The sequence below is a fragment of the Halalkaliarchaeum sp. AArc-GB genome, from assembly GCF_031432225.1.
GTDB lineage: Archaea > Halobacteriota > Halobacteria > Halobacteriales > Haloferacaceae > Halalkaliarchaeum.
The window spans coordinates 1-53,878 of sequence record NZ_JAVKGM010000011.1; the positions used below are offsets into that span (position 1 = coordinate 1).

The 53,878-nt window shown below is 64.3% G+C and carries 61 protein-coding genes and 1 pseudogene; 30 read left to right on the forward strand and 32 right to left on the reverse strand.

Annotated elements, in window-relative coordinates; translation table 11 throughout:
• Together RH858_RS10900 and RH858_RS10905 are read left to right on the forward strand one after the other, a co-directional pair.
• A pseudogene (locus RH858_RS10900) lies at positions 1-253 on the forward strand (hypothetical protein); the annotation flags it as partial.
• Between the two features lie 1,025 nt (positions 254-1,278).
• Positions 1,279-2,451: a Fic family protein gene (locus RH858_RS10905; RefSeq protein WP_310561860.1), complete on the forward strand. Its 1,173-nt coding sequence runs from the start codon at positions 1,279-1,281 to the stop codon at positions 2,449-2,451.
• A 658-nt stretch (positions 2,452-3,109) separates the two neighbouring features.
• Here the strand turns inward: RH858_RS10905 and RH858_RS10910 are convergent.
• On the reverse strand, positions 3,110-3,595 hold the full coding sequence (locus tag RH858_RS10910) for a type IV pilin N-terminal domain-containing protein (protein WP_310561861.1): 486 nt from the start codon (positions 3,593-3,595) through the stop codon (positions 3,110-3,112).
• Between the two features lie 265 nt (positions 3,596-3,860).
• Positions 3,861-4,274, reverse strand: a complete 414-nt coding sequence (locus tag RH858_RS10915) for a type IV pilin N-terminal domain-containing protein (RefSeq protein ID WP_310561862.1) — start codon at positions 4,272-4,274, stop codon at positions 3,861-3,863.
• Between the two features lie 845 nt (positions 4,275-5,119).
• Between RH858_RS10915 and RH858_RS10920 the strand changes: the two genes are divergently transcribed.
• The 6 genes from RH858_RS10920 to RH858_RS10945 all read left to right on the forward strand — a co-directional run bounded on the left by RH858_RS10920 (position 5,120) and on the right by RH858_RS10945 (position 7,074).
• Complete coding sequence (locus tag RH858_RS10920) at positions 5,120-5,305, forward strand: hypothetical protein (RefSeq protein WP_310561863.1); 186 nt, start codon at positions 5,120-5,122, stop codon at positions 5,303-5,305.
• 9 nt (positions 5,306-5,314) lie between these two features.
• On the forward strand, positions 5,315-5,560 hold the full coding sequence (locus tag RH858_RS10925; RefSeq protein ID WP_310561864.1) for a hypothetical protein: 246 nt from the start codon (positions 5,315-5,317) through the stop codon (positions 5,558-5,560).
• A 274-nt stretch (positions 5,561-5,834) separates the two neighbouring features.
• Positions 5,835-6,113, forward strand: a complete 279-nt coding sequence (locus RH858_RS10930; protein ID WP_310561865.1) for a DUF433 domain-containing protein — start codon at positions 5,835-5,837, stop codon at positions 6,111-6,113.
• A complete protein-coding gene (locus RH858_RS10935) occupies positions 6,110-6,466 on the forward strand; it encodes a DUF5615 family PIN-like protein (RefSeq protein WP_310561866.1) in 357 nt (118 codons plus the stop codon). The genes RH858_RS10930 and RH858_RS10935 overlap by 4 nt, the downstream gene beginning before the upstream one ends.
• A gap of 72 nt (positions 6,467-6,538) precedes the next feature.
• Complete coding sequence (locus RH858_RS10940; protein WP_310561867.1) at positions 6,539-6,847, forward strand: DUF433 domain-containing protein; 309 nt, start codon at positions 6,539-6,541, stop codon at positions 6,845-6,847.
• On the forward strand, positions 6,844-7,074 hold the full coding sequence (locus RH858_RS10945) for a hypothetical protein (protein WP_310561868.1): 231 nt from the start codon (positions 6,844-6,846) through the stop codon (positions 7,072-7,074). Before RH858_RS10940 ends, RH858_RS10945 begins: the two co-directional genes overlap by 4 nt.
• A gap of 800 nt (positions 7,075-7,874) precedes the next feature.
• Here RH858_RS10945 and RH858_RS10950 read toward each other — a convergent pair.
• Positions 7,875-8,075 carry a hypothetical protein gene (locus tag RH858_RS10950; RefSeq protein ID WP_310561869.1) on the reverse strand — a complete coding sequence of 67 codons (201 nt, stop codon included), beginning with the start codon at positions 8,073-8,075 and terminating at the stop codon, positions 7,875-7,877.
• Positions 8,076-8,108: 33 nt separating this feature from the next.
• On the opposite strand from RH858_RS10950, the gene RH858_RS10955 reads away from it, so the two are divergent.
• The 3 genes from RH858_RS10955 to RH858_RS10965 all read left to right on the forward strand — a co-directional run bounded on the left by RH858_RS10955 (position 8,109) and on the right by RH858_RS10965 (position 9,689).
• Positions 8,109-8,261: a hypothetical protein gene (locus RH858_RS10955; protein ID WP_259534168.1), complete on the forward strand. Its 153-nt coding sequence runs from the start codon at positions 8,109-8,111 to the stop codon at positions 8,259-8,261.
• The gene (locus RH858_RS10960; protein WP_310561870.1) at positions 8,258-8,647 is read left to right on the forward strand and encodes a PIN domain-containing protein; all 390 of its coding nucleotides are present in this window, start codon (positions 8,258-8,260) and stop codon (positions 8,645-8,647) included. The genes RH858_RS10955 and RH858_RS10960 overlap by 4 nt, the downstream gene beginning before the upstream one ends.
• A 376-nt stretch (positions 8,648-9,023) precedes the next feature.
• Complete coding sequence (locus RH858_RS10965) at positions 9,024-9,689, forward strand: helix-turn-helix domain-containing protein (RefSeq protein ID WP_310561871.1); 666 nt, start codon at positions 9,024-9,026, stop codon at positions 9,687-9,689.
• 194 nt (positions 9,690-9,883) lie between these two features.
• Here the strand turns inward: RH858_RS10965 and RH858_RS10970 are convergent, their stop codons facing one another.
• From RH858_RS10970 to RH858_RS11005, 8 genes are all read right to left on the reverse strand, one after another.
• On the reverse strand, positions 9,884-10,390 hold the full coding sequence (locus tag RH858_RS10970; RefSeq protein ID WP_310561872.1) for a twitching motility protein PilT: 507 nt from the start codon (positions 10,388-10,390) through the stop codon (positions 9,884-9,886).
• The gene (locus RH858_RS10975) at positions 10,387-10,713 is read right to left on the reverse strand and encodes a UPF0175 family protein (RefSeq protein WP_310561873.1); all 327 of its coding nucleotides are present in this window, start codon (positions 10,711-10,713) and stop codon (positions 10,387-10,389) included. Before RH858_RS10975 ends, RH858_RS10970 begins: the two co-directional genes overlap by 4 nt.
• Positions 10,714-10,868: 155 nt before the next feature.
• A complete protein-coding gene (locus tag RH858_RS10980; protein ID WP_310561874.1) occupies positions 10,869-11,102 on the reverse strand; it encodes a ribbon-helix-helix domain-containing protein in 234 nt (77 codons plus the stop codon).
• Positions 11,103-11,162: 60 nt separating this feature from the next.
• Positions 11,163-11,600, reverse strand: a complete 438-nt coding sequence (locus RH858_RS10985; RefSeq protein ID WP_310561875.1) for a PIN domain-containing protein — start codon at positions 11,598-11,600, stop codon at positions 11,163-11,165.
• Positions 11,597-11,857 carry an AbrB/MazE/SpoVT family DNA-binding domain-containing protein gene (locus tag RH858_RS10990; RefSeq protein WP_310561876.1) on the reverse strand — a complete coding sequence of 87 codons (261 nt, stop codon included), beginning with the start codon at positions 11,855-11,857 and terminating at the stop codon, positions 11,597-11,599. Before RH858_RS10990 ends, RH858_RS10985 begins: the two co-directional genes overlap by 4 nt.
• 337 nt (positions 11,858-12,194) lie before the next feature.
• Positions 12,195-12,944 (reverse strand): hypothetical protein, encoded by a 750-nt coding sequence (locus RH858_RS10995; protein WP_310561877.1) that lies wholly within the window; start codon positions 12,942-12,944, stop codon positions 12,195-12,197.
• Positions 12,945-13,065: 121 nt separating this feature from the next.
• Positions 13,066-13,428, reverse strand: a complete 363-nt coding sequence (locus tag RH858_RS11000) for a hypothetical protein (protein ID WP_310561878.1) — start codon at positions 13,426-13,428, stop codon at positions 13,066-13,068.
• Positions 13,425-13,667: a hypothetical protein gene (locus RH858_RS11005; RefSeq protein WP_310561879.1), complete on the reverse strand. Its 243-nt coding sequence runs from the start codon at positions 13,665-13,667 to the stop codon at positions 13,425-13,427. Before RH858_RS11005 ends, RH858_RS11000 begins: the two co-directional genes overlap by 4 nt.
• 331 nt (positions 13,668-13,998) lie before the next feature.
• Here RH858_RS11005 and RH858_RS11010 point away from each other — a divergent pair, with 331 nt between their 5' ends.
• The 3 genes from RH858_RS11010 (at position 13,999) to RH858_RS11020 (ending at position 17,660) form a co-directional block, all read left to right on the forward strand.
• Complete coding sequence (locus RH858_RS11010; protein ID WP_310561880.1) at positions 13,999-16,536, forward strand: S8 family serine peptidase; 2,538 nt, start codon at positions 13,999-14,001, stop codon at positions 16,534-16,536.
• Between the two features lie 141 nt (positions 16,537-16,677).
• Entirely contained in the window at positions 16,678-17,199 is a 522-nt protein-coding gene (locus RH858_RS11015) for a hypothetical protein (protein WP_310561881.1), read from the forward strand.
• A 119-nt stretch (positions 17,200-17,318) separates the two neighbouring features.
• Complete coding sequence (locus RH858_RS11020) at positions 17,319-17,660, forward strand: cupin domain-containing protein (RefSeq protein ID WP_310561882.1); 342 nt, start codon at positions 17,319-17,321, stop codon at positions 17,658-17,660.
• Positions 17,661-17,809: 149 nt separating this feature from the next.
• Here RH858_RS11020 and RH858_RS11025 read toward each other — a convergent pair whose 3' ends face one another.
• Positions 17,810-18,109, reverse strand: a complete 300-nt coding sequence (locus tag RH858_RS11025) for a hypothetical protein (RefSeq protein WP_310561883.1) — start codon at positions 18,107-18,109, stop codon at positions 17,810-17,812.
• A gap of 156 nt (positions 18,110-18,265) precedes the next feature.
• Between RH858_RS11025 and RH858_RS11030 the strand changes: the two genes are divergently transcribed.
• On the forward strand, positions 18,266-19,714 hold the full coding sequence (locus tag RH858_RS11030) for a sugar transferase (RefSeq protein WP_310561884.1): 1,449 nt from the start codon (positions 18,266-18,268) through the stop codon (positions 19,712-19,714).
• Between the two features lie 12 nt (positions 19,715-19,726).
• Here the strand turns inward: RH858_RS11030 and RH858_RS11035 are convergent, their stop codons facing one another.
• Entirely contained in the window at positions 19,727-21,070 is a 1,344-nt protein-coding gene (locus RH858_RS11035; protein ID WP_310561885.1) for a nucleotide sugar dehydrogenase, read from the reverse strand.
• Entirely contained in the window at positions 21,070-22,047 is a 978-nt protein-coding gene (locus RH858_RS11040; RefSeq protein WP_310561886.1) for a GDP-mannose 4,6-dehydratase, read from the reverse strand. Before RH858_RS11040 ends, RH858_RS11035 begins: the two co-directional genes overlap by 1 nt.
• Before the next feature lie 267 nt (positions 22,048-22,314).
• On the opposite strand from RH858_RS11040, the gene RH858_RS11045 reads away from it, so the two are divergent.
• On the forward strand, positions 22,315-23,262 hold the full coding sequence (locus RH858_RS11045) for an NAD-dependent epimerase/dehydratase family protein (RefSeq protein WP_310561887.1): 948 nt from the start codon (positions 22,315-22,317) through the stop codon (positions 23,260-23,262).
• A gap of 41 nt (positions 23,263-23,303) precedes the next feature.
• Here the strand turns inward: RH858_RS11045 and RH858_RS11050 are convergent, their stop codons facing one another.
• The 3 genes from RH858_RS11050 to RH858_RS11060 form a co-directional block, all read right to left on the reverse strand.
• Entirely contained in the window at positions 23,304-23,528 is a 225-nt protein-coding gene (locus tag RH858_RS11050) for a hypothetical protein (protein ID WP_310561888.1), read from the reverse strand.
• Between the two features lie 67 nt (positions 23,529-23,595).
• Positions 23,596-24,546, reverse strand: coding sequence for an NmrA family NAD(P)-binding protein (locus tag RH858_RS11055; RefSeq protein WP_310561889.1), 951 nt, complete (start codon positions 24,544-24,546; stop codon positions 23,596-23,598).
• Positions 24,543-25,181, reverse strand: coding sequence for an NAD(P)H-binding protein (locus tag RH858_RS11060; RefSeq protein ID WP_259534185.1), 639 nt, complete (start codon positions 25,179-25,181; stop codon positions 24,543-24,545). Before RH858_RS11060 ends, RH858_RS11055 begins: the two co-directional genes overlap by 4 nt.
• 126 nt (positions 25,182-25,307) lie before the next feature.
• On the opposite strand from RH858_RS11060, the gene RH858_RS11065 reads away from it, so the two are divergent.
• The gene (locus tag RH858_RS11065) at positions 25,308-25,718 is read left to right on the forward strand and encodes a helix-turn-helix domain-containing protein (protein ID WP_259534186.1); all 411 of its coding nucleotides are present in this window, start codon (positions 25,308-25,310) and stop codon (positions 25,716-25,718) included.
• A 61-nt stretch (positions 25,719-25,779) separates the two neighbouring features.
• On the opposite strand, the gene RH858_RS11070 is transcribed toward RH858_RS11065, so the two are convergent.
• Together RH858_RS11070 and RH858_RS11075 are read right to left on the reverse strand one after the other, a co-directional pair.
• Positions 25,780-26,109: a hypothetical protein gene (locus tag RH858_RS11070; protein WP_259534187.1), complete on the reverse strand. Its 330-nt coding sequence runs from the start codon at positions 26,107-26,109 to the stop codon at positions 25,780-25,782.
• 105 nt (positions 26,110-26,214) lie between these two features.
• Positions 26,215-26,865, reverse strand: coding sequence for an HVO_2922 family protein (locus RH858_RS11075; RefSeq protein ID WP_310561890.1), 651 nt, complete (start codon positions 26,863-26,865; stop codon positions 26,215-26,217).
• 190 nt (positions 26,866-27,055) lie between these two features.
• On the opposite strand from RH858_RS11075, the gene RH858_RS11080 reads away from it, so the two are divergent.
• The 3 genes from RH858_RS11080 to RH858_RS11090 all read left to right on the forward strand — a co-directional run bounded on the left by RH858_RS11080 (position 27,056) and on the right by RH858_RS11090 (position 28,562).
• On the forward strand, positions 27,056-27,640 hold the full coding sequence (locus RH858_RS11080; protein WP_259534189.1) for an isochorismatase family cysteine hydrolase: 585 nt from the start codon (positions 27,056-27,058) through the stop codon (positions 27,638-27,640).
• Between the two features lie 106 nt (positions 27,641-27,746).
• Positions 27,747-28,049: a hypothetical protein gene (locus RH858_RS11085; protein WP_259534190.1), complete on the forward strand. Its 303-nt coding sequence runs from the start codon at positions 27,747-27,749 to the stop codon at positions 28,047-28,049.
• Positions 28,050-28,562 (forward strand): hypothetical protein, encoded by a 513-nt coding sequence (locus RH858_RS11090; protein ID WP_259534191.1) that lies wholly within the window; start codon positions 28,050-28,052, stop codon positions 28,560-28,562.
• 9 nt (positions 28,563-28,571) lie between these two features.
• On the opposite strand, the gene RH858_RS11095 is transcribed toward RH858_RS11090, so the two are convergent.
• From RH858_RS11095 to RH858_RS11115, 5 genes are all read right to left on the reverse strand, one after another.
• Positions 28,572-29,669: an aminopeptidase gene (locus RH858_RS11095; RefSeq protein ID WP_310561891.1), complete on the reverse strand. Its 1,098-nt coding sequence runs from the start codon at positions 29,667-29,669 to the stop codon at positions 28,572-28,574.
• Positions 29,670-29,719: 50 nt separating this feature from the next.
• Positions 29,720-32,488: a TRAP transporter fused permease subunit gene (locus RH858_RS11100; protein WP_259534193.1), complete on the reverse strand. Its 2,769-nt coding sequence runs from the start codon at positions 32,486-32,488 to the stop codon at positions 29,720-29,722.
• A gap of 49 nt (positions 32,489-32,537) precedes the next feature.
• A complete protein-coding gene (locus RH858_RS11105) occupies positions 32,538-33,017 on the reverse strand; it encodes a DUF1850 domain-containing protein (protein WP_259534194.1) in 480 nt (159 codons plus the stop codon).
• Position 33,018: 1 nt separating this feature from the next.
• A complete protein-coding gene (locus RH858_RS11110) occupies positions 33,019-33,981 on the reverse strand; it encodes a TAXI family TRAP transporter solute-binding subunit (protein ID WP_259534195.1) in 963 nt (320 codons plus the stop codon).
• Positions 33,982-34,085: 104 nt separating this feature from the next.
• Positions 34,086-35,081, reverse strand: a complete 996-nt coding sequence (locus RH858_RS11115) for a radical SAM protein (RefSeq protein ID WP_259534196.1) — start codon at positions 35,079-35,081, stop codon at positions 34,086-34,088.
• Between the two features lie 180 nt (positions 35,082-35,261).
• On the opposite strand from RH858_RS11115, the gene RH858_RS11120 reads away from it, so the two are divergent.
• Positions 35,262-35,732, forward strand: a complete 471-nt coding sequence (locus tag RH858_RS11120) for an OsmC family protein (RefSeq protein ID WP_259534197.1) — start codon at positions 35,262-35,264, stop codon at positions 35,730-35,732.
• Between the two features lie 176 nt (positions 35,733-35,908).
• A complete protein-coding gene (locus RH858_RS11125) occupies positions 35,909-36,541 on the forward strand; it encodes a vitamin K epoxide reductase family protein (RefSeq protein ID WP_259534198.1) in 633 nt (210 codons plus the stop codon).
• A gap of 255 nt (positions 36,542-36,796) precedes the next feature.
• Here the strand turns inward: RH858_RS11125 and RH858_RS11130 are convergent, their stop codons facing one another.
• Positions 36,797-37,375: a hypothetical protein gene (locus RH858_RS11130; protein WP_259534199.1), complete on the reverse strand. Its 579-nt coding sequence runs from the start codon at positions 37,373-37,375 to the stop codon at positions 36,797-36,799.
• 130 nt (positions 37,376-37,505) lie between these two features.
• Here RH858_RS11130 and RH858_RS11135 point away from each other — a divergent pair, with 130 nt between their 5' ends.
• The gene (locus RH858_RS11135; RefSeq protein ID WP_310561892.1) at positions 37,506-38,531 is read left to right on the forward strand and encodes a DUF5784 family protein; all 1,026 of its coding nucleotides are present in this window, start codon (positions 37,506-37,508) and stop codon (positions 38,529-38,531) included.
• Positions 38,532-38,617: 86 nt separating this feature from the next.
• Positions 38,618-39,811 carry an alanine--glyoxylate aminotransferase family protein gene (locus tag RH858_RS11140; protein WP_310561893.1) on the forward strand — a complete coding sequence of 398 codons (1,194 nt, stop codon included), beginning with the start codon at positions 38,618-38,620 and terminating at the stop codon, positions 39,809-39,811.
• A 12-nt stretch (positions 39,812-39,823) separates the two neighbouring features.
• Here RH858_RS11140 and RH858_RS11145 read toward each other — a convergent pair whose 3' ends face one another.
• Positions 39,824-40,261 (reverse strand): universal stress protein, encoded by a 438-nt coding sequence (locus RH858_RS11145; protein ID WP_259534202.1) that lies wholly within the window; start codon positions 40,259-40,261, stop codon positions 39,824-39,826.
• A gap of 100 nt (positions 40,262-40,361) precedes the next feature.
• The gene (locus tag RH858_RS11150) at positions 40,362-42,290 is read right to left on the reverse strand and encodes an aldehyde ferredoxin oxidoreductase family protein (RefSeq protein WP_259534203.1); all 1,929 of its coding nucleotides are present in this window, start codon (positions 42,288-42,290) and stop codon (positions 40,362-40,364) included.
• Positions 42,291-42,541: 251 nt separating this feature from the next.
• On the opposite strand from RH858_RS11150, the gene RH858_RS11155 reads away from it, so the two are divergent.
• Together RH858_RS11155 and RH858_RS11160 are read left to right on the forward strand one after the other, a co-directional pair.
• Positions 42,542-43,618 carry an archaeosine biosynthesis radical SAM protein RaSEA gene (locus tag RH858_RS11155; protein ID WP_259534204.1) on the forward strand — a complete coding sequence of 359 codons (1,077 nt, stop codon included), beginning with the start codon at positions 42,542-42,544 and terminating at the stop codon, positions 43,616-43,618.
• A 107-nt stretch (positions 43,619-43,725) separates the two neighbouring features.
• Positions 43,726-47,424, forward strand: a complete 3,699-nt coding sequence (locus tag RH858_RS11160; RefSeq protein WP_310561894.1) for a tetratricopeptide repeat protein — start codon at positions 43,726-43,728, stop codon at positions 47,422-47,424.
• A 13-nt stretch (positions 47,425-47,437) separates the two neighbouring features.
• Here RH858_RS11160 and RH858_RS11165 read toward each other — a convergent pair whose 3' ends face one another.
• The gene (locus RH858_RS11165) at positions 47,438-47,824 is read right to left on the reverse strand and encodes a BsuPI-related putative proteinase inhibitor (RefSeq protein WP_259534206.1); all 387 of its coding nucleotides are present in this window, start codon (positions 47,822-47,824) and stop codon (positions 47,438-47,440) included.
• Between the two features lie 23 nt (positions 47,825-47,847).
• The gene (locus tag RH858_RS11170; RefSeq protein WP_259536463.1) at positions 47,848-48,099 is read right to left on the reverse strand and encodes a hypothetical protein; all 252 of its coding nucleotides are present in this window, start codon (positions 48,097-48,099) and stop codon (positions 47,848-47,850) included.
• 224 nt (positions 48,100-48,323) lie between these two features.
• Here RH858_RS11170 and purS point away from each other — a divergent pair, with 224 nt between their 5' ends.
• Both purS and purQ read left to right on the forward strand, forming a co-directional pair.
• On the forward strand, positions 48,324-48,575 hold the full coding sequence (gene purS / locus RH858_RS11175) for a phosphoribosylformylglycinamidine synthase subunit PurS (RefSeq protein WP_259534207.1): 252 nt from the start codon (positions 48,324-48,326) through the stop codon (positions 48,573-48,575).
• A complete protein-coding gene (purQ, locus tag RH858_RS11180; protein WP_310561895.1) occupies positions 48,572-49,261 on the forward strand; it encodes a phosphoribosylformylglycinamidine synthase I in 690 nt (229 codons plus the stop codon). The genes purS and purQ overlap by 4 nt, the downstream gene beginning before the upstream one ends.
• A 9-nt stretch (positions 49,262-49,270) precedes the next feature.
• Here purQ and RH858_RS11185 read toward each other — a convergent pair whose 3' ends face one another.
• Positions 49,271-49,795 (reverse strand): metal-dependent hydrolase, encoded by a 525-nt coding sequence (locus RH858_RS11185; protein WP_310561896.1) that lies wholly within the window; start codon positions 49,793-49,795, stop codon positions 49,271-49,273.
• Between the two features lie 95 nt (positions 49,796-49,890).
• On the opposite strand from RH858_RS11185, the gene RH858_RS11190 reads away from it, so the two are divergent.
• The gene (locus tag RH858_RS11190; protein ID WP_310561931.1) at positions 49,891-50,604 is read left to right on the forward strand and encodes a creatininase family protein; all 714 of its coding nucleotides are present in this window, start codon (positions 49,891-49,893) and stop codon (positions 50,602-50,604) included.
• Positions 50,605-50,639: 35 nt separating this feature from the next.
• Here RH858_RS11190 and serA read toward each other — a convergent pair whose 3' ends face one another.
• The gene (gene serA, locus RH858_RS11195; RefSeq protein WP_259534210.1) at positions 50,640-52,247 is read right to left on the reverse strand and encodes a phosphoglycerate dehydrogenase; all 1,608 of its coding nucleotides are present in this window, start codon (positions 52,245-52,247) and stop codon (positions 50,640-50,642) included.
• A 314-nt stretch (positions 52,248-52,561) separates the two neighbouring features.
• Here serA and moeB point away from each other — a divergent pair, with 314 nt between their 5' ends.
• A complete protein-coding gene (moeB, locus tag RH858_RS11200; RefSeq protein ID WP_259534211.1) occupies positions 52,562-53,374 on the forward strand; it encodes a molybdopterin-synthase adenylyltransferase MoeB in 813 nt (270 codons plus the stop codon).
• Between the two features lie 37 nt (positions 53,375-53,411).
• On the opposite strand, the gene RH858_RS11205 is transcribed toward moeB, so the two are convergent.
• Entirely contained in the window at positions 53,412-53,783 is a 372-nt protein-coding gene (locus RH858_RS11205) for a hypothetical protein (protein ID WP_259534212.1), read from the reverse strand.
• Between the last annotated feature and the right edge of the window lie 95 nt (positions 53,784-53,878).

A 53,878-nucleotide genomic window follows, 5' to 3' on the forward strand; every position in this document is an offset into this window, starting at 1 on the left:
CCGGTTGCTGAGTCCCGCGAACCTCCAACTGTTGCGGGCGATCCGGGAACACGAACCCGAAAGCATGCGTGAAGCCGCCGAAGCCGTCGACCGAGACTTCAAGGAGGTACACCGTAACTTGACCGAACTCGAGGCGCTCAACGTCGTCGAGTTCGAAACGGACGGCCGGGCGAAACGACCGATCGTTCGCTTCGACGAAATCGACGTCGAGGTTTCCCTCGACGCGCCGGACGCGGGTCAGGCACCCGCCTGATTCTGGCCCGGTCCAGCATGTGCAGGGGGATTGACCCCCACCTCGGTGCCGGACGACCGGCTGTCGGCTATGCCGGAGGCGACTGCACACAAAGACCTGGTCGTCACGGAACCTATGTGCTCCAACCGTTTCTGGGTACAACCACGGTGCAGTCCGGCGGATTCGGGTTCAAACCGGGGTTGTGGATCCCGATACACAAGCGTGCCGATTCGGACGCGGTGCCTTGCCGGTACGATGAGACACACTACACCGCGTACACACCGCTGGTTTCCTCTATGCTGGATCGGATATTCAAAACCGGCAACTCGACAGACAAGTAGCAGTGCCCCACTCTACCGCGTCGAGTGTCCTGACTCAGAAGGAAACTCACCACCGTCGAGCTCGATTGGATCCCAGTCGAACTGGTTTCCGAACAACCCAAACACACCACTCTTGCAAGTGAAGCGACGAAACAGCAGGGGGCCTCCACAGGATCGTACCCACGACGGAACGCTCACAGTCGGGGATCCAACCGTGAAGAGCCTCCACTCGTGATCCCCACAAAGTATCAGCGCATTAGTTGAAACGGTGGAGTGTCGCCATCGAGAGAGAGGCTAACGACGAAAACGACGCACTACTGTTCGCTTCACTCGAAACAGTGGTGTGTCTCTCCCGACTCGACTGCAGAGCACTCCACACAGGGAGTGTGCTCTTCCAGCAACGAACGACGTATCCGTATTGCGAGGAGCTCATCCAGTGGCCCTTCTCGATCCTCGAGCGCTTCACTTGCAAGAGTGGTGCGTCTCTCCGGACCGGCCAACCGATCGTGTCGAACGACACCGACCGATCGGGGTTCCCGGGTACGATTTCCGCGAGTCCGTCCACGAACCCGTCGAAGGCGCTCGCCGGATCCAGCCCGCAGACCCTCACGAATCGGTCATGGGCATCGAACTGAGTAGTTGTAACAGCGCAATCAGCCAGAGTTTTATTTTGATTTGGTACCAAAAATGCCAATAGTGGTGGGCATATTCGTAGGGATACCACCAATGGAGCGAGATGACTTCGACGAGGCAGCGCCCGGTGAGATTGTTCCCACGACGACATCGAAGGGGACGTATGCGGCGTTTCGACCTGATCCGCTTCCGCCCTCGATCAATACTGAACGGCTCATTACGCCGCTAGCGGAGGCGACACAGGCACTCGGTCGGCTCCATGGCATTGGTCCACGTGTCGGCTCGAGAGAAATCCTTATCGAGCCGTTCATCCGAAAAGAAGCGCTGGAATCCTCCCAAATCGAGGGGACACATGCTACGCTATCGGACATCTACGCGTATGAGGCCGGACAAAAAGCTCTCATCGACGAAGACAGACAGCAGGGCACCCAAGAAGTCGTGAACTATCTGCACGCGCTGACGCACGGATTGGATGCGATCACGGCTGGCGATCCAATCACCGTCGAATTGCTATGCCAGATGCACGACCGGTTGCTTTCGGGTGTCCGTGGGGACGAGGCTGACCCAGGAGAACTCCGTACGACTCAGAACTTCATCGGCAGTACGCCATACATCCAAGACGCCAGGTACGTGCCGCCGCCACCGAACGAGATCCCCGACCTTCTCGAAGACGTGCTCGAGTATGCGAACCACGAGACGAATCTGCATCCACTTCTCCGAATCGGGCTGATCCACTACCAGTTCGAGACGATTCACCCGTTTCTCGATGGGAACGGACGACTCGGGCGGCTATTGATCAGTCTCCTTCTGCAACGGGACGGTCTCTTGCCCGAGCCGTATCTCTACCTGAGTTCCTATTTCAACGCACGACGGTCAGCGTACGTTGATCATCTCTTGTCAGTCAGTCAGCACGGTGAATGGGAAGAGTGGCTCCTGTTTTTCCTGCGTGGCGTGCAGTCGCAAGCAGATGAGGCCCACCAGCGGGCCAACCTGCTAGTCGACCTCCGAGAAGAGTATCAACAGCGCTATCAGAGCGAGCGGTCCGAGAATATCCTCGAACTGGTGATGCGGCTCTTCGAAGATCCGTACTTGGACGTGAACACAGCAGCCGACTGGTTGGATGTCGAATACAGCACAGCCAACCGACTGATCGGACAGCTCGAAAATGACGGCATACTCGAAGAACTCACCGGGAAAGACCGGAATCGGTTCTACCGGGCGAGCGAAATCTTCCAGATCATCAACGAGCCGATCGACCACCTCTGAAGGACCGAGCAGAGAGGGCTTGAGGCAGATGCATTGAGATGACCGGCCTCAACTAGAGCCCCTTCGACCCGGAGCAACGACTCGTCGTGACGGATCACGAGGGCGTGGTCGTCCCGATAGGTGACGAGATCCGACCGTCTCCGGGCACAGCCACGGTCCGACCCGGCGGATTCGGGTTCGAACCCGGATTGTGGAGCCCGATACACGAACGTTTCACTTGCAAGAGTGGTGTGCCTCTCTGGACCGGCCAACCTGTCGCTTGATAGAAACAATCTATTCCGAGGTTCTCAAGAACGAATGAAACGGTGATCTGCGAGTGTCATAATTCGCTGGAAAGAAGATACTATCGGAAGTATAACAGAACCCGAGAACGCTTCGAAAGACCTTGGTCTGTTGGAGTCGCATCCGACAGAGGCCAGCCGATCAACCGGTCCGGGTGGGGCTAAAAGGGGCGAGTCGGTGGAGGGGGGCAACTGGCGTAAGCAAGCGAATCTACCGGGCGACTCAAACGATAAGCGGTGCGAGGCCGAACTACAACCGACTCCAGCGACTCGCGATCTTCGAAGTTGTCTCGACCGTTGCAGAAGCACCAAAACCACGATAGCATTCTCAACGCCGTGGATACGAAAGAAAATATAAATTCAAAGAAATAATATATTTATTGGTTTACAGTAATTCCACGTGGGAGGTCAAAGGAGCGAAGGACACTAGATCGGTCCCCTGACTCCCAGAGGAGATTAACCGTATCTCCTGCCTCGAGATCTACATCATTGGAACCATCCTCATTTGCTACGTCAACGGGAACCTCACTCCCTGCCGTATGGCGATCACTTGCACTACTATTGATGCTAACGCTGGCATTGGCAGAGGTCACGATGTTCACCGACAATGTATCGTTCTCAACAGCGTCTCCGCCGGTATGTGTAAACGTTACGAGAACAATATTATTCTCCATAGTATCGCCGGTTGCGGTCATTTCTCCTTCGAACTGCGCATTCGGCGCACTATCCCCGACCTGATCACCCAGGCCGAGCACGAACGTCCCGATGACGGCTGCGAGAATTACTGTAATCGCAACCATCAGGATGACGCCGATGACAGGAGAGACGGCCTTCCTGTCTTGAATGAATTGTTTCAATTGCATGGTTAGGTTGTCTCGTTGTATTACCACCATGACGTAAGGAAGGGTTAGTGCCCCATCGTGCAGTTAGACACATGAGGCCCCTGTTGACTTCCCGTTGCGTTATGGTGGTTATCCATGTATACTAACAGATGTAAATTAAACCCCGGCCCCAAGTTATCAGATATGATTATTTAGCTTTCAAGTATACCGTTTGGAAACCATTTCCGTCTTCAGTTACCCTGCGCTAAATTTCTGCAAGTGAAATACAACAGCTAAGAAAAAAGGTTTAGCTGTTGGTGAAGTCGTATTCTTGCGAAGCTAGGATTGACGATCGATCCCCAGATTGCCAGACGAGGTTGGCTGTACCATCCTCACCGTCTAGGCCTGTAACTTCAATCGTGTCACCTGCGGTCAGCGGTTCATCAAATTCATCCAAGTTGTCTTGACCCTCAGGGACGCCAGTCACATTCAGCGTAGCAGGATCAACACTATCCCCGCCATTGTGCGTAAACGTCACCTCATCATCCGCCGCTTCCGTATCCCAATTCGCATTCGGCGCTGCATCCCCGACCTGGTCACCCAGACCGAGCACGAACGTCCCGATGACGGCTGCGAGAATCACCGTAATCGCAACCATCAGGATAACGCCGATGACGGGCGATACTGCCTCTCTGTCCTCGAAAAACGCGTTCAATTGCATGGTCGTAGTGTTTCAACCCCCCACTGACGATCGGCCGGCCCCCAGCTCACTGCAGCACCGCACGCCCAGCGACCAGCAGTCGACGACGTCGGTCCGATCATCGTGGTGGCTACCGACGACTTCCCTTGCACCACTGATAAATCCAACCTCCCGATTATCACCACTGAAATCGAATGAACAAACCACATATCACTGCCGCGAGAGACACCGGAAGTGACGCGGCGACGCTACAGGAACGAGCCACCGACACCGACTCGACGACGAGCCAGGCCACCGTCCCCGAACTGGCCGCCCAGTGCGAGCAGGAACGTACCTCCCCCGCCCAGCACCCCGAGACCGGGAGTTCACCTCAGACGACCGACCGAAAATCTCCAAGAACGATTGAAACGGTGGTGGGTGTTTCGGACTTCCCAGGAGAAAAGAAGAAAGAAACCACCGCGAAACAGCCGAACCCGAGTACGGTTCGAAACGCACGCTCCTTTTAAATTGCATCCGACAGCAGCCAACCGAGCAGCCGGTTCGGGTGGGACTGAAAGGGGCGAGCGGCTACGCGAACCCCGGTGACGTAAGCACTGGAACGAACGAAGTGAGTGAAGGGCACAACGAGCCGCGGGAGCGTAGCCGCTCGGGGCTTTCGAGGACATCCTACCCCCACAAAAGCACCACCACCCACGGATAAGCCATCCCATCATCCGTCTTCCCGACGTGACCCACTCACGAGGATCACCGAACTCCACACTCCAACAGCGTCCCCTCCCGAGGGGACACAGTCCCGTCTGCAGATCGATAGACGATCCGGACGCGACCAAGTACGTCACCCTTTTGTAGTGATCCGCATGCACTCCGTGCACCGACCGATCCGACGCCGCAATCGAACGCGCCGAAAAGGCTCGCCGGACGCAAGCGACGTCACAGACGATGAGGGCCTCCACCTCGTCGACCACACGATCCGAGACGCCGGTCTCGAACTCCTGACGGCGTCAGGGGACACGTCGCCACCGTCGATTTCGGAAGCGTACGTCCTCCCGTAGTTCGCGGGGATGGAGTACGCGTACGCGAAAATCGACGCGGTCTACGTCTGGACTCGCGGTGGCTACCAGGTCGTTCTGGAGCCGCGGTCACAGATCGCCCCCGAGATGGTCGACGGACGGCCCGTCGTCCCGCTCCAGGAGACCGTGGCGTTCGCGAACGAGTACGAGGCGACCTTCGAGTCGGCACTCCACATGCTCGGACAGATGTACGACGACGTCGACACTGACGCAGCCTACCGGATGGAGCCTGCCTGACCGCGAGCCAAGCGAGCCGTAAGAGCCCCGCAACCGGAGCGCGTCAGGGGCTTTCAATCACCTGGATGCAGTTCCGACCGCTCCGCTCTTCTCTGAACGCTACCACCGACTACGGGCTCGTCTCGAGGAAGATCGAACTGCCGTCACTCGAGGAGTTCAAAGAGCGCGTGCTGCACACGAGAGCGCGCTCGTCCGGAAGTCGCAGGTCCCGTCCGTAGTGGGGGTTGCCGAGGCCGACGGTTTATGGACGGTGACGGCCAATCCTCCCACAGAGATGACGCGCATCGTCCGGACCGACGACGTCCTCGGCGGGGAACCCCGCATCGAGGAGACCCGAATCGGCGTTCTCGACGTCTACGAGCTCGTGATCGACGGCGGATACGCACCCGAAGACGTCGCCGATCAGCTCGACCGGTCGCTCGGGGACGTGTACGGAGCCCTCGCGTACTATTACGATCATCCGAAGGAGATGCAGCAATTGCGTGCGGAACGCGAGGCGACGACCGCGAGGCTGGCCGACTGCGCGCTGGAACCCCCCGAGCCCGCACAGTGACGGTGGCGTTCTGTGTCGACGAGCACGTTCCGAGCGTGTTCGTGACGACACTGCGATCGAACGGATACGACGTCGTGACCGCGGCCGATGCGGTAGCGCAAGGGCCCTCCGACCGTCGTCTGCTCGAGTACTGTGCCGAGGAAGGGCACGTGCTCGTCACCCACGACAAGAAAGACTTCGCGGGGGCCGTGGGGGACGCAATCGAACATTCGGGCATCGTTATCTACACCGACACGCTCTTTCTGCGACGGACCCCCGGGAACGCGGTTCGAACCCTCGAACGCGTTCTGGATCACTACCCGCCGTCCGAACTCGCAGGGGAACAGGTATGGCTGGACCAGTGGCGGGAGTGACGGCTCCTCCGGTGCGAACGGCGGGACGTTCACGGGGACGCTGAACAGTACCGTTGCCGAGGCCGACGGGTTATGGACGGTGACGACCGATCCTCCCACAGAGATGACGCGCATCGTCCGGACCGACGACGTCCTCGGCGGGGAACCCCGCATCGGGGGACCCGAATCGGCGTCCGTCACGTCGCCGCGCGGGCGGTCGACGCCGGGCAGCCGCCGGCCCACGTGGCCGACCAGCTCGGGATTTCCCTCTCGGAGGTGTACGAGGCGCTTTCGTACTACTACGCGCACCTCGAGGAACTCCGCGAGTTCGAGCGAACGAACGAGGCCGCCTTCGACCGCGTCGAGAACGAGTCGCTGAAGCCGAACAAGCGGGTCCAGTGACCGGTCCGACGCTCCGTCTGGACGAGCACGTCGGGAGAGCCTTCGAGCCGTTCCATCGGGATCAAACACACGCCGGGATCGTTCTGTACCGCGAACAGGATCTTCCCGACCGTGATCCCGAAGGGCTGGGACGGGCCCTCGACGAGGTGTTCGCACAGGACGGCGCTGACGGCCTCGAAAACGAAATTGTCGATCTCGGAGACTGGTACGACTGGCTTCACGAGTGACCGAGAGGCTCGGACGTCGGCTATTCCGGGGGCGACCGCGCCCTCACGCGCGGTCGTCCCGGTAGGTAACGAGAGGCGGTCGTAGTGAAGACCGGCTGTCGGCTATTCCGGGGGCGACCGCGCCCCCACGCGCGGTCGTCCGAGTAGGTGACGAGGTCCGGCCGTCTCCGGGTACAGTCAGGGTGCGACCCGGAGGATTCGGGTTCGAACCCGGATTGTGTACTCCGATACACGAGCGTACCGATTCGATTTTCTCGATTCACCGATCAGATTCCGAAGAGATCGAGGTTTTCGCGGGAGGACACCCCTCGTTTCGTCTGTTCTGGATCGACGTCCGCGATTGACCTCGACAGTCCACCTCGGTGCTGTACCGCCAGGAACGAACCACGGAGCCGAGATGATTCGAAGACGCCCCCTCGCGATGCCACGCGACTTCCGACGCCTCACGACTCGAGATCGTCGGGGGTCGTCCCAAGAACGATCGACACGGTGGTGTGTGTGGCGGGGCTACGGGGAGGGCACTCCGGAAGAAGCCACCGAGAATACAACAGAACCACAGAACGATTCGAAAGCGCTCGCTATATTGGGGTCACAACTGACGGCAACCGGCCGGTCAGACAGCGGGGTTGGGACTGAAAGGGGCGAGTCGCTGGAGGAAGACGGCTGACGGAAGCACCGCAGCGAACGACGTGAGCGAGGAGCGCACCGAAGCCCTCGACTCCAGCGACTCGGGGCTTTCGAGGTCGTCACCGAGTGTTCCACGTCGTCGAGAACGCACACCAAAGCGATTCCCAGCAGAATCAGTCACCAGGCCCCACACCGACCAGTTCGTACGACGAGTACTCGATCTCCTCGAAACCCTCGAAGACCGACGAATCAAGAACAGGCGAAACGAGGGGTGTGGATGGATCGCGAAACCCCTTGGAGAACACGTCGACGGTGGTGTGTCTCTCCCGGCTGGTCGTCAGAACATTCGACACTGTGAAGACGATTCTCGGCAAGGCTTTTTGCGGGATGAAGTGCAATCAACGCGTATGAGTCTCACCACGGACGATTTCAGAGAGTTCATGGGTTCGGATCCCGAAGACGACGAAACCGTGCCCCTGGGAGATGCACTCGCGGAGCTGGCTGTCGACGTGGAAGTCGATTCCGTCGAGGAAGTGCGAGACCTCCGCGAACGGATATGAAACTCCTTCTCGATACGAACGTTCTCGTCGCAGCCGTCACCCGAGATACCGATCGGTCCGATGACGCGATCGAGCTACTCAACGACACAGACCAGCAGTTCGTGTCCGTGCTGAATCTGATGGAACTGCGAAGCGTGCTGACGAAAAAGAAGGGATTCGAACGGGACCGAATACAGCAAATCGAAAACCGGATCGTGTCTCGGACGACAGTCACGTTTCCCGACGCGTCGGACGTGATGGCGGCGAACCGACTCCAGTCCGAAACGCTGCTGTATCCGATGGACGCCCTCGTATTTGCTGCTGCCGATGCGATCGATGCAACGCTCGTCTCCTTTGACAGCGAACTGATCGAACACGGCGCGAAATCCCCGACTGCCGTTCGGTGACGGCGGCTCTCGTTCCGACCTCGACCTCAATGGAAGTCGATCCGGACCGGTGCCGGAAACGACACAGACACACCACCGACTGGTCTGCAGAACACTCGACGTGGTGGGGTGTGTCTCCCGTCGGACGAAGAACCCACACACCGACAGTTCGAGTGAAGCGTGACTGTCCAGTGCATCCCCCGACCACGTCGCGCTTCACTTGCAAGAGTGGTGTGTCTCTCCGGATCGGCCACCCGATCGTGTCACACGAAACAGACCGATCGGGGTTCCCGAGAACGATTTCCGCGAGTACGTCCACGAACCCGCCGGATCCAGCCCGCAGACCCACACGAATAGTAATTCTTTTGTCTGTAGCACAGAATTGTGCAACTATAGGATGTACGAACTGTGCGGTGAGAAGGAACTCAAGGTCGTCCTCGCGCTCGATCCGGGCGATTCCATCTCGGGCGTCGCGCGGAAGATCGACGAGAACCGGGAGACGATTCGGCGCGTCGTGAACCGGCTCGAGGAGGCGGGCTACGTCGCATACGACGAGGGCCTCCACCTCGTCGACCGAACGATCCGAGACGCCGGTCTCGAGCTCCTGACGGCGTCAGCGGACACGTCGTCACCGTCGATTTCGGAAGCGTACGTCCTCCCGCAGTTCGCGGGGATGGAGTACGCGTACACGAAAATCGACGCGGTTTACGTCTGGACCCGCGGTGGCTACCAGGTCGCTCGCGATCCAGCGGACTACCCCCTGTTCGTCGCCGTCCACGAGTCCGACCTCGACGCCTGGACGGCGTTTTTCGATCGGTTCAACATCCCGACTGCACAGGAGCGCCAGCCCGCCGAAGACCTCGACGGCGCCATCCAGGTCGTTCTGGAGCCGCGGTCACAGATCGATCCCGAGATGGTCGACGGACGGCCCGTCGTCCCGCTTCAGGAGACCGTGGCGTTCGCGAACGAGTACGAGGCGACCTTCGAGTCGGCACTCGACATGCTCGGACGGATGTACGACGACGTCGACACTGACGCAGCCTACCGGATGGAGCCTGCCTGACCGCGAGTCAAGAAGCCCGAAGCGAGGCACTCATCGAAGTGCTCGAGGAACTGGAGCAGTCAGATATCGGATTCGTCCTCGTTGGGGGCTACGCGATCAGCCGGTCCGGGTGGGGCGTTGGAAGTCGCCTCGACTGTCGCAAAAGCACCAACACTCACGTCTGAGGCGTCCTCACGACAGTCGAAGCCGACGACTCACTCCTCGAGAAACTCGTCGAAGTCGCGGGCGGGCGACCGGAAACCGGCCTCGTCGATCCAGCGTTTGAGATACTCGTCGGCCGTCGCCGCCGAGACGTGGCCGCTTTCGACGAATCGTACCAGGAGGCCGATAGATCCGGTCAGACCCACACCGCGCTGCGCTGCGATCGTGCGCGCGTCGCCATCGTCGGTGACGAGCATGCCGTCTGCGACCGCTGCGACGGCCAACGCCTGTGCCTCTCCGGGATCCAGCGATTCGAGGAGTTGTTCTTCCAGTGTCTCCGTCGATGCAGATGGAGTGACGACCGGGATCTCTCTTCCGAGGACGGCCAGGGCGTTTTCGACGTACAGGTGTGTTTCAGCCCCGGCTTCGAGTTCCTCCCGAACAGCCTCCACAGTCACGAGACGGGGCAGATTCAGCAGCAACTCGACGTGGTTGACCTGCGCAAAATTCGAAAGCACGGTAGTGTCGAGAACCGTCGCGTTTCTCGGTACGCCGTTCATTCGAGGTCGCGGGCGGCCTCAATCTCGTCTCTCGCGGCGTCCATGTCTGTGGGACCGAACCGCAGCTCTACACCCTCTTCTCGCAGTATCTCTCGCATCTCGAACCGGTTGACGCCGGCGAGCCGGGCGGCCGTTCCGAGTGTGATCTCGCCGTCCTCGTACAGCGAAACCGCAGCTGCAACCCGTTCGTTCCGGTTCTCTTCGAAGTATTCGCGGAGGACGTGTCGAATGGCGTCGCTTTTGTTTTCGAAAATCCCCGCTCTGATGGCCCCCTCCATGAGATCGGTGAGATCGTCCGGGATGGTGGCAGTGGTTCGGGACATGCCTTCACTCGACGTACGTCTTCATACATTATATGAATTTTGACGGCGAAAGATTGTGACCGTCCAGTTTCGAGACGATACGACCTTGAACGTGTGGGTCCAGGCGCTCGAACTGGTCTGCGGCACGCGGGGAGAACGTCCACGTCCAATCGTCTTCACTCGCCATCCTCGTCCCGGTCGATCATCTCGACGACTTCCTCGCGCGAAACCAGCTGCGCGTCCCCGGAGCGCAGTTCGTGTTCGCTCGCGGCGATCTGCTTTACCCCCTCCCGGGAGAACGCCGGATGCTTCACCGCGTCCCGGGCCGCATACCGGAGGAATTCGCTCCGCGAATTGAACCCCTGTTCCCGCCACGTTGCGTCGATGTCCTCGAGGAACGCCCGGCTCAATCGGAGATCTTCGTGATGACGGGAGACTTCGTCTCTCGAACCACGTGACCCCGAGGCGGTTCACACACCGTCTTCGCAGAACCGGTGCACAGCGACTTCGAGAGGCAGTTCGTCGAAGTCATCGTCAGCCCCGGCGACGAGCGTCGCGTCACGTTCGCGGGCGAGCGCAACGGCGTACGCATCGGCAAGAGAGATGCTCCCACCGGCTTTCACTTCTGCTGCCAGTCGCCAGTCAGCCGCTTCGAGTACCAATCCCTGCCGTTCGAGTGCACGAATGTCTCGGTCAGCTTCCCGCAGCGAGACGTCTGTCGGAACGTCATCCACGCCTTCGAACCGAGCAACGAGATAGAACACTTCACTCGCGTTTGTCTCGGTTAGGAATCCGTCAGCACTACCGGTGAAGACCGCTTCGAGAAGATCAGCGACGGTCTCGTGGCCGGGTTCGTTGTACAGGAAGGCGATGATCGCTTCAGTATCGAAGACGTACCCGCCGCTCATGCGTCCTCTGACGGGCGGAGCCGTTCAGCTCGCTCCTCTTCCGTGCGTTTTTCATCATCCGTCAGTTCACGAACCCGCTCCAGCACGTCACCCCGTTCGTGATCTCCAGCGTGGATTCCATGGAGCTCATCCGGCGACGGCACCGGCTCGATGATGATACGCCCCTGCTCTTCGTAGACGAACACCTCGCCCGGCGTCTCGATCCCGAACTTCTCTCGCAGTTCCTTCGGGATCGTGGCCTGCCCCTTCTGAGACACGCGTACTACTCTTGGTTCATTTGTACTACTTGCCATCGTTAGTAGTATCTTTATCTCTCTGTATTACTAAAGCTACCGAAGTCAAACGACTTGCGACGGTATCTAACCAACTTATCGTGAACACGTGGTACTGGCCGCCGCCCTTCGTGTCAGACAGCGGGATAGGGACTGAAAGGGGCGAGTCGCTGGAGGAAGACGGCTGACGGAAGCACCGCAGCGAACGAAGTGAGCGAGGAGCGCACCGAAGCCCTCGACTCCAGCGACTCGGGGCTTTCGAGGTCGATACCGATCTGTCCCACGTCGTCCAAAGACCAAACCAAAGCGATCCCCCGCAGAATCACGGGGATCGACACTCGACCGGCGTCCCCTCGCGAGGGGAGGCAGTGTCGTCTTCGGTCCGATAGACGATCCCGGAGGCGACGAAGTACGTCGCCAGCCGGTAGTGGTCTCCATGCACCCCGGGTACCGAGGTGTCCGACACCCGGACCAGCTCACCCCGATAGTCGATCACCACTCCGTCGACCTGCCCTGCGGCCGCGTCGAGCCGGTCCCGCGTCGCCCGATATTCGGGAGCTGCTTCGGGGAGGACGGCGGTTCTGTTCTCGTCGATCGCCTCCTCGAAGGGGTCGCGGAGCGTCTCGTTCCCCTCGAACGCCGACGAGTAGGTGGCGTCGGGTTCCGCATCCACGGTGTCATCGTCGACGTCGCCGACGGCGTCGAACTCGAGGGCCGCCCGGTCCGGCTCCCACGTTCCCCAGAAGGTTTCCACGTCGAGGCGATAGCCGTCGTCGACGGTCGTGACCGATTCGACACTGGATCCCGGTCCTTCGACGCGGTCGTACTGATCCCGGTCGATCGCGGTGCGTTCGATGTACGCCTCCTCGTATCGTTCCACGAACGACATCGCCGACTCGCGATCGACCTCCGCCGGCGGGTCGACTCCCTGGAGGGTGTCCACCGGACACGCCTCCGGGAGCGACTCCGTGGACTCGTTCCCGGAAGCGCCCTCGCGCCCGGCGAGACAGCCGGCGACACCCACCGTCGATGCCAGTGCGCCGATCGAAGTGAGCAGCCGGCGTCGGTGCATACGCCACAGTATCTGCCATTCGAGAATAAGCCTTCTCGAAACACCAGTCGGCGTTTGAGCTATCCCAACAAACGACGCGTCGGCGCTCGCGATGCGCAAGGAGAGACAGAGAGCGCCCTCCTCAGACCGATCGGTCCGTCCCGCCGAGCAGTTCGTATGAGGTGTACTCGATCTCGTCGGGATCCCCGGCGAGGATCGGCGCGAGCAACTCGTCCTCCCAGACCAGCCACTGATCGGGATACGCCTCTTTCGACACCGGATCGTCGACCGGGCCCCAGAGATCCCGCCAGGCGGCCCGGCTCTCGTAGGTCCACACCGCCGTGAACCGGCCCGTTCGAGTGCCTTTGATCCCCTGAAGAAACCGATACTCGACGAGTCCCGGAAGATCGAACACGTCGCGCCGTTCGGCGTCCCGAACCGCCTCCCTGAAGTCGTCCGCCGTGGCCGAGTCCGCCAGTTCGTAGTGGTGAATGCTGACGATCATGGGTTCCGTTCGAGTTGGATGTTCGTTTCCGGACGGTCGGGAAAGTACCGGCGATACAGCGGTTTAAACACGGGGATGAGCGCCAGGACAACTACGAGGAACGCCACGACGACCAGCCAGTCCGGGAGCAGATACCGCCAGAGAACCCCGGTGAGGACGGCCGCGAGGGCGACCTGGACGAATCCGAGCAGGCCCACGACGGTGAACGCCTGGGACGACGAGGGGAGGGGCTCGAGCACGACCGCAGACTACGGACACCGGGGGAAAATTTCTTTCCGTGAGACGAACCGATCCGGCGATCGCCGGGATCCCCGCTCGTCACACCCCCCAGACACGGATCCACAGTCACACCCCCCAGACACGGATCCACACTGTCCGTCCAGGTCGTGAAATCTTGTCAACAGGTGACACAGTTTCAATAGTTAACTTGATGATATAATCGCGCCAGTAGCTACCACTTCACACAGGTACTGCGACCGCCGCTATTGCCGTCCCGTCTGCGAGGAAGGCGGCCACCGGGAACGGAGAACGTCCCGCCCGGTGGCCAGTGTGAAGCAGTGAGATCAATCCATGACAGACCAGAACCACACAGAATCCGAATCCGACGACGCCCTCCCGATCAGTCGCCGAACCGTCCTCAGGACTGCCGGCGCTGCCGGTGCCGTCGGTGCCATCGGTGCCCAACCGGCAGCTGCAGCGCGACCGAACCGACGAATCGTCGGCGTCCAGCCCGGCCGAGCGAGGACCGTCGAACGCGGATTGCCGGCGGATCGAACGATCAAAACACTGGATTTCGGGCGGATCGGACAGGCCATCGTCGGCCGGTGGCCCGACCAGGCGCTCCGGGGGCTCCGGCGGAATCCGAACGTCCGGTACGTCGAAGACGACAGCACGATCCGGCCCGAGGGGCACGGTGGAGCCGACCTCGACTGGGGCGCAGATCGCATCGACACGGAGATCACCCACGAGGCGGGACACACCGGCGCGGGGGTGAGCGTCGCGATCGTCGACAGCGGGATCGACCTCCGCCACGACGAACTGGTCGACAACCTCCATCCCTCGCTTCACTTCGCGCCGAACGTCTGCGACAGCGGCGACTGTCCCGAGGACTGGCACGACGACAACGGCCACGGAACGCTCGTCGCCGGAATCGTGGCCGCCTCCCACGACACCGGCAATCGCCCGATCGGCGTGGCCCCCGAAGCGACCTTACACGCGGTGAAGGTGTGGGCCGGCGCAACCGAAGAGGGCTTCTCCTCGGACCTGGCGGAGGGGATCAAATGGGTTGCCGACAACGACATCGACATCGCGAACATGAGCCTGGGGTCGTCCCACAGCCAGACCGTCGAGGATGCGATGGAGTACGCCACAGCCAGGGACGTCGTGTTGATTTCCTCGGCCGGGAACGAACGGGGCGGGGACGTGACGTTCCCGGGCGGCTATCCACAGGACGTCGGCGTGAGTGGGATCACCGAACTGGACGAACTGTCGACGATCTCGTCGACGGGACCCGAGGTCGACATCGGCGCGCCGACGGCCCCCGCGCCAGGATCGCCTCAGGACGGCCGGGGGGTCCTCACAACGCGGCTGGACGGGGGAACCCACCGGACCGGCGGGACCTCCTCGGCTGCGCCACACGTCGCCGGCGCCGCGGCGCTGTTGCTCGCGAACGGAACCCCGCCGGGAGACGTCCAGGACGTCCTCGAGTCGACGGCCGAGGATCTCGGACTCGATGCACAGGAACAGGGCGCTGGCCTGGTCGACGTCGCCAACGCGCTCGGCCTCGATTCGGCAAACGACCTGCTCGAGGTGGAGACCCGTGGAACCGGCGCGAGACGCCACGAGCATGCGTCGCTGATCGGTCGGGTGAACCATCTCGTCGGCTCGGATACCGCCGAGGTGTTCTTCGAATTCCGAATACAGGGCACGTCCGGCTGGGAGCGCACGGATGGCGAGGAAATCTCTCCGGACGAGCCGATTGCCCCGATCCTGGGCAATGAGGAACTCTTCGGACAAATCGCCGAGGATCTCGAACCGGACACCCGATACGATTTCCGGGCAGCCGCAACCGTGACCGAGGACGCCGAAGGATGGGAATCGACCGAGCACGGCGACCGACTGGTAGTCACGACGCTCGGCTACCCGACCGCAGCCTTCGAGGTCGCAAACGACCCACCCGTGAACGAAGGGGACACCGTCATCTTCGACGCGTCCGCCTCGGAAGCCCCGACTGATAGACACACCGGGATTGCGCGAGAGATCGACGAGTACGCGTGGGACTTCGGCGACGGGACCACCGAGACGACCGACGAACCCACGATCGAACACTCTTACGGGCCGGTCGGCGAAGGGAACCACGGGACATTCGACGTGACGCTCACCGTCACCGACGAAGACGGTGGCTCGGACGAGGAACTGTCGGTGACCGAGCAGGAGATCCGGATCAACGCGTATCCGATCGCTGAGTTCGACGTGCTGGTCGACCCGCCGGAACAGCCGGCCGTCCGGGGCGAACCCGTCGCGTTCGACGCCGATGCGTCGTTCGACCCCGACGGTGAGATCGACGAATACGAGTGGGACTTCGGCGACGGCACAATCGAGACGACCGACGAACCCACGATCGAACACACGTACGACGAAGGTGGACTGATGACAGTCACGCTCACCGTCACCGACGACGACGGGGCCTCCCACGAGGAGCTTTCGGTTCACCGAGAAGACGTCACCGTGCACATCCGAGTCTCGATCGACGTCAAACCGAACGGCAGCGGGACCAACCCAGTCAATCTTCGGGAAGAGACGAACGTCCCGGTCGCGGTGTTGCAAACAGCCGACTTCGATTCGCCTGCCGAACTCGACCCGGACACGGTCAGGTTCGGCGCACCCACGACGATCGACACCGGGAACGGGGCAGTTCCGATTCACGCCGGCGGCCACGTCGACGACGTGAACGACAGCGGCGACGAGGACTGGCACTGTCACTTCGCGACGGGGGACACCGGCTTCGATCGCGATGACGACGAAGCGAAACTCGCCGGCGAGACGTACGACGGCACGCCCGTGTTCGGCTTCGACGACGTGCGGATCGTCGGTGGGGGGCGCTCCTGATCCCTCGAAACCCGACCGGGGAGACGCCCCTCGAACCGGATTCGTCAGCCGAAAGGCAGGGGCGAGGTCAGGAGCGTGCCGGCTCGTCTGACGGGCCGCGATCGTACAAAGAGCTATGAACGGACAGAACCCTGGTGTGGGATGAACCGACGCACCCTGCTCGCGGCGGCCGCCGCCGCAATCGCGGGTGGCGGTGCCGGGTGCCTCGAAACCGGACGCAGCGATGAACCACCAGACGAGGATCGAACCGACGCGGGAGGGACCGACGTGACCGACACGCCGACCGACGGTGGAACTCCCGACGACGGCGTAGCGGGCGTCCGCGAGACGCGGTTCGACGTGCTCGGCTCCGCGTTCGAATTCGAGGAGGCTGCAACCGTGAGGTTCGAAGCGGAGACAGTCACGGTGTCGGGAACCATTCCGGGAGACAACACCTGCTACGTCGCCAGACTCGAGCGTGTCACCCGTATAAACGGCACGCTGGAAAACGGAACGCTCGTCGTGAACGTCGAAAGCTACGAGGACGCCGGCGAGGACGATGCGTGCGGGGAAGCCCCGATCGGAATCGACTACGAGGCGGTCGTCGTGTTCGAGGACGAACTCCCGTCGGCTGTGACGGTCGAACACGACGGGGAACAAGTGGTCTCCGAGCAGCGCTCCTGACCGCTCTGGCCACCCAGGCCGAACGCGACGAACGCCTCGAACGTGACGACTGGATCGCCCGCCTTTTTATACAGCCGGGTCGCCAACCGCCCACATCGGCAGCGTACGCCGACACACTCATGTCAGACGACAGCTCCACTCAGACCGACGACCTCGCCGGCACCGTCTTCGAACTGTCCGACCTCGTCGATTACCAGACCGGCGCGATCGTCAGCCGGACGCTGATCGACGGCGAGGGCGGCTCAGTCACCGTCTTCGCCTTCGACGAGGGACAGAACCTCAGTGAACACACCGCCCCCCACGACGCGCTCCTGCAGGTGTTCGACGGCACCGCCGCCGTCACCCTCGACGGCGAGCGCCACGAACTCGAGGACGGCGAATCGATCCTCATGCCCGCGGACGTCCCCCACGCCGTCGACGCCGTCACCTCCTTCAAGATGGCGCTGTCGATGATTCGGTAACAGTTGTTGGCACTGTGATTTTCGTTATTCGATCTGGAACGTGCAAGTTGACGTTCCAGTCCCGATGAGTGCGGATTCGCGTATAAATCTCTGTCATGTTGCCACCTACTGGTAAAAGGCCAGGTGAGGTGAAAACCGCGCCGGAGTCGCTAGATCACGTCGTCGGGGTCGTGGTTCTCGGCCATCCGCTGTGCCTCGGTGGCGTACTGCCGGCGCTGTTCATCGTCGATCACCCGACCGAGGTTCTCCGGGCGGGCCGCAACCGCCGCCGTCGTCTCCCGGACGTCGTCAAAGGAGGTCAACGCTCGTTCCTTCCTGAAGTACTGCCGACCGTCCGTGGTCGCGTACGTCAGGATGATCAGGTTCTGTTCGTCGTCGGAGTAGGTGCGCTCGACGAGCCACACCCGGACGGCGTCGTCGGTGTCGTCAGTGTCGTCGGCGGCAGTCATGTCAGCCGGTACGGAACGTGCAAGGAAGTACGTTCGGACGGTAGTTCTTCCGATCCGGATACTCACCCACGGATAACTGTATCTCTCCATTATCAAAATGTTAATATCATTTCCCATCTGCGATAGTAACGAATGCTTACGGGATGGACGTACAGAGTGGCAAGTGCGACGGGAGTGATCCTGCTCACGGTGGCGGCCGTGCTGTTCGCCAACCATCCCGTCCCGCAGACCCTGTTTACCACGTACGTTCCGCTGTTCGACCGGCTGGAGCCGACCGTCCTGACCGGCGGCTCGCTCCGACTGGCGATGCTTTTGAGCGTGCTCGCGGTCGCCGGGAGCCTGATTCCGCTGTATAAGCCGCAGCCGCGCCGGATCCTCGATACGGTCTTTCTCGCCCAGAAGCGCGTGCTCGCGGGCGGGCTTGCGCTTGCGACGCTTGGCTTTTTCAAGTGGTCCCACCGGCTCCCCCGGGCGACGCTGACGCTCGTAGTGGGCGTTCTCTCGATCACGATCCCCCTGTGGTTCATCTGGATCCGTCGGCGACCCGAACGCGAGGCCGAACGGGCGATCCTCGTCGGCGACGACCTCGCACAGATCCACCGGATCACCCCCGACGTCGACGGAGAGCTGATCGGCTGTCTGTGCCCGACGTTCCTCAACGGCGAGGAGCTCCCGGACAGTGGAGACGGCAGTGACAGACTGTCGGGCAGGCTGGCCGACGGTGGCGTCGCACTCGAGTGGCCGGCCACGGACGACCAGAGCCTCGAGATCGGAATCGAAGCCGGTACAGTACGGCGACTTGGAGGACTCTCCCGGCTCGAAGACGTCATCCGGGAGTACGACGTCGACACCGCCGTCCTGGCGTTTCACCAGGCCGACCGCGCGGAGTTCTTCGGCGCACTGGATGCCTGCTACGAGCATGGCGTCTCCGCAAAGGTTCACCGGAAATTCGCCGACGCAGTGTTGACCGCCGATGCAGAAGCAGGTCCGCTCGTCGATGTCGATATCGAACCCTGGGATCCTCAGGATTACCTCTTCAAGCGGGTATTTGACCTCGCTTTTGCCGGGTTAGCTCTCCTCGTACTCTCGCCGGTTATCCTAGTGATCGCACTCGCAATCAAATTGGAGGGCGAAGGACCGATCCTGTTCAGCCAACGGCGGACCTACCTTTTCGGCGAGACGTTCACCGTATACAAGTTCCGGACGCTCAAGCCGGATCCCGAAGGGGAGGTTGGGACCACGATCGACGAAGACAGGGAAACACCGTTAGGTAACTTCCTTCGAATGACCCACCTCGACGAGATTCCCCAGCTGTGGTCGATTCTGGTCGGCGACATGAGCGTCGTCGGCCCCCGTCCCGCCCAGACGGACATCGAAGACGACTTCGAGGCCGAGGCCGACCAGTGGCGTCATCGGTGGTTCGTCAAACCGGGCCTCACGGGACTGGCCCAGATAAACGACGCGACCAGCCAGGAGCCCCGGGAGAAGATTCAGTACGACATACAGTACATCAGAACACAGTCGTTCACGGGCGACGTCAAGATCGTTCTGCGACAGCTCTGGGACGTGGCCTCCGACGTGTTCGATCTGGCACGGGAAAAGTAACGGCGGATCCGGTCAGTCGACCGTGGGTGAAAGCACGTTCGGCTTCCAGCTGGAACGCTCGATCACTTCTCCAAGCGTCACGACGTCCGCGTTACAGTCATCCGGCATCGCGTTCCGGGTGTCGAAGACGAACTCGGCGGTTTCTCCGACGTACTCGAGGTCGAACGCGTCGTGGTCCACCAGCAACACCACCGCGTCAGCGCCGGCTAGATCCGCTTCCTCTGGCGATCGCAGGAGTCGCCGGGCGGTTCCCTCCGCGTCGACGTGGGGATCGACGACGGAGACCTGCGCTCGGTCGTCGAGCCGATCTGCGACCCGCAACGCCGGCGAGTTCCGAGTGTCACCCACGTTCGGCTTATAAGCGGCACCGAGCGCGACGACGACGGCGTCATCCGGCGGGATGCCACGAGCCGAGAGCATCGTCTCGAGTCGGTCGACCACCAGTTCCGGCATCTGCTCGTTCACGCGGTGGGCGTCCCGAACGAATGACAGCTCCCCGCCGAACTGGTCGGCACGCCACGCGAGGAACTGCGGATCGATCGGGATGCAGTGCCCGCCGACGCCGGGTCCGGGGTAAAACGGCTGGAAGCCGAACGGCTTGGTCGCCGCCGCGTCGATCGCGTCCCACACGTCGCCTTCGAGTCCTTCCGCCAGCGTGACCAGCTCGTTCACCAGGGCGATGTTTACCATCCGGTAGGTATTCTCCAGCGTCTTTGCCAGTTCTGCCGTTTCCGTCGAGTTCACGGGATGCGTGTCGGTCACAACGGCGTCGAACAGTTCGACGGCGGCCTCCCGGGCGATGTCGGTGTCGGCTCCCACGACCAGCGGGATCTCCTCAAAGGCGACGTCCCCGCCGGGATTCAACCGCTCCGGTACCATGGCCAGCCGGATCGGCGTGTCCCGCCCGTCCGTGACGATCGGGGTGACGACCTCCCTGGTCGCTCCAGGGTACACCGTACTGGAGACGACGACGAGCGTCTCCCGGGGTCCAGACTGTTCGGCAACAGTTTCAGCCGCGGCCTCGACGGCGTCCATTCGCGGTTCGTCCCCGTTCATCCCTGTCGGGACCGCGATCACGTAGACGTCACAGTCGGCGACGGTCTTGGGTTCTGCACCCGGCGTGAACCCCGCATCGAGCCCCTCCTGTACGGCGCCGTCGCTCACGTCGTCGACGTAGCTGTCCGCGTGCAGGAGCCGGTCGACTCGGCCGAGATCGATGTCGAATCCCGCGACGTCGAAGCCGGCCTCGATGAACTCCAGCGCCAGCGGCAACCCGACGTATCCAAGGCCGATAACGCCGATATCGGCCTCCCGATCGGCCAGTCGTCGATGGAGTTCGTCTATCGAGCCACTCATCAGATCACCTTCGGATGGAGTTCAGACTGCTCTTCGATGACGTCCTCGAGAATACGGTCGAGATCCGCCTCGGGTGCCCATCCGAGCACGGACTGGAGCTTCGAGACATCCGGTTCGCGTTGATCCGGTTCCTCGAAATTCTCTCCGAACGCTTCCTCGAAGGGAACGTGAGTGATCTCCGAGTCGCTCCCGGTCAGTTCTATCACGCGTTCGGCGAGATCCGTTATACTTGTAGGGTCCGGCGCACCGACGTTGAACACCTCGCCGTGGGCCTCGGGCGTCTCGAGAAGTTCGTGGGTCAACTCGACCGCGTCGGCGACGTGAGTGAAGCTCCGGGTCTGCGTGCCGTCGCCATAGACGGTGAGCGGTTCCCCCGAAAGCGCCTGCTCGACGAACGTCGGGATCACCATGCCGTACTTACCGGTCTGTCGCGGCCCCACGATGTTGAAGTATCGGCCGACCGTGACCGGCAGATCGTACGTCTCGTGGTAGCTGAGCGCGAGGAACTCGTCGGTCGCCTTTGCGGCGGCGTATCCCCACCGCGGCACGGACGTCGGACCGAGCACTCGGTCGTCTGCCTCCGAAAACGGAACGGCCTCGCTTTTGCCGTACACCTCCGATGAAGAGGCCAGAAACGTGGGGACGTCGTGCTCGCGAGCTGCCTCGAGAACGTTCTCGGTTCCGTGGAGATTGGTTCGAAGCGACGCGAGGGGATTCTCGACGACGTGTTCGACGCCCACAGCTGCAGCGAGGTGGTATATCGAATCGACGCCGGAAACCACATTTTCGACCGTCTGATCGTCCCGAACATCACCGTCCCGAACCGCTAGACGGTCGTCATCGATGTGCCGAATGTTGGCTGGACTCCCCGTAGAAAAATTGTCGAGAACGAGTATCCGTTCCCCCGTTTCCTCGAGGAGGTGGTCGACGAGATGAGAGCCGATGAACCCTCCCCCACCGGTGATGAGAATTGTCATGTGAATTGTCCTAGTCGTGGTCGAACAAAAGTGTACTTTTCCAGTTGTGGAGTTCGCTCTTCGGGTTAATACCTGTATAAACTGAGAACTCTCCGGCTGTTACCGATGCATTACTAAATGGCATACTGTCGCAAGCCAAATCGTGCGTCCCTTCAGCCATCACGCGAATCGTGTCCCCTCCGTCGGTGTACTCGCCGGACTCGGTAAATCGGTCACCGTGCTCGGGTTCCGATCGATGGTGATCTCCGAAATTCTCAGGGCAGTGTGATGAAGGAATCCACAGTCTCTGCCGCGGAGTCGGGCCTCGAAGGAGACACGATACTCGTCACCGGCGGCGCCGGGTTCGTCGGGAGCCACCTCGTCCGGGCGCTACACCCCGAAAACGAGGTCCGGATCCTGGACGACTTTTCGACCGGACGCCGCGAGAACGTCCCCGACGGCGTCGAGGTGTTTGCGGGGGACGTCCGCGACGACGAGCTTCTCGAACGCGCGGCGGCGGACGTCGACGGCATCTGTCATCTGGCCGCACTCGTGAGCGTCGAGGAGTCGGTCCAGGACCCCGAGCGGACCCAGTCGATCAACGCCGACGCGACGCTGTCGGCCCTGGAAGCAGCCAGGAGAGCGGACGCCAGGTTCGTCCTGGCCTCCAGTGCGGCCGTCTACGGGGAGCCCGAATCGGTTCCGATCGCCGAATCCCATCCGACGGAGCCGACCTCACCGTACGGGCTCTCGAAGCTCACCGCGGACCAGTACGCGAGGCTGTACACCCGACTCTACGACGTTCCGACGGTATCGCTCCGGTACTTCAACATCTACGGCCCCGGTCAGCAGGGCGGCGACTACAGCGGCGTGATCGACGCCTTCCTCGAGCGTGCGCTGGCCGGCCAACCGATCGAAGTACACGGAAGCGGAACCCAGACACGGGACTTCGTTCACGTCGACGACATCGTTCGGGCGACGGTGCGCGCATTCGTCACCGATTCAGTAGGCGAGGCGTTCAACGTCGGCACCGGCGACAGCACGAGCATCAACCAGCTCGCGACCGTCGTCGCCGAGTCCGTAGAATCGACCGTCGAGATCGTTCACACCGACCCGCGGGCGGGCGACATCGAGGAGAGCACCGCGAGCACTGAAAAGGCCAGCCAGCAGTTGGGCTTCGACTCGGAGATCGACCTCTCAGAGGGGATCGCCGACCTGGTCTCCCATCGCCGGTAAGGGTACCACAACGGATTCGCCGGAGCCGAGACGGCAGCACCCTACGGCTCGTCCCGTTTCTGCTGGTCGGCCTGTTCCGCCAGCCGCTCCAGTTCCGCCTCCGCCGCCGGCGACCGACGGTGTTGGGGCGACAGGATCGCCTCCCCGGAGCCGACGACCCGATCAGAATCCCCGTCCCCGTCGTCAGTTCCGCGGTCCCGATCGTCGGTCTCACCGGAACGGTCTCGAGAAACCGACCGAAGCAGCCTGCGCAGACGGTCGAACACGTGAATCCCGACCGCAGCCAGCAGTAAAAAATCCACGGCGACCCGTTTCAAACGTTCTCGGTCCCGATCAGCCCCACGCGTCGCGATGTTCCCGGACGAACGCCGACAGCCCACGTGGCTCCCGTCCCAGCACCCGGCGGACGTCGTCGGTCACGCGGTCGGCCAACCCCAGCCGCGCAGTTGTGTAGATGCCGGCCATCACGGCCGCCTTTCCGAACCCCTCGCCGGCCCGAATACGCCGCCACAGGAACCGGATCACCGACGGGTCGACGTACTGCACCTCCCGCCCCAGTTCCCGTGTGAGGAGGTCCGCCACCTCCGTGTACCCGAGGGCAGCCGGCCCCGTCAGGTCGTACGCCCGGACGTCACCGTCGGTCCCCTCGCGGAGGGCTGTGACGCCCACGGCGGCGACGTCCCGGGCGTCGACGAAACTCGTCTTCCCGGAGCCGGCAGGAACGAACAGCTGGCCGTCCCGGATCTCCTCGCGATGGTCCTCGAGCAGGTTCTGCATGAAAAACGACGCCCGGAGGAACGTCGCGTCGACCCCCGACTCGGCAAGCCACGATTCGATCCGGGCGTGTGGGACGATCGGGTTCCGATCGGCGCCGATTACCGACAGGAACACCACCCGTTCGACCCCCGCCCCGATCGCTGCCGACAGCGCGGGAAGCAGATCCCGCCGAACCCGGGAGATCGCAGGAGGACGCACCAGAAACAGCGCGTCAACGCCCGCAAACGCCGCCCGCCACGTCGTCGGATCGGTGAAATCGAACCGGACGACCTCGTCGGCAGCCCCGTCGAACGCCCCCGGGGAGCGAGTCGCCGCCCGGATCGTCAGATCACCGCCGTCGAATCGGCCCGCCGAACCGCCTCCACCGGCCCGAACCGTCGAACCGCCTCCACCGGTCCGACCCGACGGTCCCTGATCCCCCGCCAGTTCCTCACAGACCGCCCCGCCGACGGTCCCGGTCGCCCCCGTGACGAGGATCGTCTCGCCCGCGGTTCGATCCCCACTCACGCCGGTCCCACCTTCGGACACTCCCGGACGTACGTCCCGTCTTCGAGCACCTCGAGGATGGCGGCCGCCACGTCGGCACGGTCGACCGCCCCGAACCCGAGGTCGATGTCGCCGAGCCGGTACTCCCCGTCGGGATCGCCCTCGCCGAGTCGCGGCACTCGCAGAACCGTCCACTCCAGGTCCGTCGCTCCGACGCGCCGGACGTGTTCGCCGGCGTCCGCGAGGACGTCCCCGGCGAACAGCCGCAACAGAAGACCCATCACCCGCCCGCCGAGGGACACCGACTCGCCGTCGGTCCGAACGCCGGCGCCCACGAGCGTCACGTATCGCGAGACGCCCGCCTCGGCCATCGCTGCGGTCACGTGTCCGCCCGCGACTGCGAGCAGGTCGTCGGGGCCGTCGCCGGTCTGGCCGAGCACGCTCGCGACAGCGTCGACTCCTTCGAGAGCCGTTTCGATTCCCTCCCCTCGGTAGACATCGCCCGTCACGACGGTCACCCCCTCGTCTGTGCGCAACTCCGGGGGTAGTTTCTCCGGCGATCGGGTGTGCGCGACCACCTCGTGTCCCCGGGAACGCGCTCGCTCACACAGCGGGACGCCGGTCCGTCCCGTCGCACCGAATACGGCGATCTTCATGCGTTCATTATCACCCCCGACCGGATATACTTGCAACTTCGAAGTGTCGAAGTATTGGGCCCGAAGATGGTGTTTTCGCTATACTTCGAAAGAAAGAGTAATACTCAGAGTCGCCAGAAACTTACTATGGATTCCGACGCCGAATTCGAACTCGGATTGGGATACACACCCGAGAAAGCCCGGAGACTTCGGGAGGAACTGGCCCCGGACGAGCGCGAGCGCGTCGAGGCCACCGTCGCCAGACTGCTTGGGCTGCTCGGCAGGGCTCACGCGATCGCCGTCCTCTCGGCGTTCGCCTTCGCCGACGGACCCCTTCGGTTTCGCGACCTCGAATCGAGCCTCGAGGTTCCCCCGAACACGCTCTCGACCCGGCTCACGGAGCTTTCCGACGCCGGACTGCTCTCACGGACCGCCTACGACGAAGTCCCACCGCGGGTCGAATACGAACCGACGGAAACGGCTCGGGCACTGTTCCCCGCGTTCGGTCACCTCCACGTCTGGGCGCTCGAACACGAACTCGAACCAGAAACGGAGTGACCAGAAACGGAGTGACCAGAAACGAAGACGGCCGACGGCAGTTTCCTCCCTAACCGTGAGGCTAGCCGGCATCAGCCCGGTCGATCGCGTCCGTGACACGTTCCAACAGCGCCTCTATCTCCGGCCTGTCGAGCTCCCAGTCGGTCGGCGAATGATGATACGCCGACAGCACCGACTGCACCGCCTCGAGTTGGGCGAGTGTGAACGCCATCTCGCCGTCGTCGAGGCGATCGAACGCCCGATACACCTCGATCGACGGCGGCCCCGTTTCCGAGGACTTCACCGTGCGTTCTCGTTCGATCCGGTCGAGGAGGACGTGATGGAGCGTCCACTGCTCCTCCCGCGGGATCGACAGCGCAACCGACCGACCTGTGTGCTGTGAACTGGACATGACCTTCGATCTCTCTTGTTAGGCGTCCGCCCCTATGTCATGCTCCTTGTTAACTCTTACCACAGACCGGGCGAAATGATGACGATGCGCTGCGCCCGAGATCCGCTAGGAGTCGGTCTCTTCGACCGGCGCACCCGGGACGTTGTTTTGGACGCTTGTGAGCCCCTGTTTCGCCTTCTGTTTCGAGGCGTAGCCCTGCCCCGAGTCGGCGATGATGTTGCCGTTCTGGTGGACGAGCCGCCAGCGCCACCCGCCTTCGGCGTCCTCGAACAGTTCGAATGTAGCGTTGCTGCCGCCTTCCTCCGGCGCCTCCTCGTCTTTCGACTCGTCGACGGTGTATGCGCCCGGGGCGTTGCGCCGGACGCTTTCGAGCCCCTGTTCGGCCTTCTGCCTGGAGGCGTACCCTTCCCCGGAGTCGGCGATCACGTTGCCGTTCCGGTGGACGAGCCGCCAGCGGTACTTCCCGCCGGCGTCCTCGTACAGTTCGAACCGGGCCTTGCTCGCGACGACGTCCGTTTCGACCTCGCCGTCCGCTTCGGGCCACTCCAGCCCGACGTCGAGACGGACGTCGTCCCCCGCTCTGGTGAGTTCGACGTCCACCTCCGCCTCCGCGGGCGGGTCGATCGTCACGCTCTGGTCGTCGTCGACCGGGACCGCCTCGCCGCGGCGGAACCGGTCGGCCAGGCGGCCGAAGAACGTCGCCAGTCGCCGTCGCTTTTGTACCTCCGTGGACTCGTGGATCGTCTCGTCTGTCATGCGGGCGAATTGTCGAAGGGAGACAACAAATAACTCCTCCCTGGACGGGACCGTCGCGTCGCCGGCCCGAAGGGCCCCACGCGCTGTACGTCGGGATTTGGGTCGTCTTCCTCGGGCAGGTGGTGCTCGTCGCGGCGGCGGAGTTAGCCGCGAGGAAGTTTTTAGGGTCGGTCGGGGCGTACCCCTGGATATGAGCAAACTCGCGTTCGATCCCGACGAAACGGCGCTCGTGGTGGTGGACATGCAAAACGGGTTCTGTCACCCCGAGGGAAGCCTGTACGCCCCCGGCAGCGAGCAGGCGCTCGACCCGGTGTCGACGCTCGTCGACAGGGCCCGCGAGGCGGGCACGCAGGTGGTGTACACCCGCGACGTCCACCCGCCCGAGCAGTTCGAGGACGCCCACTACTACGACGAGTTCGAGCAGTGGGGCGAACACGTCCTGGAGGGCTCCTGGGAGGCGGAGATCCACGACGACCTCGCGGTCAGACCCGAGGACCACGTCGTCGAAAAGCACACCTACGACGCCTTTTATCAAACCGAACTCGAAGGATGGCTGACGGCCCGAAACCTCCGGGAGCTGGTGATCTGCGGGACACTGGCGAACGTCTGCGTGCTCCACACCGCCGGCAGCGCCGGCCTGCGGGACTTCCGGCCGGTGCTCGTCGAGGACGCGCTGGGGGCGATCGAGGACGATCACCGGGAGTACGCCGTCGACCACGCCGACTGGCTGTTCGGGGAGCGTGCGACCGTCGAGGAGATCGAGTTCGAAAACTGACCGGCAGGATCTCGCTGGACCGGACGGCGTTCGTCGAGTCGAGCCAGAGAGGCTCACACAGTACACACGAAAATAGCTAAGTACGCTGGCTCACAACGTACACACGATGAGCAGCGACAAGAAGCGCGTTCAATTTCGGGCCCCACATCGACTCATCGATCGGACCGATGCCCTCGCGGAAGTTCTCGGGGAGGACCGGACGGATATCCTCGTGACCGCGCTGCGGGAGTACCTTCGGGAGGCCACCCACGACGACGCGCTCGTTCAGGAGATCGCCTCCGCCTACTACGACGACGAGATCTCCTTCGAACAACTCAAATCACTCGTCGGTGCCGAAGAGGCGGCGAACCTCCGCGTGTTGAAACAGCAACTGGACGAAGACTTCATCGACGAGGTCGCCGACACATAGATGACGACGCTCGTCGCAGACACCTCCGCTCTCGTCAGTCTCGGAGTCGTCGCCGATGCGGAGCACGATCCGCTCGAGCTGTGTCTGGCCCGATACGAGGTCGTCGTCCCGGCAGTTGTTCTCGACGAACTCCGGGAGGTTTCCTCGTACGACGACGCACACGGCCGTGCCGCAACCGTCGTCCTCGACCGAACAGCTGCACTCGACGTGCGGGCGGTCGAGCTCGATACCGGGTTTCCGCTCGACGACGGTGAAAACGCTGCTGTCTCACTCGCGAACGAACTCGATGCCGGACTTCTGCTCTGTGATGAATTCACACAGCTCGGATTGATCCACGCGTCGCTTTCGGATACCAGACTCGTGACGACACCGACGCTGCTCTCGGTTCTCGTTCGGACCGATCGGCTCTCCGTCGCCGATGCTCGCACGCACCTCGAAGAGATCAGTGACGCGCGCAGCTGGGAAGCAAACAGCTACGTTCGGCGGGCCCAGTCGCTGTTCGAGGAACGATAGCAACGGCTCCTAGCCGTCGAACCCGTCCTCCCACCGGAACCGCCCGTCGCGCTGGATCACCTCGCCGTCGACAGACAGCGTGGCGTCCTCGCTGGTGTCCGTGATCAGGTCCACGTGGACTGCCGAGTCGTTGCCCGACTCACCCTCCGGCAAGCAGGCGTCGTAGGCCCGCCCGAGCGCCAGGTGGACCGTCTCCCCCATCTTCTCGTCGAACAGGATGTTGTCCGTAAACCGGTCGATGCCGCGGTTCATCCCGATTCCCAGCTCCCCCAGCCGTCGGGCGCCGTCGTCCGTCTCGAGGATCGACGCCAGTTCCGCCTCGTTTTCGCCGGCCGCGAAGTCGACCACCGCCCCGTCTTCGAATGTCAGGTGGACGTCCCGCAGGCGCTTGCCGTTAATCGTCATCGGCACGTCGAAGTACACCTCCCCCTCGGTCGCGTACGGCGCGGTGAACACCTCCCCCGACGGGAGGTTGTGCGAATCGTACGCCACCGACGCACAGGAGTTGACGGCGGTGCGTCCCTCGATCGACATCGTCAGGTCCGTGTCCGCCTTCCGGAGCCGGACCTCGCTGCCCGCGTCCAGGATCTCTTTCAGCTGTTGCATCTCCGCCGCAAGCGACTCCCAGTCGCGCAAGATCGCGTCGTAAACGAACTCCCGGTACTCCTCGAAGGCCATCCCGGCCTGCTGGGCCAGCGATCGGGTCGGATGCACCGTCGACACCCAGTCGGTTCCCATCCGGGCCTCGCGGATCCCCGTCCGGGCTCGCGAACTGGCCTGCCTGACGTCGGGGGCGACGTCCGCCAACGCCGCAGTGTTCCGGCCGCCGCCCAGAAACAGGACGGCGTCGGCCGCCTCGTATAGCGCGAGTTCGTGCTCCGGATCCGGCTCGAACTCCCCGTCGTGCGCCTGCAGGTACGCCCGCGTCAGCTCGTCGGAGTCATACGTGAAAATCGGGTTCGCCCCGCGTTCGCCCAGCAGTTCCGCGGTCGCGACGCCCAGATCGTGGGCGCCCTCCGCGACCGAGACCACGACGTCGTCGCCCGGTTCTATCCGTGCGCTCCAGTCGACCAGCAACTGTGCGTGGTCGGAGACGCGATCGTCCATGTATCACCCGAGTGGCCCGGACCTATAGGGTGTGGCGATCCGGTGTCGAGTTACCGCTCGGTCGGCGCAGCCCCGGACGTCTCCCCGCCCGCGGGCGCTCCCTCGGACGCCTCGGTGGCGGCCCGGCGACGGTTCCGGATCACGCCGGCAACGAGCATCGCCGCCCCCACCCCGCGCAGGACGAGGTCGTTCGAAAGCGTAAACAGCGTGACGTCGGCGCCGACGAGCCCGAGCATCGTTCCCGCGGGCATGAGCACCATCCCCGGCACCGACAGCAGCACGGCGGCGACGATGAAGCCGACCCGCGAGGATCGGGAGACGTCGGTGCGGTAGTAGCCGATGATCGCGATCCCGAGCGCGTACACGCCCGCGAACATCGCGACAACCGGGGCGACGACCTCCGGCAGGAAGAACCCGAGGTCGGTCATGTCGGCCCACGAGAGGACCGACGCCTCGCCGGGCGGGGCGTCCTCGGGGATCCGCAACAGCAGGATTCCCGGCGCGAACACGAACGCAAAGGGCACCAGAATCTTGTTCAGCGACAGCAAGAACGCGAGCTTCCCGGTCGGGAACGGATCCGACTTCGCCACCCCGGCGGCGGCGTAGGCGGCGACCATCACCGGCGGCGTCACGTCGGCCATCAGCCCCAGGTACAGGACGAACAGGTGTGCCGCGAGGATGGCGATTCCGAACTCCGGCAGCACCGGGCCCAGGAGCACGACGATGATGATGTACATCACCGTCGTCGGCATCCCCATTCCGACGACGACCGAGGCGATCCCCGCCAGGATCAAAAGCAGAACGAGCGACCCGCCGCTGACGTCGAGGATCAGCGCCCGGAAGCTCCCGCCCAGTCCGGTGAGGTTAATGACGCCGGGAATGACGCCGGCTGCGGCGACCGCGATCACGACGACCGTCGCCGTCCGAGCGCCCGAGTCCATCGACTTGAGCACGAACGACACGAAGCTCCCGGCACGGGTGGTGGCGACCTCGCGGTCGAGCTTCGCGTCGATCAACTCTGCGGCGGCGTCGACGGAGTCGTCCAGGTTCAAAAGCGGTGCCTCGCCCCGGGGATCCGCGAGCAGGAACAGCACGCTGATTCCGATGACGATCGCGCCCAGCGAGGAGAGCGCCTCGACGGCGGCGGCCCCCAGCGACAGCCCGACGCCGGTCGTCCCGGCGATGAGCTCGGTCGGCGGGACACCGTACAGGTGCCAGGAGACGACCGTTGCGGCGTATCCCGCGGCGACCGCCCCGACCAGGTACGGGCCCGTTCGTTCGTTGTACGCCGCCACCATGGCGATCAGCGCGACGGTAGCGATGATGGTGAACCAGCCCGCCCGGCCGATCGAGAGCCGCGCGATCACGAGGTAGTACAACAGCAGCCCCAGCGGTACGAGATAGAACCACCCCCGCCGCATGTGGGGGCCGATGTCGAGCAGCTCGTCGCGGTCGAGCCCGCCGATCCCGTGTTTGACTGCCTCGAAGTGGACCATCACCCACATTCCGAAGAAGAACGCAAGCGCAGGCAGCGTGGCGGCGATGATCACCTCGCGGAACGGCGTCCCGGTGAACTCGACGATCAGGAACGCCGCCGCGCCCATCACCGGCGGGAGGATCTGTCCCCCCGAGGAGACGGACGACTCCACCGCGCCGGCGAACTCCGGCGAGTAGCCCGACCGCTTCATCAACGGGATCGTCAACGCCCCGGTCGTCACCGTGTTCGCGACCGACGATCCGGAAAGCATCCCCATGAAGCCCGAGGAGACGACGCTGGCCTTCGCCGGGCCGCCTTCCCGTGTCCCGGTGATCGAGTACGCGAGGTCGATGAACCACTTGCCGGCGCCGGACATCTCCAGGAACGCACCGAAGAGGATGAAGATGTAGATGAACCGCACCGACACCCCCACGGGGACACCCAGGATCCCCTCGACGGTGTACCAGAGGTTCTGGACGATCTGGTCCCACCGCAGTTCGGAGGTGGCGAAGATCCCGATCCCGGGAGCACCACGCGGGATGAGGAACCCGTACTTCGCGTAGACAATAAAGAGGCTCACCAACCCCATCAGGAGAATCCCCAGCGCCCGACGGGTCGCCTCCAGCACGAGAAGGATCGCGAGCACGCCCATCAGATACGCGACCGGGTACGTCGCCAGTGGGCCCACCGCCAGCGGTTCGAGGAACGGGTACACCTCGCCGAGCGTGCCGGCGCCCCGCAGGCCCCGAACGCGCACGACGTCCGTAATTTCGCTGTAGCGAGTGACGTAGTAGGCGGTCGGCAAAAGCGACAGGAAAATGAGAACGACGTCAGAGGGGGTGACCCGGTCGGAGTTCTCATCGACGAAAAACCAACTGGCCCACCCGCGGAGCCGTTCGACCCCACGGGAGACGGGGTGGTCGCCCAGTCGATCGCGCACCGCCGCCACGCTCCGCCCGCACCACTGGACGACGGCGCCGGTTCCGGTCGACCCGGGGTACAGGAGGAACGCGAGGATCAGCGCGAAATTGACGTGGATCGCCCGGATCTGGAGCTGCGCGAGCGCGCCGATCCGGATGTATCCGACGAACGGCACTGTGAACCCGAACGTGAACCCTCGGGCAGCGAGCCACATCTGGAACGCCGAAAAGGAGATCGCGACGATCGCGACGACGACTGCCGCAATCCCGCGGACGTTCCGTTTCTTCTCGATCTCTTCGAGCACCTCGTCGGCAGCCGACGCCGCGGTGCTCCCGCGTTTGGCGACACCACCGCCATCGGGTGCGGGTTCGCCGCCGGGAGCACGGTCGTCGTCGGGAAAACCTTCGTTGTGTGTGGTCATGCGTTAGTCGTGTTCGATGTCGTACTCGCTTGTCACGCCCCATCCTCGCCTATCTAATTCGGATTTCGACCGTTCCGCCGTCGGCCATCCCCGAGAGATCGTACCGCGTTCCGTCGACGACGAGATCGTGATCGGCGATGAGACCAGTCGAGATCCGGAGCGTCCCGTATTCCTGTCCGTCGATGTCGTACACGTATCTCCCGTCCTGCTGTGTGACTTCGGCGTGCGAGGGGAGACCGGCACCGAACGAACTGAACTCCATTCTGTCCATTACCAGCTTCCCGTCCGAGACGACGTAAACGTCCCGAACGAGCGTCCGTTCGACGCTGTGCTCGTATTCGATAACGACTTCGGCGCCGTCGGCGACGTCGACTGCGGTCAGTTCCTCGCCGGTCTCGTCGGTGACGATCAGCGTCTGGTCGGCCGAAAGGACGCTCCCGACACCACCGAACGGAGCCACGAAGAGCCCGACGGACAGGACCGCTGCGAGCCCGACGAGGACGGCGTACGGCCACAGCCGACGGGACACGCTAGTCGAAGTAGCGTGCTGCGCCCTCGTGGAGGTCGATCGGCATCCCGTCCTGGGCCGTCTCGACGCTGATGAAGTCGGTCTTGATCGTCAGCCGATCGAGGTTGTCGAAGATCGCCGCCGTCACGTCCTCAACGATGTCCGCGGAGTACTCCTCGCGGGTCGCGATCATCGCCTGGACGGAGACGGTGTCGACGTCCTCGCCGATCCCCTCGTAGGTGCCGCCGGGGATGGTGTCGTCGGCGAACCACTCGGCGGCGTCACGTGCGGCCTGCCGCTCGTCGTCGGACATGTTCAAAATCTCGATGTCTGCAGTGGTCGCCAGTTCCTCGACAGCACCGACTGGCCAGCCACCCACGACGAACGCGGCGTCGACGTCGCCGTCGCGGATCTGGTCTGCCGCCTGCGTGAAGTCGGTGTTCTGCTCGTCGAAGTCGTCCGGCGTCAGCCCGGCGACCGACTCGAGGATCTGCAGGGCGTTGACCTGCGTCCCGCTGCCGAGGTCGCCGGTGTTGACCGCCGCGCCCTCCATGTCGGCGATCGAGTCGATCCCGGCGTCGGGTCGAGTGATGATGTGGATCGTCTCGGGGTACAGCGTCGCCACGCCCTGGAGGTTCTCGATCGGGTCGCCCTCGAACGCCTCGAGACCGGTGCCGTTTGCCGCGAAGAAGGCGATGTCGTTTTGGATCAGCGCGAAGTCGGCGTCGCCGGAGCCGAGACTCCCGACGTTTTCGACGGACGCCCCCGTGGCGGAGACTTCCATGTCGTAATCGGTGTTGTCCTCGACGATTCCCTCAAACTCGCCGGACAACGGAAAGTACGTCCCGCCCGTGCCGCCGGCGTGCCAGCGGATGACTTCCGCCTCGTCGTCGCCCAGACAGCCCGCCAGGCCGACGATTCCTGCCGCTCCGAGTCCTTTGAGTACGTCCCGTCGGTCGACGTGTCCGTTGATATTGGATGTCATATACCAGTAAGTCGAACGGGATGAGCAGCTATAATGGTTTTCCCCGCGGTTTATATTAAGGCAGTTTAAATATCCCTGTCGAGAAATAACCGCCTGCCGACAGCTCACGCCAGCGGCGTCCGCTCGACCACAGTACCGTCGACGGTCGGATACTGTTCGACGATCTCGCCGTCCGCGAGGTCGCCCTCCTCGATCATCTCCTCGAGAAGCCACCAGGCGACCTCGACGTGGCTCCGCTTTGCGGTGTAAAACTCCTCGGGAACGCCCAGTTCCTCGAACCGTTCTGGTTCCGCCTTGGTCTTCCCGTAGACGATGGTGCCGTCGTCGGTGATCTCGTCGAACTCCCGACGAACGTTCCTGGCCATCCGTTTGAGCCTGTTGCGGTGCTGGGCGGCGTCCTTGAACACGCTGGTACAGAAGTAGACGCGCTCGTGGGCGGCCATCTCCTCGAGGATCGCGGTTTTCGACCCGTCGACGGCGGACATATGGCCCTCCTGGAGTTCGAATCCCTCCTGTTGCATCCGGCGGTAGTTGCCCTGGCTCATCTCGAACTCGTTGACGTTGCAAAACTCCGCGGCGCCCTCGTCGAGAAACTCCAGGAACTCCGGTTCCGCACGGATCCCGGGAATCTCGAAGGCCGGCGTGAGACCCTCCTCGCGGGCGACATAGAGGATGTCTTCCCACTCCGTGCCGTGGAGATCGCCCCACAGTTCCAGCGGGGGATGAAACCGGATCTCGTCGAGACCGGCCTCCGCGAGCCGCCGCATGTTCTCCCGCCCGCCCGTGATTCCGGTGTAGAGGTGGATGTGGTGATCCTCGCCGAACTCGTCTTTCAACAGCCGGATGTAGCGACAGGTCCGTTCCATCGCCTCCTGTGGCTCGCCGCCGGTGATCGACGAGCCCAACGCGTCCATGCGTTTCGCCTCCTCGATGACGTCCTCGTCTGACTCGACGAGCCGTTCGTTCGCGTAGACGTCAGTGACGTTCTTGCGGTTCTCCCCGAGCGGGCAGTAAAAGCAGTCGCGCTGGTCGCAGTAGCCGTACACGAAAAGCACCAGCTTGCCGCCTTTAGCGCACTGTTTGCACCCCTCGGAGATCATGAAGTAGCCGTGTTAGCGTCTCCGAGACCAAAAAGCGTGCGAAATCCGATCTGCCGGTCGTTCCTGTCGCAGCCCGTCGTGTCTCGCCTGCCGGGCGGCGAGTCTTGCCGACGCCGTCGACAACGGACGCGTGTTGCCGGGGCGAACGCCTCTTTACGTGGTCCGTCCCGAACGAAGAGTGTGAGCCAGAAACAGGAGCAATCCGAACGCGACTCCGTACCGACCTTCGGCGTGACAGCGACCGCAGAGACAGCCACGAAAACGACCGTCCAAGCCCGCGGATTCGAGTTCGTGATCGACGAACCCGAAGACCTCGGGGGAGAAAACGCCGGCCCGAACCCCGTCGAGTATCTGGCGGGATCGCTCGCCGGCTGTCTGAACGTCGTCTGCCACCTCGTCGCCGACGAGTACGGCATCGAGATCGACGATCTCGAGTTCGAGATCGAAGGCGAACTCGACCCGTCGAAGCTGCTCGACGACGCCGAAGGCGTCCGGGCGGGCTACCAGGGACTTCGCGTCGGGATCGACGCGACGACCGACGCCGACGAGGCGACCCTCCAGGAGTGGCTGGCGGAAGTCGAGGACCGCTGTCCGGTCACCGACAACGTCGCCAACGAGACGCCGGTCGCGATCGAACTGACGGCCCAGTGACGGAGCTCGGCAGCGAGAATCGCCGAATCCGTGGCATCTGTGTTGTATTTTAATTACAATACCGCCTCATCTCCGAGATCCTATCCGCCGATATACGGGCTTTTATAACTCTCTCCCGGCCTAGGTATTGCAATCAAAGCACAATACTTTAGTACACCATGCACAAATAGGCTTGTATGGCAATGGGCACATCGACCAAGAACGTGTTCGATTACGAGTGGGAGTATTCACCGCGGGTGACGACCCTATTTGGGGTTTTCACTGCGGTTGCGCTAGTTGGCTGGCTGGTGACTGTGATCCTGACGGCGATTCACATGTTCGCACTCCCTGCAATTCCGGCTGACGCACCGGTGCAGGGAAGCATCGAAGTGATCACGAGTCAGTGGGCGTACGTCTTCGGGATCCCGCTTGCGACGCTGGGTGGGTTCTACTACCTGACGACGATCGGGCTGGCGCTGTGGTGGTTCGACACCCGGCACCCGCTGATCATCAAGATCCTCACGCCGATCACCGTCACCGGCGTGCTGGCGTCGTCGTACTTCGTGTGGCTCCAGCTGGTTCCGATCGGCGAGATCTGCCCGTTCTGTATGGTCTCCGCCAGCGCGACGGTGATACTGCTGGGGCTCGAACTCGCCATCCTGCGCGTGAGTGACACCCCCTCGCTGGGAAGTATGCTCGGCGACTTCGGGACGGTTCTGGGTACCACCCGGTTTTCACAGATCCTCGTCCCGGTCACCATCGGCCTGCTGACCCTCGCCGGCATGTTCCTCGTTCCGATGCTTCCCCTCCCGGATCCGGTTCCGTTCTGAGTAGCGGACCGGTAGTGGGAACAATGAACCGCCTCGGGGTCAAGTGGTTCGAGAATCGAAGATTCTCGTCATCACGGAAATCTCCGATTTCCGTACGACCCCGAGGCACTCGGCCTGTCTTACCTGTAGATACCCCTTTCTGACGCGAAAACGATCGAGAGCAACGCGAAAAGAGCAAAAAGCGGCTGCAAAAAGCGGTTCGAAAATACGGCGCCCCCGTGGCGCCTGTGGGCAATTTCACCGAGTAGCCGATCGCTAGTTCAGCGTGGGGTTCGTCGGGTGGAACACACCTGCCGGGTTCCCCCGGTGGACCCAGACGTGCAGCGCTGTAAACGGGGAGTCCGGAATGGGATGCCATCCCTCCTCCTCGGAGACAGCGAGCGAACGCCTCGACTCCTCGTCGGAAAAGTAGTTCGCTGGGGCGTTGAGAGTCCCCATGTGTGCGAACTCTACTGCACCGAGACGGAGATCATCGTCGTGGTCGGGGTCGTGAATGTCACCCGGTTCCGGACGGTAGTTCCCTGTGGTGTAGTAAACGAGCATGGGCGGCACCGTGATATCGGCGTCCACATCTTCGTCCGCCGCAATGAGAGCAGGGTTGACGAAGTGGAATCCCATACCCGGGACATACGGGGAGATCAATCCAGCGTAGCCATCGTCACGGGCTAGCTGTACGTCCCTGTACTTTCGCGTCGCGGCGCGAACTGCATTGAGTTCCGCTGTTAGCGTGTCGGCGCTCGCAGTGACCGACCCGACCGAGGCTAGACCGGCAACAGCTGCCGCAGTTCCCAGCAACGTTTCTCGTCTTGTCAGTTCGAATAACGACTGTTTCATCGCGAAGAGAGGAAGGGCACGCGAGGAGATAAACCATGCAGTATACATAACTAATTTTCATTATAAATACAGCTCTTCGACGATCCGAGAGTATGAGAAAGTGTAAACCGACTGGTCGGCTACTGTCGTTGTGGCGAGTCCGTTACGATTCAGATACGCCCCCGGTTCCTGGAGCCCCGGCCGCGTCGAGTCGGATCTCTATCGGCCCCTGGACTCGAACCTGGGTGCAGACAGCGGCCGGCCGTGGTTCAAGCCCCCGTCGGGCTACCAGGCGCGACGGTTCGAGATGGACAACGGCGACGTCGCGCTGTTCTGCTGGGGGAGCGACGACGGCCCAGAGGGAACCGACGGCGGCCCCGCGGGCTACTGGATCGGCAACACCGAGACCCCCCAGCGCCTCTGGAAGACCGAGAAGTACGGCTTCGAGGAGATTCCGTATCCGATCAGCCGGTGGGCCGAGAAGGAACTGCTGGCCCAGCTACACCGGGAGTCGCCGTGGCTCGAACCGTATGCCCACATCTCGTGGTTCTTCTTGCCGGTGTTCCTCTCGAAGGACGGTCGGGAGACGACCCGGGAATTCTTCCGGGACCACGCCGCCGGATTCCCGGACGCGACCCGCGAGGATGGCCTCTCGTTTTACGAATCCGTGCTGTCGACCGGCGCGCTCGATCCGTACCGGGAGACGATGGCTGGCAAGCTCGGCACCTCCAAGCAGCTCGATCTCACCCGCATGCGGGCGGCGATGGGCGAGTTCGACGCCGCCAAGCTCCTGATCGACGCCGGCTACGAGATCACCCCCGAAATCCCGGTGACGACGGGGCACTCGCTCGATTACCGCGCCGAGAAGTCCGGGACGGAGCCGACGCTCGTGGAAGTCACCCGACCCCTTCCCCCGAGCCGACGGGCCGCCTCCACCCCCGTCGCCGCGGTGCGGGACACCGCCGAAACGAAAACCAGCGGTCAGTTGGAGGCCCACGCCGGCGGCGTCACCCTGTTCGTCGACTGCACGTCGTTCCCCGACGACGCCTGGGCGTCGGTGCTCGCCGAGAAGCCGGATGTGCGACACAAGCCCGCGATCGTCTTCCGGTACCGGCCCGACGGCCGAGTCGAGGGCTACCGGAAGGGCGCGGCGCTGGATCTCGGCGGCGCAGTCTGATCCTCACGACTCCCCGCTCGATTCCCGAAACGGCGGGTGCAACCGATTCATCAACTTATAACTCCGGGTGCGCCGAAGCTAGAACTATGGCCGAACCAGACAACGTCGACGAGGAGTTCCTGCTGCTCAACCCCGGCCCGGTACCGGTGACCGAGGACGTGCTCGCGTCGATGACCGAACCGATGGTCTCCCACCGGTCGGCCGACTTCGAGGCCACCTACGAGCGCGCCCAGGAGGGTCTCGATGCGGTGTTCACCCGATCGACACCCGAGGGGACCTCGACCAGCGAGGCCGGCACGAGCCTGATCCTCAACGGCACCGCCACGATGGGGATGGAGGCGGCCGTCGCGAACGTGATCGACGAGGGCGACGAGGTAGTCGCGCTGGTCAACGGGAAGTTCGGCCGGCGGTTCGCCCGGATCGCCGACCGCTACACCGACTCGGTCACCCGCGTGGAGGCGACGTGGGGGGAGTCGATTCCGCTTTCGGCCGTCCGGGAGGCGGTCACCGGCGACACCGACCTGGTGACGATGGTCCACAACGAGACCTCCACCGGCCTTTTGAACCCCGTCGAGGAGGTGGGCGAAATCGCCGAGAAACACGACGCCTGCTTCGTCGTCGACGGGGTCACCAGCATCGGCGGCGACGTCTTCAGGGTCGACGACTGGAACGTCGACGTCGCCGTCACCGACGCCCAGAAGGCGCTCGGTGCGCCGCCAGGGGTCAGTGCGATGTACGTCACCGAACGTGCCGAGGAGGCCATCGACGGCGAGTCGGCTCCCTTCTACGAGGACCTCGACTGGCACCTCCGAAAAGCCGACCAGCATCAGACCCCCTTCACCTCGGCGGTGCCGCTGTTCCGGGCGCTGGCAGTCGCCGTCGAGGAGATCACCGACGAGGGGATGCCCGCCCGCATCGAACGTCACCGCCGGCAGGCGGCGGCGTTCCGCGAGGGCTTCACCGCGATGGGGCTGGAGCTGTTCGCCGATCCGGAAGGGCCCACCGAACTGTCGAACACCGTCACCGCGGTCGCGCTGCCCGAGTCGCTCCGGGAGGCCGACCCCGACGCGTTCTTCGCCGCCGTCAAAGAGCGCAACGTCTCGATCTCCGGCGGGCAGGCGCACCTGGGCGGGCAGATCTTCCGGGTGTCGAACATGGGATCGCTGTCGCCCGACCAGATCCTCCGCGGCGTACAGACAGTGGGCGAGGCGATGACGGACGTCGGGATCGATGTCGACGTCGAGGCGGGGCTCGACGCCGCGAACGCGGAACTCCAATAGCCCCCCGTCAACTCAATCTCCTGATTCTCCCGGCGGCACCGCAAGTACCGGTATCGGCGACTGCCGGAGCACCCGTTCGGTCGTGCTACCGGCGTGTCGGAACCGGTCGAAGCCGCTCCGGCCGCAGGTTCCCACGACGATCAGGTCGGCGTCGATTCCCTCGGCCAACGCGACGATCTGCGCTGCCGGATGCCCGCGTCGGAGGCGTTTCTCCACCTCGATTCCGGCTTGCTCCCCCATCTCGCCGACGGCGTCGAGCGCCGCCTCGCCCTCCGCCTCCTGCCGTTCGACGACGATGTCCCAGTCGCCCGGCCGGCCGATTCCCTGATCGACGACATACAGGGCGTGGACGGTCGCCCCGGACTCCGCCGCGAGTTCGATCGCCCGCTCGACGCCCCTGCTCGCGCAGGGACTTCCCTCGGTCGCCACGACGATCCGGTCGTAAGCCATGGCTACGCGTTCGACGGCGCTTATAAAAAAGGTGAGCCGGGATGGCTACGATCGCCCCTCGTCCGGGGGGAATCGGACGATCCCGATCGGACGATCCCGATCAGTCGTCGGCGGGCGCGGTGCCCTCGTCGCCCATCGAAACGCCGGTTCCGGGTCCGACGTCGATCCCCAGGTCATCGAGCTTCTCGTCGGGGACGACCCCGTCGACCCACTCGCGGTGGTCGTAGTACTCTGCTTTCATCTCCTCGAGCTCACACAGTTCGCCCTCCGAGCCGCCCTGGCCCGGGATGGCGTCCTCGTGACCCTTCACGAACCGGCCCGGCAGCGAGTCGTCGGCGCCGTCGAAGCCGTTGAGGTTGTTGTAGTAGCGCTCGAGGTTGTAGATGCGCTCGCCGGCCTCGAACAGCTCGTCCTCGGTGAGGTCGCGGCCGGTCATGCCGTTGTACTGGAGCACGTACTCTTCGATCCCCTCGGCGAAGGCGTTGAACTTGCAGATGTCGAAGCTGTCGGAGATCGCGTGCAGGTCCTGGAAGGTGGCGGTGAGTTCGCCTTTCCCCTCCCACTCGTAGGGGTCGACCTTCTCCGGGACGCCGAGGATCTCCGCCGCCGGCGTGTACCCCCGGAGGTGGTCGGCGCCGCGGTTCGAGGTGGCGTAGCCGATGCCCATTCCCTTCATGCAGCGCGGGTCGTAGGCGGGAATTCCCTGCCCTTTCACGGTCATCGCGATCCGGGAGTCGCCGAACTGCTCGGCCGCGCGGGCGGTCCCCTCCGCCAGCGCGTCTGCGAGGTCGTCCTCGCGGTGGGCGATCCGCTCGATCATCTCGATCATCGTGTCGGCGTCGCCCCACTCGATCCCCTCCTCGATGAGGCCCTTCTCGGTGGCTTCCATCGCCATCGAGAGGGTGTTTCCGGTCTCGATGGAGTCGATGCCCATGTCGTTACAGCGGTCCATGATGACCGCCGTCTTCGCGGCGTCGTCGTTCAGCGAGTTCGGCCCCAGCGACCAGGCGGGCTCGTACTCGAACGACTCCATCCGGACGTTCATGTCCTCGCCTTTGTGCATCGTCTGCACCTCGACCTCCTTCTTGCAGGCGACCGGACAGGAGTGACACGTCGGCTCGTCGACCAGGATGTTCTCCCGGACGTGCTCGCCGGAGACCTTCTCGGCGTCGGCGCCGGTGTCGAAGTCCTCCCGGGCGCTCTTGGTGGAGGTGTACCGGCCGTTCTTGGTGGGCAGGCCGTCCATCTCCTCGGTGATGTTCATCAGGACGTTCGTCCCGTACACCGAGAGGCCGCCCTCGTTCGGGGCGGTGACGTCGGATTCTCGCACCACCTGCATCGCCTGCTGGGCGCCCTCCTGGAACGTCTCCGCGTCGGCCGGCTTGGGCATCTTGGTGCCGGACTTGACGACGACGGCTTTCAGCTTCTTGTCGCCCATGACCGCGCCAGTGCCGCCACGGCCGGAGGCGCGGTCGTCCTCGTTCATGATGCAGGCGTACCGGACGCCGTTCTCGCCGCCCGGTCCGATCGCCATCACGCTGAGGTTCTTGCCGATCTCACCGTCGACCTCTTCGCCGAGGGTTTCGATCGTCTCGTGGACGCCCTTGCCCCACAGGTGGCTGGCGTCGCGCAGTTCGAGTTCGCCGTCCTCGACGACGGCGTAGACGGGATCGTCGCTGCGCCCGTCGAACAGCAGGCCGTCGACGCCGGCCCACTTCAGCCGGGCGCCCGACCAGCCGCCGTGATGCGAGTCGGTGACCGTCCCCGTCAGCGGGGATTTGGTCACGACCGCGATCCGGCCGCTCATCACCGCCTGCGAGCCCGTCAGCGGCCCGGTCATGAAGCACAGTCGGTTCTCCGGGCTCAGCGGCTCGAGCTCCGGATCCTTCTCGAACATGTACCGCACTCCGAGCCCGCGTGCGCCGATGTACTTCTCGGCGTCCTCGTCGTCGATGCCCCGGTAGTTCACGTCGCCCTCGGTGAGGTCGACCGCTACCACGTTGTCCCTGAATCCGCCATACTCTGTCATTGTAACGTACGTCTATTACGTACGGTCGGCAGCCTGTTAGCTATTGCTTCGCGAGTATAACCGGAACCGGTTACGAGAGCACCGAGGCGGGGGGATCCAGCTATCAAAACTGCTTACCTGACGGGACGGTGATGCAGCCGGAAACGTGCCGGAACGGGGCGGAGACGCCGGTTCAGCGATCCGACACCGAAACGGATCAGCGATCGGCCGACGACGACACGGCTTTACGGCGTCGAACCCACCCTCCAGTAATGAGCAAAACGAGCCTCGAAAGCTACGAGGAGGGGCGCGGGATGGACGCCCACAACCGGGTGATGCGCGAGATCCGCGCCCGCCGGGAGGAGACCTACGACCCCCACGAGCCGACGCGGGTGTGGCTCGACGAGGACAACACTCCCGACGGCGTCTACCAGTCGCTGACGATCATCCTCAACACCGGCGGCTGCCGGTGGGCGCGGGCGGGCGGCTGCACCATGTGCGGCTACGTCGCCGAGTCCGTCGAGGGGGGCTCCGTGAGCCACGAGGCGCTCGTCGATCAGCTCGAGGTCTGTCTCGAGTACGAGCGCGAACACGCCGACGAGCCGGCCGGCCTGATCAAGATCTACACCTCCGGCTCCTTCCTCGACGAGCGGGAGGTGCCCGCCGAGACCCGGGAAACCGTCGCCGAGACGTTCGCCGACCGCGATCGAATCGTCGTCGAGTCGCTTCCGGATTTCGTCGAGCGGGAGAAGCTCGCAGACTTCACCGACCGCGGGCTCGAAACCGACGTCGCGGTCGGCCTCGAGACCGCGACCGACCGGGTTCGACACGACTGCGTCAACAAGTACTTCGACTTCGTCGACTTCGAGGACGCCTGCAGGGAGGCGAACGCCGCCGGCGCCGGCGTGAAGGCGTACCTCCTGATGAAGCCGCCGTTCCTCGCGGAGCCGGAAGCTGTCGAGGACATGATCGACTCGATCGAGCGCTGTGCGACGATCGACGCCTGCCACACAGTCTCCATGAATCCGTGTAACGTCCAGCGATACACGATGGTCGAGGAGCTGTACTTCTCGGACGGCTACCGACCCCCGTGGCTGTGGTCGGTCGCCCACGTCCTCGCGGAGACCGCCGACGTCGACGCGATCGTCGTCTCGGACCCGGTGGGTCACGGCTCCGACCGGGGACCGCACAACTGCGGCGACTGCGACGACCGGGTCCAGACCGCGATCAAGGATTTCGGCCTCAGACAGGATCCGTCAGTGTTCGAGCAGGTCTCCTGTGACTGCGAGTCGACCTGGGAGCTGGTGATGGACGCGGAGACGGCGTACAACATGCCGCTGGTCGGGTGAGGCGAAGGAAAACACAGTAGCTGCCAATTTTTTATAAGGACTCGGACGAGCTAATTTCATCATTCTGATGCGTACTGTTTAGTGGGGAGGCCGTGAATCGGAGGCCGATGGACGACCGGATCCAGGAGGCGCTGCGGACGATCGATCGGCGCCGTACGATGCTCGACCGACTCCGGTCGCCGGCGGAAAAGCGGGAACTCGTCGAGGGGCTCGACTGCTCGCGGGCGACGGTCGACCGGGCGATCCGTCGGCTCGAGGACTGGGGATGGATCGAGCGCGTCGACCAGGGGTGGCAGTTGAGCTACGCGGGACGGACAGTGCTGGACCGGTACGTCCGGTTTCAGGAGGAGTTCGCCGACGTACTCGCGGGCACCGAGGTGCTCGCTTCGCTGCCGTCGGACGCCGACGTGGACGCCGACCTGTTCACGGGTGCGATCGTCACTGCAGGGAACCGACGGGACGTCGACCCCGGCGGCGACGGAAACGAGTTGCCGACTGAACTGCGGGCGCGGATCGAATCCGCGGATCGGATCCGGCTGGTCGCGCCCGCCGAGACCGCGGCGAGGCTGCTTTCCAGCTGTCGGGAGCTCTCCAGCGGGACCGTCGAGGCCGTCATCGACCGGCACGTACTCTCGCGGCTGCCGGAGCGAACGCCGGCGCTGGCGCGGTGGCTCGTCCGATCCGATCGGACGGAAGCGTTCGCCGCCGAGACGCCACCCTACGCGCTGCTGTTGCTCTCCGAGGGGGACGCGACGACCGTCTCGGTCGTCGGCCACCGCCAGAACCGCACCGTCGAGGGGGTCGTTTCGAACGACACCGATCCCGCAGTCGGGTGGGCCGAGCGTCGATATCGGGCGCTCAGGCGGACCGCCACGCCGCTTGCCGAGGCCGTCGAGTGGGGCGGCGTCCCCGTGCCGAGCGATCCCGACCCCACGGACGCGCTCTTCCGGGAGGGATTCCTGAAGCTGACGCCGTCGTACTTCACGGAGCGTGATCCGCTTCCGCTGTCGACCGCGTGGCGGGCCGGCGTCGGCTTCCCCGAGATCGCTGCCGGCCACGCCCTCGAACGGGAACACGTCAAGGACGGCAGGCGGCGGTCGCTGGTGGCGGATCTCCTCTCCGCGCTCGAAGGAGGAGGAACCCGCGCGCTGATCGGCCCGCCGGGTTCCGGGAAAAGCACCGTCTGTCGCGACGTCGCCTACCGGTGGTACCGGACGGTGGGATCCGTACTGTATCGACCGGAGGGCGGCACCGAACCGTTCGAGTCGTGGCGGGCGCTCGTGCGGCTGCTCCGGGAGCGAACCCGCCCCACCCTCGTCGTAATCGAGGGAGCGCTCCGCGCCGATGCGAGGGCGGTATTCCGTGCGGTCGAAGCGCTGGAGGACGACGCCGGCGTCGCGTTCCTCCTCGAGTCGGGAAACGATCGGTGGGCCGTCGACGGGACGTTCGACGTCGACCCGCACGATCTGGCGATCAGAGAGCGGATCGGAACCGTTCGGATGCCGGCACTGGACGCGATCGAGCGCGATCGGTTCCGATCGCGGCTGGAAGAGGCGACGGGCGTCTCGATCGACCTCGACGTCGGCGGATCGGCAAACGAAGACGGGCAGACCGACGCCGACGGGCAGACCGACGCCGACGGGCAGACCGACGCCGACGGGCAGACCGACGCCGACAGGACCCAGGCGACGGAACCGGGGGAGTTGCTGTTGTTCCTCACCCGGCTCGTGATGCAGGTTGATCCGGCCGGACGAAACGGATCCAACGGAGCCACTCCTCCGGGAACGACCGTCGACTCGGGAGCTGCCTCCGAGCTGGACGCCGACGTCGAAGAGCTGTGTGCGTCGCTCCGGGGGGACGAGCTGGCGATAGATACCGCCGTGCTCGTCAACCTCCTCAACGCCGCGGAGCTTCCGGTGGCCCTCGAGTACGCCTACGCGCTGGCGTTCGAGGCGGGCGACGGGATCGTCGCCCCGGCGGCAGACGTGGGCGGAAAGACCGGACAGTCGTCTAAAGACCGCCTCGAAGAACGGATCCACCGGGTCGAACGGGCGATCGAGACGTTGTCGGGGCGAGTGCTGTTCGACACGTCCGACCGGGAGGAGTACCGGACAGTTCACGCGGGGTGGTCGAGTGCGTTTCTGCGGCGGCTGCTCGAGACGGACGGACGCGCCGCGATCGACCGGGTCGATCGGTGTGTGAGTACGGTGCTCGCGCTCGCAGTCGACGAGCGGACCCGAGATCGGATCCGAAATAGACGGGACGAGGAGCGGCTGTCGTCGACTACAAGCGAGAAGGACCCGCTCGATCGGATCGAGGACGATCCCGGCGGGTGGGCGGAGTCGATCGCGCGTCGACTGGTCGAGTTCTCGGCGGACCACCCCGCGCTGGCCCCGCTTCTATGCGGCTGTGACGGTCCGACGTTCGCCGTCCCGCGGGGGCGGTCGGCCGGCCTGACCGTCGAGCTCGCCGAACGCTGCGGCCGGGGCCACCTCGCGGGCGGCCGGCTCGAGGAGGCCGAACGGGCCTTCGAATCCGCACTCGAACGCCTCGAAGTCGCCCCGATCGTCACCGAGGACCGGACCCGACTCCGGGCGCGCTGTCGGGTCGGGCTCGGAAACGTCGCCGTCGAACGGGGAGCCTACGACGAGGCCGAACGGCTGTACCGGGAGGCGCTGTCGGGCTACCGCGAACTGGACGACAGCCTCGGGGTCGCAGACAGCCTCAGACATCTGGGATCCGTTTCCCAGCGTCGCTCCGAACTCGACGACGCAGCGGATCGATACGCCCGGAGTCTCGGTATCTATCTGGAGCTGGGCGCCGAACGGAAGCTCGCCACGGCGCTTGCCGACATCGGATCGGTGGCTCAGGATCGGGGCGACTTCGAGACCGCCGCCAGACACTACCGCGAGAGCCGGCGACGATACTCGGCGCTCGGACAGCGTCGTGATCTCGTGGACGTCCTCGGAAAGCTGGCGACCGTCGGCTGGGTCACCGGCGACCTCGAGGCCGCCGAAAAGCGGGCACGGCGGGCCGCAGCGATCGCCCGGGAGATCGGCTACGAACACGGGCTCGCGACCGCCCAGTACCATCTCGCCGTGGTGTCGAACGTCCGTGGCGACACGGCGGCAGCACGAGAGCACGCCGAACGGGCGGTCGACGGGTTCGTGGCGATCGGAAACGACCACCACGAGGCGAGCGCCCGATCCCTGCTCGGGGAGATCGAGCGGGCGAACGGAAACCTCGACCGGGCCGAGGAGCACTACAGGATGGCCGCACGGAGACACGAAGAGGTGGAGGACGATCGAGGACATCTCGACGCGCTGATGGGGCTCGGGCGGATCGCGCGCCAGCGGGGCGACCTCGGCGGGGCGACCGAGCGCGCCGAACGCGCCCTGGAGCTTTCCCGAGCGGTCGGCGACGCGCGCAGCGAGGCGGCGTGTCTGCGGCTGCTCGGTACGATCGATCGGGAGAGAGGGGAGCTCGATCGGGCGGACGACCGGCTCGAGTCCGCTCTGTCGGGATACCGCGACGTCGAAGAGCGCCACGGCGAGGCGGCGACGCTCCTCGAACTGGCCGAGGTCGCGGCCGAGCGCGGCGAGCGCGACCGCGCCCGGGGGCTGTTCGAGCGGGCGATCGAAGGCTACCGGGAGATCGACGCGACCCCCGACACCGCCGATGCCCTCGAGCGGTTCGCCGATCGGTGCGAGGCGTGGGGCGCGGTCGACGAGGCACGCCGACGACGCGCGACCGCAGACCGGCTTCGCGAGGGGGACTCGGACCCCGAGAACCCGCTCGCGGAGTAAGAACGATCCACCCTCAGACGGACGGAACCGACACCGTCATCGACGCCTCGGTGTCGACGTTCTCGGCGGTCACCACGCCACGAACCTCGTACGTGCCGGCGGGCGGGTTCTCCCAGATCGCCCCGTGGGACCGCGACTCGCCCGGCGCGAGGGTCTCGCGTCCGAGTGCCTGGGTGAACAGCCGCCCGTCGCTGTACCGCCACACCACCTCGCCACCTTCCTCGCCGTCCTCGCCATCCGCCCTGTCCCTGTCCGTGTCGTCGATCCGCTCGACGACGAAGTCGAACCGCTGGCCCGACCGGAACGACAGCTCCACGGGGTCGTCGCCGTCGTTCGTAACCGTCAGGGTGAGTTCGAACCCCTCTTCGACCGGCGCGACCGACAGCGTCGACGTGAGCATACGTCGCCGTTTGGCCCGGGGAGCTAAACGTTTCTCGCCATCCGCGCCGCCTCCAGGGCCACAAGCAAGATCGTGATCAACATCGCCGACGTCACCGCCAGCACGAACGCCAGCACCAGAAACCACCCCTCCGGGCCGAGGATCGGATACTCGCGTCCGCCAGCCGGCGGGCCCAACAGCTCGAGCACCCGAACGAGATACGCCGCGATCGCGAGCGACAGTCCCGCGAGCCCGCCACGTTTCGCGTGTTTGGGCACCGAAAGCGCCGACAGCATCGCCGAGGCCGGCGGTCGGTCGGGTCGCTCCTGTTCTGCACGTTCGTCCGCGCCCCCCGAACGCTCGAAGCCGTCCGTTCCGTCAGTCCCCTCTCGACTCACGTCCGGCGATAGTCGCCGACCGATGAAAGGCGCATCGCTCCCCGACAGCGGAGAAATCCACGTTTGTGTATATCGAATCGTATCCAAAACGGTTTTTGCACACGAGGGCGCACCCTCACACGATGACCCCCTACACCGCGACGGTGACCGTCCGGCTGAAACCCGGCGTGCTGGATCCGGAAGCGGAGACGACACAGCGCGCGCTGGAGCGACTCGGGTTCGAACTGGAAGACCTCCGGTCGGCCGACCGGTTCGAGATCGACCTGGAGGCGGCCGACGCCGAGGACGCCGGCGACCGGGCCGCGGAGATGGCAGAGCGGCTGCTCGCGAACCCGACGATCCACGACTACGAGGTCGCGGTCTCCGAACGATGACCGTCGCAGTCGTCCAGTTCGGCGGGTCCAACTGCGACCGGGACGGCGTCCGTGCGCTGGAGCATCTCGGGATCGGCGCCGAGCGCGTCTGGCACGAGGATGGCCTCCCGGACGACGTCGAGGGGATCCTGCTTCCAGGGGGGTTCTCCTACGGCGACTACCTCAGGGCGGGCGCGATGGCCGCCCGGGCGCCGGTGATGCAGGAGGTGCGTGCGGCCGCAGCCGAGGGCGTGCCGGTGCTTGGCGTCTGCAACGGCGCCCAGATCGGCTGCGAGTCGAGCCTGACACCCGGAGCATTCACGACCAACGAGAGCGCCCGGTTCCAGTGTGAACACGTCTACTGCCGGGTCGAGCGCGCCGACACCCCCTGGACGGCCGCCTACGAGAAGGGGGAGGTGCTCCGGCTGCCGATCGCCCACGCCGAGGGTCGGTTCGAGATAAGCGAAAAGCGATACGACGAACTCGAGGAGACCGACCGGATCCTGTTTCGATACTGTGACGCCGACGGGGCCGTCACCGACGAAGCGAACCCGAACGGTTCGACCGAAAACGTCGCGGGCGTACTCGGGGAACGAGAGACCGTTGCAGTGTTGATGCCCCATCCCGAACGGGCGACGCTGCCCGACCTCGGGCTCACCGACGGCGCCGGGGTGCTGTACGGGTTCGATCCCTCGCTGCAGAGCTGACGACGGCTTTTATATCACGGTCGCGATCGCGACCGTCGCACCGCCCAGCAGGAAGAGTCCGGCGTTTGTCGTCCGGTGGTTCGACGCAACCAGATCCAGCGTCACGTGCCGGTCGGAAAGCGGCGCAAACGGCCGGATCCCCATCGGTGTGGCGGCGTCGGCCGCGACGTGCGTGAAGACCGCGCCCGCCGCGAGCAGGCCGCCGACGAGTGTCCAGTGGAAACGGAGCCCGGTTATCGCTGACAGCGCGGCCACGGTCCCGGCGACAACCAGCCCGACCGCGGCGGCGAACCAGACGGTGTGGGTGGGCCCACGGTGGGGGATCGGAAGGTGTTCGTCGCAGTCAGGCACCACTGCGGCGCCGGCGACGAGCAGTCCGCCACAAAGCGCCGCCTGCGGCTCCCCGGCTTCGACGAGCAGCCGCGCGACGGGCGCGTAACACAGCAGCGCGATTCCGTAGTGGCCCAGCTGGTACACGGTCGAGGTGAGTTCGGCTGGGCCGAGTATGAAACTCTCGGTCGGCGTTGACCCCACGGTATTTGTTCCCGGCGACCCCGGACGGAACTGTGACCGACGAAACCAAAACCGCATCGCGGGGACCGGCGGAAACGGCGTTCGATCTCGGCGGGATGACCTGGGAGGAAGCCGGCGAGGCGTTCCTCGCGGCAGATGCTGTCGTCCTGCCCACGGGTAGCACCGAACAGCACTCGCGACACCTCCCGCTTTCGGTCGACAGCCTGCGGGCGGATCACCTCTCGGCGGAGCTCGTCGAGGCGGCCGACCGGCGGGACCTGCAGCTGTACCGGCTGCCGACGCTCCCGTACGGCTACTCACAACACCACATGCGGTTCCCGGGCACCGTGACGCTGTCTCCGGAGACGTATCGCGAGGTAATCGTCGAGATCGGCGCGTCGATCGCCGACCACGGGGTCGCCCGGCTGCTGCTTTTGAACTGCCACGGCGGCAACCGGGAGCCGCTGAAGCTCGCGGCCGACCGGCTCGGACGGGAGTACGACCTCGCGGTTCACTTCGTCCACTGGACCGACTTCGCCCGCGAGAAACTGGAGGAGGTGTTCGGCGACGACTGGGGCCACGCCGGGGACCACGAGACCAGCGTGATCGGGCTGTTCCGGCCGGATCTGGTTCGCGAGGATCGCAAAGAGCCACAGACGACCAGAGAGTTCCCCGAGACGCGGTCGTACAGCTACTTCGACGAGGTGACAGAAGAGGGCGGCCTGGGCGATCCGACGAACGCCGATCCCGACGCGATGGAAACGATCGTCTCGGAGACGACCGAGGAGATCCTGGACGCGTTCGAGGCGGACCTCGACGACGGGTGGTAAACCGGAGGACCTCGCTGGAACAGCCGTTCGGCCGATCAGTCGGCGTCGCGCCGGCTCTCAGTATCGTCGAGGACGATCTCGTTGACTTCTGTGATCCGGTCGTCGGCGAGCAGTTCCTGGTGGACCGATTCGGGGATCGGGTGATCGAGGTTGTAGACGGTGATCGCCTCGCCGCGTTCGGTCTGGCGGGCGTTGAACATCCCGGCGATGTTGACACCTGCATCGCCCAACGCGGTGCCGATCAACCCGAGTACGCCCGGTTCGTCCCGGTTGCGCACGACCAGCATGTGGCCGTACGGGATCGCGTCGACGCGGAAGCCGTCGATGCGAACGATTCTCGGGTCGTCGCCCGCAAAGAGGGTTCCACACACCGAGATCGACGTGTTACCGTTGCCGACGGTGACCGTCACCAGGCTCTGGAAGTCTTCGGCCTGCCGGCGTTTCGACTCGGTGACGTCGATCCCGCGCTCGTCGGCGAGCCGGGGCGCACTGACCGCGTTCACCTGCCACTCCAGCGGCTCGAAGACGCCCTTCAGGGCGGAGGCGGTCACCACCTCGACGTCCTCGTCTGCGATCTCGCCCTCGTAGACGATCTCGACGTCGGTGATCCGCCCCTCGAGCAGCTGGGTCGCGATCTTGCCGGCGGTCTCGGCGATGTCGAGGTACGGTCGGACGCGGTCGAACGCCGCTTCGTCGATCGAGGGGGCGTTGAGCGCGTTCGCCACCGGCTCCCCGCGGAACGCCGCGAGCACCTGTTTTGCGGTGTCGACGGCGACGTTCTCCTGGGCGGCCTCGGTGGACGCCCCCAGATGTGGGGTGACGACGACGTCCTCGACGTCCAGTAGCGGCGAGTCGGCGGGCACCGGCTCGGTCTCGAAGACGTCGATCGCCGCGCCCGCGAGGGTGCCGTCCTCGACGGCGGCCGCGAGCGCCGCCTCGTCGACGATCCCGCCCCGGGCGCAGTTGACCAGGTGGTCCCCCTCGAGCAGTTCGAGCTCCTCGGCGCCGATCATCCCCCGGGTCTCGGGCAGCAGCGGCGTGTGGACGGTGACGACGTCGGCACGCTCGAGACACTCCTCGAGCTCTTCGACCAGTTCCGCGTTGAACTGGGCGGCCCGTTCCTGGGAGATGTACGGGTCGTACACCACAAGCTCCATTCCCAGGGAGTCGAGTCGCTTTGCGACCTCCTGGCCGACCCGTCCGAGGCCGACGATCCCCAGCGTCTTGCCGTTGAGTTCGGTGCCGACGAACTCGCTTTTGGCCCACTCGCCGTCCCGCAACCGGATGTGCGCCTGCGGGATCGACCGCGCTGTGGCGAACGCCATCGCGACGGTGTGTTCGGCCGCTGCGCGGACGTTCCCCTCCGGGGCGTTGGCGACGATTACCCCGTGTTCAGTGGCGGCCTCGATGTCGATGTTGTCGACGCCGATCCCCGCCCGGCCGACGATGACGAGCTCGGTGGCCGCCTCGAACACCTCGTCGGTGACCTCGGTTCCCGACCGGACGATCAGGGCGTTCGCGTCCGACACGGCCGACAGGAGCGCCTCGCCCTCGACGTCGTAGGCCGTCTCCACCTCGTGGCCAGCCTCGCGGAGTCGCTCGATGCCGGCATCGGCTATCGGGTCGGTAACGAGTACCTTCATAGTAAAAGCTGAAACAAGTGCGGGCTTTAAATCCCACCATTTTCGACCCACCGATTTCTTCGTCGGGTGCATCGCTCACTTCGTTCGCTCTGCACCTCTCGTCGAAACGCTGTCACGCAAATCCGACGGAGTTGCTGGATGCCACGGAGCTTCCGTCCGTGAGCAGACCAAAACGGGCGGTGGCTCGGGCCTGCGGCCCTCGCCATCGGTACAACGTCCTCATCATTCAGCCTCGGTTTTCCGCGAATTCGTCCCGATCGACCCCGGAGTGTAGGACGAATCCACTTATCAACGTCGACGGCGAAGTCTACGGTATGAGTCTCTCCCTCGATTCGACCCAGCTCGACCGCTACTCCCGGCACATCATCATGGACGAGATCGGCCCCGAGGGTCAGGAGGCGCTGCTCGAGGGCAGTGTGCTCGTCGTCGGTGCGGGTGGTCTCGGCTCGCCGGCGATCCAGTATCTCGCGGCCGCAGGGGTGGGAACGATCGGAATCGTCGACGACGACGTCGTCGAACGCTCGAACCTCCAGCGGCAGATCATCCACACCGACGACGCCGTCGGCGATCCGAAAACCGAGTCGGCCCGCCGATACGTCGAGAATCTCAACCCCGACGTCACCGTCGACACGTACGAAACCCGGCTCGAAACCGATAACGCCGCCGACCTGCTGTCCGGCTACGACGTCGTCCTCGACGCCTCGGACAACTTCCGAACGCGGTACATCGTCAACGACGTCGCCCGACTCGAGGGACTCCCGGTCGCCCACGGCGCCATCTACAAGTTCGAGGGGCAGGTGACGACGCTCGTTCCCGATGGCCCCTGCTACCGGTGTCTGTTCCCGGAGGCGCCCGATCCGGGGACCGTCCCCGACTGCGCGACCACGGGCGTGCTCGGCGCCCTGCCGGGGACGGTCGGCTGCATCCAGGCGACCGAGGCGATGAAGCTGCTCGTCGGGGAAGGCGAGCCGCTCGTCGGCCGGCTGCTGTTTTACGACGCCATGGAGATGAGCTTCGAGACGGTCTCGTACGCGCCGAACCCAGGCTGTCCGGTGTGTGGCGACGACCCGATCGACGACATCGACGGGGTCGACTACTCGGACGGCTGTGCGATCGAAGCGGACTGACGAGGGCACACAGTTCCGGCAGAACAGTATCGAACGCTCACCGACCCATCCGATCGCTCGTGGGGGAACTGCCGTCAGCGACGCCCCCGGCCCCCCCGTGAAGCTGGGAGACGCACAGCCGACAGTACTGGTAGGCCGCCTCGTTTTCTGCACCGCAAGCGGGACAGCGGACGGTGGCTTCGTCGGTGTCGAGTGACGGCCCGACCTGCTCGCCAGTCACCGACCGCGAGTCGCGATCCGATCGTTCGGCCCCGGCCTCGCCCTCGCGGCCCGCGAGCGACGAGAGACCGCCGTCACCCGTGGGGGGGCTGTCCGCGGCATCCGACCAGCGTATCACCAGCGCGAACACCACCACGTGGAGCAGCCCAACCGCGACGGCCAGCAGGAGCAGCTGGTTCGGGTCGGGCATCACAGATAAATGTACGTAGTTCACACACTTCAGCGCTACGTCAGAATTCCGAACAGTCTGGCGAGCGGAACGGAGCAGCCTGGACCGGCACGCAG

What these genes read in the sequence shown, in the direction of transcription:
- RH858_RS11010 (WP_310561880.1), top strand. Translation starts at nt 13,999, where the DNA reads ATGACAGACCAGAACCACACAGAATCCGAATCCGACGACGCCCTCCCG.
- moeB (WP_259534211.1), top strand. Translation starts at nt 52,562, where the DNA reads ATGAGTCTCTCCCTCGATTCGACCCAGCTCGACCGCTACTCCCGGCAC.
- RH858_RS10970 (WP_310561872.1), bottom strand. Translation starts at nt 10,390, where the DNA reads ATGAACGGCGTACCGAGAAACGCGACGGTTCTCGACACTACCGTGCTT.
- RH858_RS10905 (WP_310561860.1), top strand. Translation starts at nt 1,279, where the DNA reads ATGGAGCGAGATGACTTCGACGAGGCAGCGCCCGGTGAGATTGTTCCC.
- RH858_RS11130 (WP_259534199.1), bottom strand. Translation starts at nt 37,375, where the DNA reads ATGAAACAGTCGTTATTCGAACTGACAAGACGAGAAACGTTGCTGGGA.
- RH858_RS11060 (WP_259534185.1), bottom strand. Translation starts at nt 25,181, where the DNA reads ATGAAGATCGCCGTATTCGGTGCGACGGGACGGACCGGCGTCCCGCTG.
- RH858_RS10965 (WP_310561871.1), top strand. Translation starts at nt 9,024, where the DNA reads ATGTACGAACTGTGCGGTGAGAAGGAACTCAAGGTCGTCCTCGCGCTC.
- RH858_RS10955 (WP_259534168.1), top strand. Translation starts at nt 8,109, where the DNA reads ATGAGTCTCACCACGGACGATTTCAGAGAGTTCATGGGTTCGGATCCC.
- RH858_RS10975 (WP_310561873.1), bottom strand. Translation starts at nt 10,713, where the DNA reads ATGTCCCGAACCACTGCCACCATCCCGGACGATCTCACCGATCTCATG.
- RH858_RS11015 (WP_310561881.1), top strand. Translation starts at nt 16,678, where the DNA reads ATGAACCGACGCACCCTGCTCGCGGCGGCCGCCGCCGCAATCGCGGGT.
- purS (WP_259534207.1), top strand. Translation starts at nt 48,324, where the DNA reads ATGACCCCCTACACCGCGACGGTGACCGTCCGGCTGAAACCCGGCGTG.
- RH858_RS11115 (WP_259534196.1), bottom strand. Translation starts at nt 35,081, where the DNA reads ATGATCTCCGAGGGGTGCAAACAGTGCGCTAAAGGCGGCAAGCTGGTG.
- RH858_RS11110 (WP_259534195.1), bottom strand. Translation starts at nt 33,981, where the DNA reads ATGACATCCAATATCAACGGACACGTCGACCGACGGGACGTACTCAAA.
- RH858_RS10940 (WP_310561867.1), top strand. Translation starts at nt 6,539, where the DNA reads ATGGACGGTGACGACCGATCCTCCCACAGAGATGACGCGCATCGTCCG.
- RH858_RS11125 (WP_259534198.1), top strand. Translation starts at nt 35,909, where the DNA reads ATGGCAATGGGCACATCGACCAAGAACGTGTTCGATTACGAGTGGGAG.
- RH858_RS11025 (WP_310561883.1), bottom strand. Translation starts at nt 18,109, where the DNA reads ATGACTGCCGCCGACGACACTGACGACACCGACGACGCCGTCCGGGTG.
- RH858_RS11070 (WP_259534187.1), bottom strand. Translation starts at nt 26,109, where the DNA reads ATGTCCAGTTCACAGCACACAGGTCGGTCGGTTGCGCTGTCGATCCCG.
- RH858_RS10925 (WP_310561864.1), top strand. Translation starts at nt 5,315, where the DNA reads ATGGAGTACGCGTACGCGAAAATCGACGCGGTCTACGTCTGGACTCGC.
- RH858_RS11155 (WP_259534204.1), top strand. Translation starts at nt 42,542, where the DNA reads ATGAGCAAAACGAGCCTCGAAAGCTACGAGGAGGGGCGCGGGATGGAC.
- RH858_RS11165 (WP_259534206.1), bottom strand. Translation starts at nt 47,824, where the DNA reads ATGCTCACGTCGACGCTGTCGGTCGCGCCGGTCGAAGAGGGGTTCGAA.
- RH858_RS11040 (WP_310561886.1), bottom strand. Translation starts at nt 22,047, where the DNA reads ATGACAATTCTCATCACCGGTGGGGGAGGGTTCATCGGCTCTCATCTC.
- RH858_RS11000 (WP_310561878.1), bottom strand. Translation starts at nt 13,428, where the DNA reads ATGATCGTCAGCATTCACCACTACGAACTGGCGGACTCGGCCACGGCG.
- RH858_RS11170 (WP_259536463.1), bottom strand. Translation starts at nt 48,099, where the DNA reads ATGCTGTCGGCGCTTTCGGTGCCCAAACACGCGAAACGTGGCGGGCTC.
- RH858_RS10910 (WP_310561861.1), bottom strand. Translation starts at nt 3,595, where the DNA reads ATGCAATTGAAACAATTCATTCAAGACAGGAAGGCCGTCTCTCCTGTC.
- RH858_RS10960 (WP_310561870.1), top strand. Translation starts at nt 8,258, where the DNA reads ATGAAACTCCTTCTCGATACGAACGTTCTCGTCGCAGCCGTCACCCGA.
- RH858_RS11080 (WP_259534189.1), top strand. Translation starts at nt 27,056, where the DNA reads ATGAGCAAACTCGCGTTCGATCCCGACGAAACGGCGCTCGTGGTGGTG.
- RH858_RS10985 (WP_310561875.1), bottom strand. Translation starts at nt 11,600, where the DNA reads ATGAGCGGCGGGTACGTCTTCGATACTGAAGCGATCATCGCCTTCCTG.
- RH858_RS11190 (WP_310561931.1), top strand. Translation starts at nt 49,891, where the DNA reads ATGACCTGGGAGGAAGCCGGCGAGGCGTTCCTCGCGGCAGATGCTGTC.
- RH858_RS11145 (WP_259534202.1), bottom strand. Translation starts at nt 40,261, where the DNA reads ATGGCTTACGACCGGATCGTCGTGGCGACCGAGGGAAGTCCCTGCGCG.
- RH858_RS11205 (WP_259534212.1), bottom strand. Translation starts at nt 53,783, where the DNA reads ATGCCCGACCCGAACCAGCTGCTCCTGCTGGCCGTCGCGGTTGGGCTG.
- RH858_RS10915 (WP_310561862.1), bottom strand. Translation starts at nt 4,274, where the DNA reads ATGCAATTGAACGCGTTTTTCGAGGACAGAGAGGCAGTATCGCCCGTC.
- RH858_RS11090 (WP_259534191.1), top strand. Translation starts at nt 28,050, where the DNA reads ATGACGACGCTCGTCGCAGACACCTCCGCTCTCGTCAGTCTCGGAGTC.
- serA (WP_259534210.1), bottom strand. Translation starts at nt 52,247, where the DNA reads ATGAAGGTACTCGTTACCGACCCGATAGCCGATGCCGGCATCGAGCGA.
- RH858_RS11095 (WP_310561891.1), bottom strand. Translation starts at nt 29,669, where the DNA reads ATGGACGATCGCGTCTCCGACCACGCACAGTTGCTGGTCGACTGGAGC.
- RH858_RS11075 (WP_310561890.1), bottom strand. Translation starts at nt 26,865, where the DNA reads ATGACAGACGAGACGATCCACGAGTCCACGGAGGTACAAAAGCGACGG.
- RH858_RS11150 (WP_259534203.1), bottom strand. Translation starts at nt 42,290, where the DNA reads ATGACAGAGTATGGCGGATTCAGGGACAACGTGGTAGCGGTCGACCTC.
- RH858_RS10995 (WP_310561877.1), bottom strand. Translation starts at nt 12,944, where the DNA reads ATGCACCGACGCCGGCTGCTCACTTCGATCGGCGCACTGGCATCGACG.
- RH858_RS11100 (WP_259534193.1), bottom strand. Translation starts at nt 32,488, where the DNA reads ATGACCACACACAACGAAGGTTTTCCCGACGACGACCGTGCTCCCGGC.
- RH858_RS11035 (WP_310561885.1), bottom strand. Translation starts at nt 21,070, where the DNA reads ATGAGTGGCTCGATAGACGAACTCCATCGACGACTGGCCGATCGGGAG.
- RH858_RS11085 (WP_259534190.1), top strand. Translation starts at nt 27,747, where the DNA reads ATGAGCAGCGACAAGAAGCGCGTTCAATTTCGGGCCCCACATCGACTC.
- RH858_RS11140 (WP_310561893.1), top strand. Translation starts at nt 38,618, where the DNA reads ATGGCCGAACCAGACAACGTCGACGAGGAGTTCCTGCTGCTCAACCCC.
- RH858_RS11045 (WP_310561887.1), top strand. Translation starts at nt 22,315, where the DNA reads ATGAAGGAATCCACAGTCTCTGCCGCGGAGTCGGGCCTCGAAGGAGAC.
- RH858_RS11065 (WP_259534186.1), top strand. Translation starts at nt 25,308, where the DNA reads ATGGATTCCGACGCCGAATTCGAACTCGGATTGGGATACACACCCGAG.
- RH858_RS10930 (WP_310561865.1), top strand. Translation starts at nt 5,835, where the DNA reads ATGACGCGCATCGTCCGGACCGACGACGTCCTCGGCGGGGAACCCCGC.
- RH858_RS11160 (WP_310561894.1), top strand. Translation starts at nt 43,726, where the DNA reads ATGGACGACCGGATCCAGGAGGCGCTGCGGACGATCGATCGGCGCCGT.
- purQ (WP_310561895.1), top strand. Translation starts at nt 48,572, where the DNA reads ATGACCGTCGCAGTCGTCCAGTTCGGCGGGTCCAACTGCGACCGGGAC.
- RH858_RS11020 (WP_310561882.1), top strand. Translation starts at nt 17,319, where the DNA reads ATGTCAGACGACAGCTCCACTCAGACCGACGACCTCGCCGGCACCGTC.